Source organism: Stenotrophomonas sp. 96582_Sma (assembly GCF_056480905.1).
The window spans coordinates 4,437,485-4,492,990 of record NZ_CM151122.1; the positions used below are offsets into that span (position 1 = coordinate 4,437,485).

The following is a 55,506-nucleotide window of genomic DNA, read 5'->3' on the forward strand; positions in this document are numbered from 1 at the left end:
GAGCGTCGGTGGGCGACACATTGAGCTGAAGTTCTGGCAGGAGCTGCACAACGTCTCCAACCCCAACGGCGGGCGCTACGACTTCGACAAAGAGCAGCGCATGCCCTATCTCCTGCGCCTGCAGATGGAACATACCCGTCGGAGGCTGCGCGACTACTTGGTCAACGTGTTCGATGGGTACACCTTCCAGACTCCCAGGATCACCAGCCCCAATCCATGCCCTCTGGCTTACTTCAACGAGAGCTGGGATAGCGAGCACGAAAAGAAGCGTGGAACCCACCGGTTCGACCGTGGTGCAGACGGCTGGCCTTCTGAAAAAACGCTCGGAAGCTGGGGAAGGAAGGACGCGGACGGTGTTGTCCTCCAGCATGGCGACGTGCGATGCCTTCGCGACAGGAAGGGGCGATTGCGCAGGGGACGGGTTTACGGCGGCATCAACGGCATGTGGATGCTTGTCTACGGTCCTGGCCACCGTGACCACGTGCACGAGAGCGCTGGGAGTTTCTTTTCCTACTCCCCAGGCGTGCCACGCAAGGCGGTTCCGGCCTATCAGGCCAACAAGCGGCTGCAGCAGGAACTCGCGCTGGCGATCAGCAACAATAATTTCGAGCGCGCCATCGTCCTGCGCGATGTGATGGCACTGCGCGAAGAGGTGGCCACTCATGGGTAAGGGCATAACCACCGACAAGACCCCCGCCACCCTGGCTATCGATGTGCTGGCGGTGCTGCGCCGCCATGCAGAAAGCCACCGTGCTTCTGCTGGGTCTGACGCATACAGCGCGCAGGAAGCTCCCCGGCTTGAATACGCGATCACCGCAGTCGCCGAGCTGATCGAGGCGGCGCAGGCCGTCGAAAACAGCTGCGTGCGACATGACGCCAACGATGCTGATCTTTTCCGCCGTCTGGATGCTGCAATCGCCCGCGTCAAAGGAGGATCAGCATGACCACCGACAAGACCCCCGCCACCCTGGCCGTTGATGTGCTGGCGGTGCTCACCCAGCTTGATGACGTAGCCCGCCAGATCGAAGTTCCTTACCAGCATTGGCTTGGCGGTGACGCAGACCAAGGCCCCTCCTACTGCTACGAATGCGCCCAGAAACGCGTAGCCGCTGGGGAGGGCGAGTTTGTAGATGGCGGCTGGAATCAGGAAAGCGACGGCTGCTGCCATTGTTCTGACTGTGGGCAGCTGCTCGACTACACGCTTACGGAGTATGGCGTTCAGGAGGAGCTCGCCCACTACAAGGGTGATCGGCTGCGCCGCAAGATGACCCCTGAACTGGCCTACCACTTGGCCCGCGTGCTCGAAACGCATGACGAGTATCCGGAAGTCATACGCCTCGTACCGAAAGTTCATCGTGCCCTCGCCCGCGTCAAAGGAGAATCAGCATGAGCAACGACAAGACCCTGGCGACCGCGAAGCACGGCGGATGCGTGAAGTTGGGCGATGCCGATCCTGTCCGCGCTGCATTGTTGGATGCGTTGCAGTTTGTGGAAACGCTGCACAGCACTGTCGGCGGTGAGTCCCGCAACATCGTGTGGCGTTGCATTCAGCGTGGACGCGCCGCCCTCTCCGCCCAGCCCTCCCCGGCCAGCAGCTTCGACCTGGAATCAATGCTCGCTGCATGTGTCCCCGGAGGAAGCATCGTTGATCCGCAGGTGGTCGCTGACAACATCCGGCAGTGGATCTCCGCCCAGCCCTCCCCGGGTGGTCAGGATGCGCTGTCGGCACAAGCCGTGGGGATGCTTCCCGACGATGCCCGCATTGTCGGCGTCATCGCGGACAACATCGAGCGAGGCAAACTCGATCATCCGGGTTTCTACCGAAACACCCAGCTTGCGGAGGTTCTGCGGCGAGTGCTGTCTGCCGCCCTCGCCGCCCGCCAACCCACCCCGGGTGGTCAGGGGGACGCGTTGCTGGAATCGCTGGTCGCCCGGTGGCGCAGGGACGCCGACGAGGTCGGAATCAGCGACAACACGCTCTGCCAGAAGATCGCGAACTGCACCATGCGACACGCGGCAGAACTGCAAGCCGTACTCGCCGCCCGCCAACTGGTGTCAGCAGAGGACTGGTCTCGCTCGATGGCTGAGAAGGAAGCTGGGCAGTATGTCGGCGCTGGGGCACACGGTATTCCTGACGAAGCTGCAGCCCGCCAGCCGGTGGGGGAGCCGGAACGACATCTCGTTGGCTACATGGACCCGGACGCTGAATTCATGCTGGCGCGCCCCGGAGACTGCGTGCTGATGGGTCAGATCGTCCTGTGGCGGGAACCCGGCAGCAAGTACACCAAGCCGCTGTATGACGCCCCGCCCGCGCAGGCCGTGGACCTGGGGCAGCTTTGGGTAAGCGTCAATGATCGGCTGCCGAGCGAGGAAGACTACGGCGAGAGTGGGGACGTGGTGGTGCGCTACCGCTACAACACCCCGAACAGCGTTCAGGGCGAGTGGGACGTGGGCGAAAGTCGCCACGATGCGGACGACATGGAGTGGAACAACGGATGGCTGTTCGGTAGCTGCGACTACGCCGAGGTTTCCCACTGGATGCCGAAAAGCGCGCTGCTGGACCTGATCGACAGCCAGGCGGTGGGCAAATGAGCCAGATCATCGTCTTCCCGCGCGGGCAACTGACTGCCGGCGACCGTAAGCGAATGGCTGAGGCCGGAATCGTCGCTGTCGAGGCGGATGATCCCGCCAGCGTGGTCACTGCGGTGCCGGGCGCACCGCTTGCCAGTTCAGACGACCTGGCCATGGCAGCGCTGTCTGCAATCGCTACCTGTGGATGGGCTGATGTGTCCGCCAAGTTCGTGAAGGTGCTGCACGGCAGGCTCGCTGCACGGGGATCGGAGGAATCGACCAATGGCTGATCCAATGATCCTTGTAGCCCACGGCGCAAAGGCCGAGCAGAACTTCGACGCTGACCCGCCGCGCTGCATGACCTGCGTGTACTTCCGCCGCGAGCCGCACACGCTTCACCGGGTTGTCTCCCGACCGAATCGCCGGGGGAACATGGTGACGCGCAAGGTGCCGCTGCGGAAGGATCCGGTCCTCAACCCTATCGTGGACCGCTGCAGCTTCGGGAACTTCCTGACCAAACCGCATGCCATCTGCGACGAGTGGCGCAGCCGAACCGGCGAGGTGATTGACCATGGCTGACCAGCTGCTCACCGCGGCAATCGACCACCGCGAGGTCGGCCGGCAGCTGGCCAGCATGTGTGGGGTCGAGCTCGACTCGATCGCTTCCCAAGATGCTCGCTTATGGGAGGCCCGAGGCCAGGCGCTGCAGGCACTCGCCGCCGGCGACATGGACGGCGCGCTGCGAACCATGGGCCTGGTGTCCTCGCGGATCATGGACCGATACGAAGCATGGGAGATCGCATCGAACGCGGTAGCCGTGCGCACTGCCGCCGGCTGGACGCGCGACATGCTGATCAGCAGCACCGAGAGCGGCCGCGCGCCGTGTGGTCGGGGCTACTACCTGTTCTGCTCCGGGGCCATCGCGGTCTGCTACTTCCCGATGGTCTGCATCACCGACATGAACGGCCGCGGCTACCACTTCCATATCGCCCAGGACCTGCTCAACGAGCGAGATCCCAGCCCCTACGCAATCGGTCGTCCGACCCTCCCGCAGCAACTGGAGATGTTCCGATGATCGCCGCTGGCTTCCCTCTCGCCCGACACAGGCTGCTGATCTTCATGCGGCAGCACCTGGCACTCGCTCGGCGCGTGCGCCTGCATGGCCCAGGCAATGGCGGCTTGATGGATCCGCCGTTCTGGCACTGCATGCACCTGGTCGCGGCAAATCGTTTGCGGTTGCTGCAGCTGATCGATACCCAGCTGTCGAAGCCGTCACCTGCGTCACCACCGATGGTCACGCCGGCCCAACTGGACCTATTCGCATGAGCCCAGGCCGCAACGCCGCATCCATCCGGGCAGCCCTTCGCGGTCCTGTCCCTTCGCACGTGTCGGCACGCGACATGATCCGCCGGCATTGCCGGGAGCACGGTAAGCAGCTGGCCTGCCTTGCCCCTGCGTGGGGCTGTAAAGAATTCAGCGTGTGGCGCGCATTCGGACGAACCACGCGCCCGCTGCAGCCGCACCAGGTGGAAGGCGCGATCTCTGCCCTGCAACTGGACGAGTTCGATGCCAACGAGCTGCGCCTGCGCGCAGCGCGCGAGGCCGGCTGGAAGATCAATCCGTCAATGCTGCTGGAGGAAGCTTGAGCACCACGAGCGCTAGCACGAAGGCCGGGGAACCGGTGGTCAGCGACACGTTGCGCGCCATGCGCGATGCAGCGCGCGCCGGCGGCACGGTGCCGGCGGAGCAGGTTGGCGAGTGGTTCCAGACAATCCGGGATCAGCTGTATGCAGAGCAGCGGCCGGTGCGCCTGGAGGCGTGCGCGACGGGCTCCCCTCACTGGATCCAGGTGGATGAACGTGGGTGGCATCGCGCGCGGAATGAGAGGCAGAAGTTGCGCGCGCTCTACGTCCACCCGCTGCCAGAAGAGCGCCGCAAGGGCACGCTGGATCACACCTGGTCCGCTGACCGCACCCACTGCACCAGATGCAACTCGCCGCATGACTGGGCAGAACCGTTCTGCGATCCCCCGAAGGAGCCGGTGCGCATCCCCTTGAAGCGGCAGCCCTACAACCCGCTCTGGGTGGTTCCCGCACTGGACCGTCTGGAACGCGCCATGCGCCGGGAAGGCAAGCAGGAACGAGAGTACTGGAATCGAGAGATCGCACAGATGCGCAGATCCATTGAAGAGCACACGAAGGAGACACAGCCTTGAACATCGAGCAATTCACCCCGGCCAGGCTGACCCCGCTGGCCCACCAGCAGCGCAGCGCGATTGCGGTTGCGGCAGCGCTTGAAACCGCCCTGACCAGTTCGGAGCAGACCGCCGCCGGCGGATGGTCGCTGACCTTCACCTTCGTGGGTGAGCCGCAGCTGCGGGCCGCACGCGATGCCTGGCGCGCATACGCATACTCCATGATCGATACACCGGTGCCGCTGGCGGCAACGGCGAGCCAGAGGCTGACGGCCCAGATCGGGCAGTCGCTGTTCAACGATCCGACCTTGGACCTGATGCAGATCGCCAACCAGGTTATCTGCGCACGCGCAGCGTCGCCGGGGCCGCTGCTGCCGGTATTGATTCCTGAAGTACCGGAGGTCAATCATGGGCGCAGCTGAGAACATCCCCGAAGTCCTGCTGAAGCTCGAGCAGGTCGAAGCACAGACCGGGATGAAGAAGAGCTACATCTATCGCGAGATGGAAAAAGGGACGTTCCCGCCAAGGCACAAAATCGGGGGCGGCACCCGCTGGTTCCAGAGCGACGTTCAGCGCTGGATCGCGGCCCGCAGCAATGCCCCTCGATGGCAGCCTGACAACGCGGCAATGCCGGCGGCGGACTGCGACACTACCAGGCATTGAACGGTCACCGAGCGGTCACCGGAAGGGGCTGGCTTGACGAAGAAGGCACTGCGGTTGATCCTAAGTGCCTGATTCGATGGTGGGCCCACCAGGATTCGAACCTGGAACCAAGGGATTATGAGTCCCCTGCTCTAACCGTTGAGCTATAGGCCCTGCGCAGCTTTACAGTGTAGTGGAGCCTGCGCTCAACCGGCTACCCGCCGGCGCCAAGACACACTGAAAAACCCTCAGCCATCGCTGCGCAACGCCACGCGCCCAGGCTTGCGCAACAGCTGGCTCACCCAAACCGCGCGCCCATCTCCCGCACCCGCTCGGCGTTCGCCCCCGCCAACGACCGCATTGCCGGCGACTGGATCCGCCCGTCAACAGCCACGCACTGCCAGAATGCTTCAGCCACCGGTGCCGCCCAGCGCAGATGCTGCAGATCACCACTGCCCAGCGGCGCGACCGGCGACAGCGGCTCGTCCGCGCGCAACACGCCCAGCTTTGACGGCGCCAGCGACATCGGCAGCATGTCGTAGACCGGCGCCAGCGGCAGCGGGCCGCGATCAATGAAGTGGAAGGCGATGTTGCCGTGGTGCATGTCGCTGTTGCCGATCAGCCGCCCGAACGCGTGACGTCGGCCCATCGCCTGCACGGTGTCGGCCGTCAGCCAGCCTTGATCACGCAGTTCGGCGCCTGCAACCGGCCACGCTGGGGTGACCTCGCCGGTGAACGCAGACGATAGCGACAGCAGCGAGACCAGGCCTCGCCGCCCCAGCAGATCGGGCGTGCGGTCGAAGCGCTCGATTTCCAGGAAGGTGTGCGTAGGCGACTGCAGCAGTTCGCTGGACGCCGCGGCTTGCCCGGACTCGCGCAGGGCCTCAAGCGCCAGATGTTCGCAGACCAGCAGATCGCTCCAGCGCTGGGCGGCGGCGCCTTCATCGGGCTGCGCGAACTTGACCAGGACCGAGCGGCGCCTGCCGTAGGCCTCTACGGTGGCGGTGAACTTGGGTTGCTCGCCACCCGGCGAGGAGCCCACGTCCTCTCCGTCCAGCGCAGCACGCGCACGCTCGCGATACTGTGCAAGACGATCGTCGGCCGCAACCCGATCGATCGGCACCTGCAACGTCTCCATCGCCGCCTCCACGGCGGCGGTACCGAGCAGCAGATCGCCCGCTTCAGTCCCGCCAGCGGTTACCAGGGCCATCAACACATCGTCCGGTTGCCAGCTCTTGAGGTCCTTCGGCAGGCCGAGCGCCTGCGCACGGCCATGGGCGAAGCTGCGACCAAGAAATCCCTGCGGTCGCAGGTCATCCAGGTACCACGGCAAGTCAGGAAAGAAGGCGGCAACGTCACCTTCGGGCGCGCGTCGCAGGTTCGGGCAGTCAGGCCCGGCATCGACGTGGAAGCCGCCTCCTACCAGCGCAATTACCCGCCCCAGCTCCTCCAGCGTCGCATCTTCGCGCAGCCGGTACAGCGGCCATTCGCTGCCGGCCCGGGTGGGCCGCCGCAGTGCATAGGCAGTTGCCCGGGTGCTGCCCATGCGCACCACCTGCGGGCCACTGGCGGCCACCAGCCGGCTGAGCGCCATCCGGTCCACCCCCAGACGCTCGGCCAGCGCCGCGGCAGGTAGCGGCTGGCCGGGGGCCAGCTGAGCGATCAGATCCAGTACCTGTGGGCGTTGAGCGCGTGGCATGTGCATTACGTAATACGAAATTTGTTACGTAATTAGCATCAAAAAAGCGGGGCTGCAAGCGCGGCCGTGCACCTATGAGCTTGAAAATAATGGGCATATTCACGAAGAGCCAGCTTCGACGCGGGTCTTTGTTACATTATTTGTTACGTAATCATAAGCCTCAGCCGAGCATGGGCCGGCCTTTGCAGGGATATGGTGGGCAAAGAAAAACCCCGCCGAAGCGGGGTTTCTCTCAACGCTTCAACAGCCGCTGGAAATCAATCGATATCCAGGAAGCTGCGCAGCTGCTCCGAGCGGCTCGGGTGACGCAGCTTGCGCAGGGCCTTCGCTTCGATCTGGCGGATGCGCTCGCGGGTCACGTCGAACTGCTTGCCGACTTCCTCAAGGGTGTGGTCGGTGTTCATATCGATACCGAAGCGCATGCGCAGCACCTTGGCTTCCCTCGGGGTGAGGCCGGCCAGCACGTCGCGCACGGTTTCAGACAGATTGATGTTGGTGGTGTTCTCGATCGGGGACTCCACGTTGGTGTCCTCGATGAAGTCGCCCAGATGGGAATCCTCGTCGTCGCCGATCGGGGTTTCCATCGAGATCGGCTCCTTGGCGATCTTCATCACCTTGCGGATCTTGTCTTCCGGCATGTCCATTTCCTTGGCCAGCTCCTCCGGCGTAGCCTCGCGGCCGTACTGCTGGAGCATCTGGCGGGAAATGCGGTTCAACTTGTTGATCGTCTCGATCATGTGCACCGGAATACGGATGGTGCGCGCCTGGTCGGCGATCGAGCGGGTGATCGCCTGGCGGATCCACCAGGTGGCGTAGGTCGAGAACTTGTAACCGCGGCGGTACTCGAACTTGTCCACGGCCTTCATCAGGCCGATGTTGCCTTCCTGGATCAGGTCGAGGAACTGCAGGCCGCGGTTGGTGTACTTCTTGGCGATCGAGATCACCAGGCGCAGGTTGGCCTCGACCATTTCCTTCTTGGCCTTGCGCGCCTTGGCTTCACCGTAGGCCATGGCACGGCTGATTTCCTTCAGCTCTTCCAGGTCCAGCTGGGTCAGCTTCTCGATGTCGATCGTCGCCTGCTGTTCGGCGATGATCTGGTCCTTCACTTCGCGCAGGGCCGAAGACCACTTCTGCTTGCGCTTCAGCGCATCTTCCACCCATTCCAGATTGGTCTGGTTGCCTTCCCAGGAACGGATGAAGTCCTTGCGCGGCATGCGGGCGGTGACGGTCGCCAGATTCAGCACGCGGCGCTCATGGGCCTTGATCGACGCCATGGTGTCGCGCAGCTGCTTGGTCAGCACGTCGGTCAGCGGCAGCGGCAGCTTCAGGGTGACGAACACCGCCGACATCTCTTCGCGCAGGCGCGGCAGGTTCTTCTTGTCGCCCTTGGTGGCGGCCTTTTTGAAGGCATTGAAGGCATCGCTCAGCGCCTGCATGCGCGCAGCGACTTCCTCCGGGTCCGGACCGGTCGGTGCGGCTTCTTCCTCGCCACCCTCGACATCATCGTCCTCGTCCTCGTCGCCTTCGGCGTCGGCATCATCGCTGTCATCGGACGCGGCAGCGGCCGGCGCAGGCACTTCATCGGCCAGATCGTTGAAGCCGACGATCACTTCGGCCAGGCGCTTCTTGCCTTCCTTGTGGGCTTCGTAGTCGGTCAGCAGCGACTCGACCGAGACCGGGAACTGGCCCAGGGCGGCCTGGACCTGCGAAAGGCCTTCCTCGATGCGCTTGGCGATGGCGATTTCGCCTTCGCGGGTCAGCAGCTCGACGGTGCCCATTTCGCGCATGTACATGCGCACCGGGTCGGTGGTACGGCCACCTTCGGTGTCGAGCGCGCTCAGCGCGGCGGCGGCTTCTTCGGCCGCGGTGTCATCGACTTCGCGGTTACCGGTGTTGCCGTCGTTGAGAAGCAGGGTTTCCACATCCGGCGCAACTTCATGGACATCAATGCCCATGCCGTTGATCATGCCGATGATGTCTTCGATCTGTTCCGGGTCGACCATGTCGTCCGGCAGATGGTCATTGACTTCGGCGTAGGTCAGGTAGCCCTGTTCCAGGCCCTTGCTGATCAGTTGCTTGATTTCGGATTGGGCAGGACGTTCGTTGGCCATGTAGTGCTCGCGCCACCGGCTAGGGAGAAATAGGGAACGTAGCATTATACCAGCCCGGGGCCCCGCCTGCCGGGCGGTGGTCCCGCAGGCTCAGGGCCTGAGAAGGAAGGTCACGGGACCGTCATTGACCAGGCTGACGACCATATGGGCACCAAATCGGCCCGTTTCCACCCCTGGCGCGTGATTTTCACGGCAGATCTCGACAAATCGATTGAACCCGCGTTCAGCCTCGTCCGGCGGTGCGGCGCTGGTGAAGCTGGGCCGCATGCCCGAACGGGTATCGGCCGCCAGGGTGAACTGGCTGACCAGCAGCAGGCCGCCGCCGGTGTCGCGCAACGAGCGATTCATCTTTCCCGCCTCGTCGGCGAACACCCGGTAACCCAGCAGGCGCTCGGCCATGCGCCGCAGCTGGGCCTCGGTATCGCCCGGCTCCATGCCGACCAGGGCCAGCAGGCCCGGGCCGATCTGCCCCACCGCTTCATCATCGACATGGACGGCGGCCTGGCTGACGCGTTGGATCAGGACGAGCATCGTGGGCTTCCAATGAACAGGGCCGGCCACGATAGCAGCGGCCTTGGCTAAACTGGCGCCGATGAATCCGCAACGCAAAGCCCGGCTGGTCTACCGCGCCACCACCCTGTTCGCCCGCCTGCCCTGGCCAATGCTGCGGGGATTCGCGCGCGCGCTGGCGTGGGCCTGGATCAATCTCAACGCCCGTGAGAGCCGTGTCACCCGGCGCAACCTGGAGCTGGCCTACCCCGAGCTGGACGGCCCTGCACGCGATCGCCTGCACCGCGATCTGCTGCGCTCCACCGCGCTGCAGGCCATCGAGACCCTGCGCCTGTGGAGCCAGGCGCCGGCCGACAACCTGCGCCTGCACCTGAAGCAGCGCCACGGCGAGGCCCTGTACGACGCGGCCCTGGCCAGCGGCAAGGGCGTGATCGTGGCCGCACCTCACTTCGGCAACTGGGAGCTGCTGAACCAGTGGCTGGCCTCGCGCGGGCAGATCGCCATCGTCTACAAGCCGCCGGAGGACGAAGCCAGCGATGCCTTCCTGCAGCTGGTGCGGGGCGGCCAGAACGTACAGCAGGTGCGCGCCGAAGGCCCGGCCGTGCGCCAGTTGTTCAAGGTACTCAAGGACGGCGGTGCCACCGGCATCCTGCCCGACCAGCAGCCCAAGGCAGGCGACGGCGTGTTCGTGCCGTTCTTCGGCGTGCAGGCGCTGACCATGACCCTGGTCAACCGGCTGGCCGAGCGCACCGGCGCCACCGTGCTGTACGGCTGGTGCGAGCGCATCGGGCCGGACATGGAATTTGCCCTGCACATCGAGCCGACCGACCCGGCCGTGGCCGACCCGGACCCGCAGGTGGCCGCCACCGCGCTCAATGCCGGCATCGAGCGCATTGCGCGCCGCGATCCTGCCCAGTACCAGTGGACCTACAAGCGCTATACGCTGCGGCCACCGGGCAGCGGCGAGGAAGACCCGTATGCGACCGAAGAGCATCCGCACTGACGGCTGCCGCACTCAGGCCCACCTGGCACCTGCGACCGGCGGCCGCACCACGTTGAATACGACGCCGGCGCCCCCATAGAGACTGCGATGTCCGCCTCCCCCGGTCCTGCCATGCCTGCTGCCTCTTCCCTGTTCGGCGATCCCGCCGCGATCCGCTGCGAACGCGCGGTGGCCGAACTGCGCGCCGGTCGCCCGGTGCTGCTCCACGATGGCCAGGGCCAGCGCCTGGCGGTGATCGCACTGGACAGCGCCACCGCCAGCAGCTTCGCCACGTTCGCCAGCGCCGCGCGCGAGCGCCACTACCTGTTCCTGACCGCTACCCGCGCCCGCGTGCTCGGCGTGGAGGCCCCGGAAGGAGCACGCCTGCCGCTGGCGGGTATTGCCTTCGATACCCTGCCCTCGCTGGGCTACCTGCGTGAACCGGGCCCGATGCCGGACGGCTGGAGCGCCGGTGACGCCTTCGATGCAGGCGCGGTGGAACTGGCCCGCCTCGGCCTGTTGCTGCCGGCGATGGTGGCGGTGCGCCTGGACGCCGAAGACCACACCTTCGATGGCGCGGCCGAGGTTGCGCTGTGCGACCTGGCCGAGGGCGCAGCACATGCCGCGCATGACTACGAACTGGTGGCGCGTTCGCCGGTACCGCTGCGCGATGTCGGCATGACCACGTTCGCGGTGTTCCGTGGTGGCGTCGCCCAGCGTGACCAGGTCGCGATCATCGTCGGCGAACCGGATCTGTCGGCGGTGGTACCGGTACGCGTGCACTCCTCGTGCCTGACCGGCGACCTGTTCGGTTCGCTCAAGTGCGACTGCGGCGACCAGCTGCGGCGCGGCCTGCGCAAGCTGAAGGAACTGGGCGGCGGCGTGCTGCTGTACCTGGACCAGGAAGGCCGCGGTACCGGCATCGCGGCCAAGATGCGTGCCTACGGCTACCAGCATGACGGCCTGGACACCATCGATGCCGATGCACAGCTCGGCTTCGGCGCCGACGAACGGCGCTACGGCAGCGCGGTGGCGATGCTGCGCGGCCTGGGCATTTCGCGCGTGGCCCTGCTCAGCAACAACCCGACCAAGGCGCAGCGCCTGCGCAACGCTGGCATCGAGGTGCTGGACTGCATTCCGGTCACCGGCGAGATCACCGCCGAGAACGAGCACTACCTGCGCACCAAGGCCGATCGTGCCGGCCACATGCTGGATGTGGACGCGCTGATCCAGGCTGCCCAGTAACGCAGCCGACCTGCTACCGTCTGCGCGGTGCGGCCACGGCCGCCACCGCCCGCCCTGCCACCTGACGGAGCCCGCGTGACCGACGTTCCCCTTACTGCTCCGACCACCGATGCCTGGCAGTCGCTGCCGCGCCGCGCCGCGCGGCTGGCCGCACTGGAAGGTGCCTTCGGCGGCCTGTTTGTGCCGGGCCTGCCGCTGGCCGCAGCCGCGTGGTTCTTCGACCTGCCCGGCGGCCTGTGGACGGCCGCCCTTGGGCTGCTGGTGGGGGCTGCATGTGGCGCGTGGCTCGGCCACCGCCGCCTGGTCCGCACCCGTTGGCGGCTGGACGCACAGGGCCTGGGCCTGCGCCGTGACCTGATGTGGCAGCTGGAAACCCGCATTCCCCTGTCGCGCGTGCAGCACCTGGACCTGCGCCGCGGCCCGCTGGAACGCCGTGCCGGCCTGGCCACGCTGATCGTGCACACCGCCGGCACCCGCATGAGCGCGGTGACCGTCAGCGGCCTGGACGAGGCGGATGCCGAGCGCTTGCGCGATACCCTGTCCCACCAGCTAGACCAGGACGCCGACGCCCTGTGAGCCTGCCACCGCCTCTGCCTGCAGCACTGCCCGCCGGCGGCGAGGACCACCGCCTGCATCCGTGGTCGTGGTTGTTCGTACTGTTGATGCAGTTGCGCCATTACTTCCTGCCGCTGGTCGCACTGCTGGTGTTCGGCCAGCGCGGCGACCGCGACCCGATGTGGGCGCAGCTGATTCCGCTGACGGCAATTGCCGCACTGGTACTGGTGTCGGTGCTGCAGTACCTCAGCTACCGCTACCGTATCGGCAGTGATGCGATCACCGTGCGCAGCGGTCTGCTCGCGCGCAACCGGCGCGAGATTCCGTTCGCGCGCATCCACAACGTGGAGGTGCGACAGAACCCGCTGCACCGTCTGTTTGGTGTGGCCGAGCTGCGCCTGGAATCGGCCGGTGGCGTGCGCCCGGAAGCGGAGATGCGGGTGCTGAAGCTGGACCAGGCGCTGGCGCTGGAACGGCTGGTCCGCCAGCGCGGGCAGGCGCCGCAGGCCGCCGGCATCACCGAGCCCGACCCGGTTGCCAGCACCGCGACTGAGAACGGGCAGGTACTGCTGCGCCTGTCGAGTTGGGACGTGGTACGCATGGGCCTGCTCTCCAACCGCGGCTGGGCGCTGGCGATCGCCGCGTTCGGCGTGCTGTTCCAGACCGTGCCACGGCCGGTGATGGACGATGCCCTCCAGCGCGGTGGACGCGAAGCCTTTGGATACGCCAGCCATCTGCACCCCGGCGTGACCGGCGCGTTTCTGCTGCTGGCTGCCGCGCTGCTGCTGGGCTGGCTGGCGCTGCGCGTGCTGTCGGTGGTGCTGACGCTGCTGCGCTACCACGGCTTCACCCTCAGCGAGCAGGACCGACGCCTGACCGTATCGGCCGGTCTGCTCAGCCGCACCCGCAGCAGCGTGGCGCGCCGGCGCATCCAGGCCTGGACGCTGCGCGAAGGTACTTTGCAGCGCTGGTTCGGGCTGCGTCAGCTGCGCATCGACAGTGCCGCCGGTGGCCCCGCGCGCGATGAGGACCGCGCCCTGCGCGAACTCGCGCCGCTGGCGTCCAGTACACGTTGTGAGCAGCTGGTGCAGCACCTGCTGCCGCAGCTGCAGTGGCCTCCGCTGCAATGGCAGTCCATTCCGCAGCGCGGCTGGTGGCGGCTGTGCCTGGGCGCACTGGTGCTGGTGCCGCTGCTGGCTGCGGCCGCGTACTGGCGCTGGGGCCCATGGGGCCTGCTGGTGCTGGCGTGGCTACCGGTGGCGCTGCTGGTCGCGCACCGGCAGATGGCACGCATGGGCTGGTACCTGGACGAACACTATGTGGCGGTGCGCGGCGGCTGGTGGAAGCGCTGGTGGCGCTGGGCCGAGCTGGACAAGGTGCAGGGCCTGCGCCTGCAACGCTCGCCGCTGGACAAACTGCTGGGCACCAGCAGCCTGCAGCTGGATACCGCCGGCGCGCATGGTGATGTGGCGCTGACGCTGCATCATCTGCCGCAGGCACAGGCCCAACAGGTGATGGATCAACTGGCCGTGGCGCTGGCGCGGCGCAAGCTGCGCTGGTAAGCACTACAGGTCGTGCCGATCGCCGGCCGGCAACTGCCGCCATTCCCGAGGTTGCCGGCCAGCGGCCGGCACTACCGCGAGCGGGGTCAGCGAGGCATCAGCGCTGCGACGGGCCCCAATACCCCAGGTCCTTGCGGATCTGCAGATCGCGCACCCAGCTGCCGAATGGCTTGCGCCGCAACGCACCCATTTCACCGGACAGGAAATCCTCGGTGGCCGCGATCACCCGTTCACTGGAGCGGCCATCGCGGTAAGGGTGGATGGCATCGGCGTAGCGCACGATTTCCGCCTGCAGCGCGGCGTCCGGGTGCAGCGCGCGCTGCAGCATCGCCTGCAGCTGCGCAGGATCATCGAAGTCGATCATGTGCGGCTTCGGCACGCGGTTGCGGAAGGTCACCACCGGCTTGTGCTGGACGATGAACTCCGAAACGATCGATGAGGTGTCCGACACCAGCACATCGGCGGCGCGCTGCGCGGCCATCACCTGCTCCGGCTCGATGAAGCGGGCATTGGCACCGGCCAGCGCGCGGTAGCGTTCGAACAGTTCCGGTGGGCACTTCGGGTGCAGGGTCAGCAGCCAGTAGTGGTCACCGGCGGCGATATCAGCGGCGATCTGCGCATGCAGGTGCGGAGCCGCGCTGAGCCGCTCGGTGAAGGTGGAACCGAACAGGATCACCGGGCGGTCACCGGCCGGTGCGCGCAGCGCGGAACTCTCGCCTCCGTCATCGCGGAACAGCGGATCCAGCTTCGGCCAGCCAGTCTCGGCCACGGCGAAGTGGCCCTGCAGGCTGGCGATCTCGCGGAACGGTGCGGTCGTGGCCGGCCCCTGCGTGCAGTACAGGTCGAACATGCCGCGCACCCGGAAGTGGCCGCGCGCACTGTCCCGCTTCTCCACGTTGAAGCCATGGAACAGCTGCACCTTGGCCCCCGAAAGGAAGGTCGGCACCCAGTTGGCCGCGCTGAACACCGCCCGCGGACGCATTGCCAGAGCCTGCTTCAGGCCCACGTTGGGCACCCCCGGCAGGCTGCTGCCGGCCGCGCCGTCCTCGAACCAGGCCGCCACCTCCTGCCCGGACGCGTGCAAGGCCTGCGCCAACGGGGCGAGAATAGGCAGCGCATAGCGCTCCGTCGCAAACAACAGGTACCCGGCCATCATGTCCTCCACGACCGCTCCCATCGAACGGCCTCGCATCTCGGCTTGCATTATCGCGTTCAACGAGGCCGGGCGCATCGGCGACTGCCTGGCCTCGCTGGCCTTCTGCGATGAGATCGTGGTGGTGGATTCGCAGTCCACCGATGCCACCGTAGCCATCGCCGAGTCCGCCGGTGCCCGCGTGCTGCAGCGCCGGTTCGAGGGCTTCCGCAGCCAGAAGGCGTTCTGCGTCGAGCAGGCCAGCCACGACTGGGTGCTGTGCCTGGACGCCGACGAGCGCATCAGCCCCGAGCTGCGCACCGCCATCGAGCAGGCCCGCGACGGTGGCTTCGGCGGCCAGGCCGGCTATCGCTTCGCCCGCCTCTCGGAGTACTTCGGGAAGTTCCTGCGCCATGGCAATGCCTACCCGGACCGGGTGATGCGCCTGTTCGACCGCCGCCGCGGCGGCTGGCGCGGCAAGCGCGAGATCCACGAGGCGGCCAGTGTCGACGGCAGTGTGGGCACCCTGCGCGGCGACCTGATCCACTATCCGTACCGGTCATTGCAGCAGCAGCTGGCCAAGACCGAGAAGTACGCGCGGATGATGGCCGAGCACGAGTTCGCACGCGGCAAGCGGGCCACGCTGGGCAAGCTGGTGCTGGCGCCGGCCTGGCGGTTCTGGCGCGGCTTCCTGTTCCGTGGCGGCTTCCGCGACGGCTGGCACGGCCTGGTCTACGCCTACGTCCGCGCCAACTACGTGCGGCAGAAGACCATCATGCTGTGGATGCTGGGCAATGGACAGGCGGTGGCCGACCCGGTGCCTTCCGCGGACCGGCCTTGACCACGCTGTGTCACACTGCGTGGGCGTTGCCTGAAGACCCCCCATGAAAATCCTGTACACCAACTTCCACTACGGCGACGGTGGCGGCCACACCACGTACATCGTCTCGCTGGCGCGTGCGCTGCACGGCCAGCACACGCTCCACGTCGCCGCGCCGGCCGACAGCCGCCTGCTGCGGACCATGGCCGATGAAGGCATTGCCCGCACACTGCCGATTGCGTTCGGCAGCGGCCTGCCAACGCTGCCCCGGCAGCTGGCCGAACAGCGCGCGCTGCGCAGGCTGGTGCACGATGAAGGCATCGACCTGATCCATGTCAACGGTGCACGCGACCACCGCTTCGTGATGCAGGGGCTGCTGGGCATGCGCCGCCCGCCGATCGTGCTGACCAAGCACAACAGCAAACCCACCAATACCTTTGGCAATGCGCTGCGCGCACGCTGGGCCACCGATCGGCTGATCGCGGTCTCGGCCGACACCAAGCGCCTGCTGGAACAGGGCCCGTACCGTCGCTGCCCGATCGACGTGGTCCGCAATGGCGTTGACCTGGAGCGCTACTCACCGCAGCCGGCCGGCACCGGCAGCGCGCTGCGCCAGCAGTGGACGCAGGATCCACAGGCGCTGGTGCTGGTCAGCAACGCCGGCACCGACGATTACAAGGGCTGGATCGACCTGGCCCGGGCCATCGCACGGCTGCCCGATGCGGTGCGTCCGCATGTGCACATGGCCGTGGCCGGCCACCTGCCCAGTGCGCAGCAGCGCGAACAGGTGCAGGCGCTGGGCGAGGTGGCCGCGCAGGTGCACTTCACCGGCCTGCTGGCCGATACCCGTGTCCTGATCGCGGCCGGCGATGCTGGCTTCGTACTGTCCCATGACGTCGAGACGATCTCCTTCGCCTGCCGCGAGATGATGGCCAGCGCCAAGCCGATGCTGGTCAGCGACTACGCGGGCCTGCCGGAGAACATCGAACAAGGCGTCGATGGCTGGGTGGTTGCCACACGCGACATCGACGCCATCGCCGCCCAGGTACAGGCGCTGTACGCACAGCGCGATGCGCTGCCGGAACAGGGCCGCGCAGCACGCCGCCATGCACAGCGGGAGTTCGGCCTGCAGACATTCGCCGACGCCACGCTGGCCAGCTACCACGCCGCCCTGGCCAGCACCTGAGCCACGCTCCCCGAACGCTCAATCGATGATGCCGGGCCCCTGCAGGCGGCGCTCGTGCTCGAGTTCCGCCACTGACGGCCGGCAGTCGCCGGCGACCGCATCGGCAGGCACCAGCCACCAGCGGCGACGATTGGAAATGCCCGCCATCTCGGCCCGCGCACGATCGATGCAGGCCTGCATCGCATCCTCGTTCACCAGCAGCCAGCGTTGCTGCGGAACCAGCCGCTGCCAGCGCACGGCCGCCTGCAGCTGTTGATGCCAACGTGCTTCGAATCCAAAGGTGGCCGCCGGGCGATCGGCCATCAGCAGGTTCTGCTCTTTCCATGCCACCAGTCCCAGCTCGGCCTGCGGGCCGATGCGTGCACTCACTTCACGCATCAGGCCACGGGCCGAGCTGGAGTCGTTCAACACCGGATAACCGACCAGGCTGTACAGCACCCAGACTCCTGCCAGGGTAGAGACCAGGGCAACGTGCCGACGCTGGCGCCCGCACACCCACAGGCTCAAGGCCGACCAGACCGCCATCGCCAGCGCCGCCCAGGCCAGCGCATCGGTGGCACCGGGAAGCAACCCGCGGCCATGGGTAAGGCGCACTTCGAAATCCGGATCACCCAGCAGCGCCAGCGCACCGACCAGCCCCAGCGCCAGTGCCAGCAACGCGGTGAATGCGCCCAGCACGCGCTGCACATCGCGCCGCCTCAGCAGCCCGGGCAGCAACGGCGCCAACGCCAGGCAGAACATCGGCAATGCCGGCAGGATGTAGACGTCGCGCTTGCCGTGCGGAAGGGAGAAGAACAGCACGACCAGCAGCCACCAGGCCAACGGCAGCAGGTAGCGCGCATCGCGCCGGCGCAGCCGCCGGAACCAGGCCGGAAGCGCCCAGGGCAGGAGCAGGAACGCGGGAACCCACATCGACGGCATGATCGCCAGGAAGTACCACCACGGCTGGTGATGGTCCCAGGACTGCGTATAGCGCCGCGCGGTCTGCCGGAACAGGATGTCGTCCATGTAGGCGCGGTACGGCTCCGAACCGGTGGCGAAGCCTGCCAGCAGCATCGGCGCCAGCCACAACGACACCGCCAGCAGGAAGGCCAACGGTGCCAGCCAGAAACGCAGGTCGCGCACGTGCAGGCGTACCCGTGGCCAGTGCAGCACGGATGCGACTGCCGCCGGCACGATCATCATCAGCGCCAGCACGCCTACGCCCTTGGTGATCACACCAATGCCGGCAAAGAACCAGCCCAGCCACCACCAGCGCCAGGCCGGACCCAGCAGCAGATGGCGCAGCAGGCCGTAGTTGGCCAGGGTGATGAACAGCACCACCAGCGGATCGATCTGCGCCTTCTTCGCCTGGAAGGTGAAGTGCAGCGCGAACAGCAGTGCCCAGCCCGCGTACAGCCCCACCTGGCGCGTCCACAGGCGGCGGCCGAGATCGACCACGCACCACAGCGTGCCCAGCGCGGCCAGCAGCGAGGGCAGCAGGAACGCCACCCGCCAGTGGCCGACCAGGCTGTACATCGCCGCCTGCAACCACATCAGCATCGGCGGCTTGTCCGAATAGAGCTCGGGGCCGCGATGCGGGAACAACCAGTAGCCACTGTCGACCATCTGCTTGGCCACCAGCGCGAAACGTGGCTCGTCCGAGGGCCACGGATCACGGAGGCCCAGGCCGGCCCCCAGCACCAGCAGGGCCATCACCACCAACAACCACGTCTGGCGCGACGCGTGGGCTTTCAGCATGGGACTCGAAACGGCAGCGGGGGTCAGGCTGCTTTTAACAGACGCGCGTAGAAGAAACCGTCAGCATCGTTTTCACCCGGCAGCCTCTGGCGCGCCACCCCTTCGCAATCCACGCCGAATGCATCGCCCAGCGGCTGCGCCACGGCATCCGGATGCCACTTCAGGAACGCGCGCACCTGATCGATGTTCTCGGCGCGCAGGATCGAACAGGTGGCATACAACAGCACGCCGCCCGGGCGCAGCATCGACCAGCAGGCTTCCAGCAGGCGCGCCTGCACGCCGACCAGTGCATCGATGTCTTCGGCGCGACGGTGGAACATCACATCCGGCTGGCGGCGGATCACGCCGGTCGCCGAGCACGGCGCATCAAGCAGGATCGCGTCGAACGGCACGCCATCCCACCAGGCGCCCGGATCACTGGCATCTGCCGCCAGGGTCTGCGCATGCTCGCCCACGCCGGTACGGGTGTAGGTATCGCGTGCACGGGCCAGGCGGCGCGCGTCGATATCCAGCGCCAGCAGGCGCAGGCTGGGGTCGCGCTCGAGCAGGTGCGCCGACTTGCCGCCGGGGGCCGCACAAGCATCCAGCACGCGGGCACCGGCCACCGGGGCCAGCGCATCGGCGGCACACTGCGCCGACAGGTCCTGCACCGAGATCGCGCCCTCGGCGAAGCCGGGCAGCTGATTCACGGCAACCGGAGAGGCCAGGCGCAACGCGTCGGCACTGAGCGGACTGGCTTCTGCGGCAATGCCGGCTTCGGCCAGCGCGGCCAGTGCCTTGTCACGACCGCCCTGCTGGCGGTTGGCGCGCAGCCACAGTGGCGCCGGTTGCAGGCTGGCGCTGAAGATCGCGTCGGCCTGTGCCGGCCAATCGCGTTCCACCGCATCGGCCAGCCATTCCGGGAAGGCATCGCGCGCTGGCTGCTCCGGGAAACCTTCGCGCTGCGCGCGGCGCAGGATCGCATTGACCAGGCCCGCCTGGCGCTCACGGCCCAGTGCACGCGCGGCATCGACGGTGGCCGACAGCGCCGCGTGCGCCGGCAGCTCCAGCACGTCCAGCTGGGCGAACCCGACCATCAGCAGCGTGCGCAGATCGGCATCACGCGCCGACAGCGGCTTCTGCATCCACGACTGCAGCGCCGCGTCATAGGTGCTGCGGCGGCGCAGGACGGCGAAACACAGGGCTTCCAGCAGCGCACGGTCGCGGCTGTCGGCCAGCTTCGGCAGCGCCCAGGCCAGTTCGGCCTTCAGCGAACGGCCACGGGTGAACACCTGTGCCAGCACACGTGCGGCCAGCATGCGCGTGGCCGCGCCCGGCGCCGCCTTGGCGACGGAGAAATCGTTCTGCTTCGACACCGCTTATGCCCCCACGCGCAGATCGCGGCGGGCGTTGAGGTAGTCGGCCGCAGTAATCGCCTTGCCACCTTCCCGCTGCAGCACACGCAGGCGCAGTGCGCCCTGGCCACAGGCGATATCGATGCCATCGCGGCTGGCCGCCAGCACCGTGCCCGGCGCCTGGCCGTGGGCCTCATCCAGCGCCACCGCGCCATGGATGCGCACCCGCTCGCCAGCCAGCGTCGCCTCGGCGATCGGCCACGGATTGAAGGCGCGCACGGTGCGTGCCAGCGCCCCTGCATCCAGCGCCCAGTCCAGACGGGCCTCGGCCTTGTCCAGCTTGTGCGCATAGGTCACGCCCTGCTCCGGCTGCGGCCGCGCGATCGGCTTGATGCCGGCCCGCAGCAGGCCCAGGCCGTCGGACAGCACCTGCGCGCCCAGTTCCGCCAGCTTGTCATGCAGCTGGCCACCGGTATCGGTGGCCGCGATCGGCAGCTCCTGGTGCAGCAGCACCGGGCCGGTATCCAGGCCGGCCTCCATCTGCATCAGGCAGACGCCGGTCTTCGCATCGCCGGCCTGGATCGCGCGCTGGATCGGCGCGGCACCGCGCCAGCGCGGCAGCAGCGAGGCATGCACGTTCCAGCAGCCGTGGGTCGGAATGGCCAGCACCGCCTTGGGCAGGATCAGGCCATAGGCCACCACCACCATCAGGTCCGGCTGCAGGTCGCGCAGCTGCTGCTGGGCGGCTTCATCCTTCAGCGATTCGGGCTGGTAGACCGGAATGCCACGGGCCACGGCTTCAAGCTTGACCGGCGACGGCGCCAGGCCACGGCCACGGCCGGCCGGACGATCAGGCTGGGTGTAGACGGCCACGACCTCATGGTGGCGCGCAGCCGCGCGCAGCGACGACACCGCGAATTCCGGCGTACCGGCAAAGACAATCCTCATGGCTACCCCACTTGCAGGATGGATTCGTGCAGGAAAGAAAACGGCGCCGTCGGCCGGCGCCGTACAGCCCGCGCGCGTCGCGCAGGCACGGGCCACCCGATGGGCGGCCCGGATTGGCGATCACGCCACGTGCTTGCGCTGCTTGGCCAGCTTCTTGCGCACCATCTCGCGCTTGAGCGGCGACAGATAGTCGATGAACAGCTTGCCGTCCAGGTGATCCATCTCGTGCTGGATGCAGGTGGCCAGCACTTCGCCGGCTTCCAGCTGCTGTTCCTGGCCGTTGCGGTCCAGGTACTTCACGGTGATGGTATCGGCGCGGGTCACGTCGGCGAAGATGCCCGGAACCGACAGGCAGCCCTCCTGATACACCCGGCCTCCGTCCTTGGCGACGATTTCCGGGTTGATGAACACATGCGGTTCATTCTTTTCTTCGCTGACGTCGATGACCATGAAGCGCTTGTGCACGTCCACCTGGGTGGCGGCCAGGCCGATGCCCGGGGCGTCGTACATGGTCAGGAACATGTTGTCGATCAGTTCCTGGAAGGCCGGCGTGGTGACTTCGGCGGCTTCGATCAACGCAGCCTTGGTACGCAGGCGCGGATCGGGGAACTCGAGAATGGGGAGAAGGGCCATGGCTGTTTCCGGATAGGGGGCCGGCACGCCGGCATACGTCGCAGATTCTAGCTCCAACGCTTGCCTTGCGCCCCGGTTTCTGGACTATAGTGCGCGGACCTGTTGGGGAATCAGGGCTTCACACCTATGTTGCTTCGTTTTCGTACGGTCGTCGCCGCGGCGATGCTGACCGTGGCTGCCTATGCTACCGCCGTGGAAGTGAATGGCGGGCACCCGGACACCTATGTGGTCCGAAAAGGGGATACGTTGTGGGATATCGCCGCACGTTTCCTGCAGAAGCCGTGGCTGTGGCCGGAGATCTGGCAGGCCAATCCGCAGATCGCCAATCCGCACCTGATCTATCCCGGTGACGTGCTCAGCCTGGCCTATCTGGACCGGGTGACCGTCGCTGCCAAGCCCGGCCCGCGCCAGGAAGCCCCGATCGATGCCATTCCGCTGGCCCAGGTCGAGCCGTTCCTGAAGCAGCTGAGCGTGGTCGACAGCATCGAGCAGCTACCCTACGTGGCCGGCCTGGAAGAAGAACGCCTGCGCGTCACCAGCGGCAGTGCGGTCTACGTGCGCCTGGCCGACGCCCAGCTGGGCCAGCGCTGGGCCGTGGTCCGCCCGACCGTGCGCTACGCCCAGCCCAAGCCGACCGAGGACCTGACCGCCAACGGCGACGTCACCCCCGGCAGCGGCAACCTGTGGCGGGCCTACAACGCCCCCAACCACCGCCGCGGCATACTCGGCTATGAGCTGGCCCAGGTCGCCACCGGCACCATCACCCATGTCGCCGGCGGCAAGGTCGAGGCGTCCACCCTGGTGCTGGACAAGAACGAAGGCGGCCGCGAGGTGCGTGCCGGCGACCGCCTGGTCCCGGTCGAGGCCAAGCCGTACGACCTGCAGTTCGTCCCCCATGTCCCGGCCGCCGGTGTCGAGGGCGTCGATGTGCGCGTGCTGGCCGTCACCGACATGTTCACCGCCGCTGGCCCGCGCGATGTGATCGCGATTTCCGCAGGTCGCGCCCAGGGCGTGGACAACGGCACCGTGTTCTCGCTGTGGCGCCCGGGCCGCCACGTGGCGCACCGCATGAAGTACCCCACCTCGTCGCGCATGGACGATTCGCTCAGCACCGGCGCCGGCCGGGTTTCGCTGCCGGACGAATACGCCGCGCACGCCATGGTGTTCCGTACCTTCGACAACGTCAGCTACGCGCTGGTGATGCAGGGCGTGAAGCCGGTGCGCGTGGGGTTCAACGCACTGCACCCGGACGCGAAGTAACCAGTCCCGGGTTGCCCGGCCACTGCAGGTAGTGCCGGCCTCTGGCCGGCAGGCACCTCCGGCAAAACCTGACAGCCACATGCGAAGGCGCCCTAGGGCGCCTTTGTTGTATGCGCTCGATAGTGGGGAGATGACCAACCAAGCTGACGAGGCGCTGCTGCGCCTGTTGATGGCAGGCGGCGCGCTGGCGCCACGGCGGGCACTGCTGCAGGCCGCAGGCAGCGCGGAGATTGCGATCGCGCAGGGCGCCGCGAACTGGCGCGCGCACGGCTGCACGCCCGAGCAGTGCGCCGCGCTGGAATGCCCGGACACCCGGGCCTGGGCCGTGGCACGGCGCTGGCTGGAAGACGACAACCAGCACCTGCTGGCCTTCACCGATCCGGCATTCCCCCCGCCCCTGCTGGATGTCCCGAACCCACCCCTGGCGCTGTTCATCGCCGGCGACCCCAGCCTGGCCTGGCGCCCGTCGGTGGCGCTGGTCGGCAGCCGCTCGCCGACGCCGGGCGGACGCGCCCTGGCCGCCCGGTTTGCCGGCTGCTTCGTCGAAGCCGGGCTGGCGGTGACCAGCGGCCTGGCGGCAGGCATCGACGCGGCCGCCCACCAGGCCACGCTGGACGCCGGTGGCTGCACCGTGGCGGTGATCGGCACCGGCCCGGACCGGGCTTACCCGGACAGCCACGCCAGGCTGCAGGCCCGCATCGCCACCGAAGGCGCAGTGCTCAGCGAATACCTCCCGGGCACACCGGCACGCCCCGGTCACTTTCCAGCCCGCAACCGCCTGGTGGCCGGGCTGGCGCTGGCGACGGTGGTGGTCGAGGCCGCCCAGCGCTCCGGCGCATTGATCACCGCACGCCTGGCCGCCGAGGCCGGCCGCGAGGTCTGTGCCCTGCCCGGTTCGGTACTCAACCCACGCGCCGCGGGCTGCCACCGGTTGATCCGCGAGGGTGCCGCACTGGTCGAGCGCCCGGAGGAGGTCCTTGAACTGCTGGCGCCCGCCCTTCGCCAGCAGCTGCCGGGCTTGCAATCACGGCTCGCCACCCCCACTGAACAGGCACCGCCGGCACTCCTGCCGGCGCGCTGGGCCGACGACCCTGACTACCAGAGCTTGTGGCGGGCCCTGGACCACAACCCAAGCGGTATGGATTCACTGATCACGCGCTGTGGATTGACGGCGCCCCAGGTGTCCTCCATGCTGCTGGCCATGGAACTGGCGGGAATCGTGGTGTGCGTACACGGCCGCTACTGTCGAACTCCCTAGTTTCTTCACCTCCACAGCGTCGCGCGACGCAGGCCGAGGGGCAATGAAAGAGAGCATCCTGGACGTACTGCTGTACCTGTTTGAACACTATTTCAGCGAAGATGCGGACCTGATCCGTGACCGCGATTCGCTCCAGAACGGCCTGATCCAGGCCGGTTTCAGCCCAACCGAGATCAACAAGGCATTCGACTGGCTCGATGCCCTGGCCGCGCAGCGGCCGAGCGTGGCCCAGGCACGGGTCGATGGCCCCGTGCGCGTCTACCACGGCCCCGAGCTGGACAAGCTGGACGTGGAATGCCGTGGTTTCCTGCTGTACCTGGAACAGCACGGCATCCTCGACGCCGACCAGCGCGAGCTGGTGCTGGACCGGGCCATGGCCCTGGACCAGGACGAACTGGACCTGGACGACCTGAAGTGGGTCGTGCTGATGGTGCTGTTCAACCAGCCCGGCTCCGAGGCGGCGTACGCCTGGATGGAGACGCAGATGTTCATGGACGAGCCAGAACCCCTGCACTGACCGTACACTTGGGGGCATAGCGCATTCAGGAGCGTCCCCGTGAGCGAGTGGTTCCATGCAGAAGGCAACCGGCAGCAGGGTCCGCTGCCGGCGGAACAGTTGGTCGAGTTGTTCCGCAACAACCAGATCTCCCTGGACACCCTGGTCTGGCGCGACGGCCTGCCGCAATGGCAGCCGTTGCGCACCGTGGTCGACGAACTCGGCCTGATCGTGCCGGCGCTGGACGCTGCCGCACCGCCCGTGGAACCCGAGCCCGATCCGGAACCGGTGGCACCGCCTCCGCCGCAGCCGCCGGTACTGCCGCCGTCCACGCCCTACACCACCAGTGCATCGGCCACCGCCCTGCCAGCGCCGAAGAAGAAGCTGTCCGGCTGCGCCCTGACCGCCATCATCGGCGGCGGCCTGCTGCTGGTGCTGGTCCCGATCGTGGCCATCCTGGCTGCCATCGCGCTGCCCGCCTACAACGACTACACCGTGCGCGCCAAGGTCGCCGGCGCAGTGACCGCGCTGCAGCCGTTGAAGGACCAGGTGCAGCATTTCGCCGATGACGAAGGCCGTTGCCCCGGTGCCAACGACGCCGGCTTCCCGGCCCCGGGTGACTTCGCCCATGCAGGGCTGTCGGCGGTGAACATCGGTCGCTTCAACAATGGCCACTGCGGCATCGAAGCCACCCTGGCACTGCCCGGCAAGAGCCTTGATGGCGACCTGCTGTGGCTGGAATACGATCGCGACAGCGGCCGCTGGGAATGCAGTGGCGAAAGCAACGACAAGTACCTGCCGCCGACGTGCCGCGGCTGAGCCACGCGCACGCCAGCACCTCCAAGGATGATTCAACAGGGAACATGCAATGACTGAGTGGTACTACGCCGAAGGACAGCAACGCCAGGGCCCGCTGCCGGTCCAGGAGATCCGCCAGCGCTTCCAGCGCGGCCAGCTGAACCTGGACACCCTGGTCTGGCGCGAAGGCATGGCGCAGTGGGCTGCGCTGCGCCAGGTGGTCGACGAACTGGGACTGCAGACACTGGCCGACGCCAGCACGGCCACCGACAGTGGCGGCTTCGACCTGCGTGGCGACTATGCCGCGATCGACAACGGTACGGCGCCACTGCCTGGCACCGGCGCCCTCAGCAGTTCGCCCTACAGCGCCCCTGCGGCGCTCGGCGGCGGCGGCCATGCCCAGCCGGTGATGGGCGGCGAAGTGGTCTACGCGGGCTTCTGGAAGCGCGTGGCGGCCTACATGATCGACTACTTCGTGCTGGCCATCCCCGGCGGCATCATCGGCGCCATCCTCGGTGTGGTGCTTGGTGCCAGCATGGGTGCGGTGGGCAGCGGCGAATCGGCCATCGAAATCGTGGCCCAGCTGGCCAGTGCCCTGATCAACCTGGCCATCGGCATGGCGTACTACACCTGGTTCCATGCCTCGCAGGGCGGTGCCACGCTGGGCAAGATGGCGGTCGGCATCAAGGTCGTGCGCAGCAATGGCGAGCGCCTGACCAAGGCCCGCGCATTTGGTCGCTACTGGGCCGCGGTGCTCAGCACCTTCACCCTCGGCATCGGTTTCCTGATGGCCGCCTTCACCGAGCGCAAGCAGGGCCTGCACGACATGATCTGCGACACCCTGGTGGTCGACCGCTGGGCCTACACCGACCAGCCGCAGCTGCAGCGCCGGGAGCTGGGCACGGTGACCGTGCTGGTGCTCGTACTGACCGGCCTGCTGTCGCTGGTGGGCCTGGCGCTCATGGTGTTCGCGGTTGGCTTCATCGCCAAGATGGCCTCATGAACGGCCATCCTCACGCCTGGCTGCTTGACATGGGCTGGCCGGGCGTGATTCCTCTAATAAGGTGAAACCTGAACGCCCGGCACATTACCGGGCGTTCAGTTTATGGATTTGCCCGTGGCCGCTTCACTAATGCGGCCGTTTGCTCCACCCTAGCGGCCCCTCTCCCCCGGTCCGCCCACAGACCTTTCCTGACATGCCCAAGCACCTGCTCATCGTCGAATCGCCGGCCAAGGCCAAGACGATCAACAAATACCTCGGCAAGGACTACACGGTCCTGGCCTCGTATGGGCACGTGCGCGACCTGATCCCGAAGGAAGGCGCAGTCGACCCGGACAACGGGTTCGCCATGCACTACGACGTGATCGACAAGAACGAAAAGCATGTCGATGCGATCGCCAAGGCCGCCAAGGGCGCCGACGACATCCTGCTGGCGACCGACCCGGATCGCGAGGGTGAAGCGATCAGCTGGCACATCGCCGAGATCCTGAAGGAACGCGGGCTGGTCAAGGACAAGCCGATGCAGCGCGTGGTGTTCACCGAGATCACCCCGCGCGCCATCAAGGAAGCGATCAGCCAGCCGCGCGCGATCGCCAGCGACCTGGTCGACGCCCAGCAGGCGCGCCGCGCGCTGGATTACCTGGTCGGTTTCAACCTGTCGCCGGTGCTGTGGCGCAAGGTCCAGCGCGGCCTGTCCGCCGGCCGCGTGCAGAGCCCGGCACTGCGCATGATCGTCGAGCGCGAGGAAGAGATCGAAGCCTTCATCGCCCGCGAATACTGGTCGATCGCCGCCGAGTGCGCGCACCCGTCGCAGCACTTCAACGCCAAGCTGATCAAGCTGGACGGGCAGAAGTTCGAACAGTTCACCATCACCGACGGCGACACCGCCGAGGCCGCCCGCCTGCGCATCCAGCAGGCCGCGCAGGGCTCGCTGCATGTCACCGATGTGGCCAGCAAGGAGCGCAAGCGCCGCCCGGCGCCGCCGTTCACCACCTCCACCCTGCAGCAGGAAGCCTCGCGCAAGCTCGGCTTCACCACCCGCAAGACCATGCAGGTGGCGCAGAAGCTGTATGAAGGCGTGGCGATCGGTGACGAAGGCACCGTCGGCCTGATCTCGTACATGCGTACCGACTCGGTGAACCTGTCGCAGGACGCGCTGGCCGAGATCCGCGACGTGATCGCCCGCGACTACGGCATCGCCTCGCTGCCGGACCAGCCGAACACCTACCAGACCAAGTCGAAGAACGCCCAGGAAGCGCACGAAGCGGTGCGCCCGACCTCGGCGCTGCGCACGCCTGCGCAGGTGGCGCGCTACCTGACCGATGACGAGCGCAAGCTGTACGAGCTGATCTGGAAGCGTGCGGTGGCCTGCCAGATGATTCCGGCCACCCTCAACACCGTCAGCGTCGATCTGTCCGCCGGCAGCGAACACGTGTTCCGCGCCAGCGGCACCACCGTGGTGGTGCCCGGCTTCCTGGCCGTGTACGAAGAAGGCAAGGACAACAAGAGCGCCGAAGACGAGGACGAAGGCCGCAAGCTGCCGGCGATGAAGCCCGGCGACCGCGTGCCGCTGGAACGCATCCAGGCCGAACAGCATTTCACCCAGCCGCCGCCGCGCTACACCGAAGCGGCGCTGGTGAAGGCGCTGGAAGAGTACGGCATCGGCCGTCCCTCGACCTACGCCTCGATCATCCAGACCCTGCTGTTCCGCAAGTACGTGGAAATGGAAGGCCGCAGCTTCCGCCCGTCCGATGTGGGCCGCGCGGTGTCCAAGTTCCTGTCCAGCCACTTCACCCGGTACGTGGACTACGACTTCACCGCCAAGCTGGAAGACGAGCTCGACGCCGTCTCGCGTGGCGAAGAAGAGTGGATCCCGCTGATGGCCCGCTTCTGGGAGCCGTTCAAGGAGCTGGTGGAAGACAAGAAGGAATCGGTCGACCGTGCCGAGGCCAGTGGCGCGCGCGAGCTCGGCACCGACCCCAAGACCGGCAAGCCGGTCAGCGTACGCCTCGGCCGCTTCGGGCCTTACGCTGCCATCGGCAGCACCGCCGAGGACGCCGAGGAGAAGCCGAAGTTCGCCTCGCTGCGCCCCGGCCAGTCGATGCACACCATCTCCCTGGAAGACGCGCTGGAACTGTTCCTGATGCCACGCGCGCTGGGTGAGGACAAGGGCGAGCCGGTCAGCGTCGGCATCGGCCGCTTCGGCCCGTTCGCCAAGCGCGGCAGCACCTATGCCTCGCTGAAGAAGGAAGACGACCCGTACACCATCGACCTGGCCCGCGCCGTGTTCCTGGTCGAAGAGAAGGAAGAGATCGCGCGCAACCGGATCATCAAGGAGTTCGAGGGCAGCGACATCCAGGTGCTGAACGGCCGTTTCGGCCCGTACATCAGCGACGGCAAGATGAACGGCAAGATCCCCAAGGATCGCGAACCGGCCTCGCTGACCCTGGCCGAAGTGCAGCAGCTGATGGAAGAAACCGGCAAGCCGGTGCGCAAGGGCTTCGGCGCCAAGAAGGCTGCCGCGAAGAAGGCCCCGGCAAAGAAGGCGGCGGTGAAGAAGGAAGCGGCGCCGAAGAAGGCCGCTGCAAAGAAAGCGCCTGCCAAGAAGGCCCCGGCAAAGAAAGCGGTGAAGAAGGCTGCCGCGAAGAAAGCCCCGGCGAAGAAGGCCGCTGCAAAGAAGTAGATCCACGCCATGCGTGGATGAGGGTCAAGGTGTGCGGACCAACGGTCCGCACCCACCATCAGCAGTCAGTACCTACCGCTGATGCCGGCCAGCGGCCGGCACTACCGGGTGCCAGGGTCCACCCCTTCTGCACGCGGCAGGGGGATAATGAAGGCCCACGCCGGGCCGGTCGCCGCCATGAAAGAACTCACCCTGGACTCTGCTGTCGCCACGCTCCGCGCGGGCGGCGTGATCGCCTACCCGACCGAAGCGGTCTGGGGTCTGGGCTGTGATCCCTCGCACGAAGCTGCGGTGCACATGGTGCTGCGGCTGAAGCAGCGCCCGATCGAGAAAGGCATGATCCTGGTCGCGGCCGAACTGGCGCAGCTGGAAGGCTGGGTGCGGCTGCAGGCGCTGCCCGACGCCCGCCAGCGCGCGGTGCTGGCCAGCTGGCCCGGTGCCAACACCTGGATCCTGCCTGCCGGCCCGCGCGCGCAGCCCTGGGTCACCGGCGAACACAGCGGTATCGCGGTGCGCATCAGCGCGCACCCGCTGGTGGCCGAACTCTGCCGCGCCTGGGGCGGCCCGCTGGTCTCCACCAGCGCCAACCTGGCCGGCGAACCACCGGCACGCAGCCGCGAAGAACTGGACCCGCGCCTGCTGCGCCTGCTCGACGGCATCCTCGATGGGCAGACCGGCGGCCTGGCCCAACCCACCCCGATCCGCGACGCGCTCAGCGGCAACGTGCTGCGCTCCTGAGCCGGCGATTGCGCTGCTGCGGACAATCACGCACCCTGCCGCCATGACCCTGCTACGCGCCACCTTGAGCCTGTGCCTGCTGCTGCCGTGGACGGCACCCGCGGCCGAGGACGTGCGTGTCTACCGCTGCGTTGCCAGCAACGGTGCCGTCGCCCTGCAGGACAGGCCGTGCAACAGCGGCCGCCAGCAGGTGCGCGACCTGCAGCGCCCGCGCGATCCCGCTCCACGGGTGGTGCGCAGTGATGCCACGCCTCCGCCGCCCAGCGAAACCCCGGTCATCCGCGAGCGCGAAGTCCGCCACGTCTACATCCAGCCGCCGCAGCCGATGTACGAGTGCGTGAGCGAGGACGGACGGCGCTATACCAGCGACAACAACGAAGGCAATCCGCGCTGGGTGCCGCTGTGGACCAGTGTCTGGCTGCCGCACGGCCATCGTGGTCCAGCCTATCCCGGACCACGCCCGGCCATCGGCACGCCGATCGGCGAAGGCACGGGTTATCGCCGCCCCTCGATCGGCATGGACGTGCAGGTGCCGGCCGGCAGCGTGCTGGTCCGCGACAGCTGCCATGCGTTGCCACCACAGGAAGTCTGCGCACGGCTGAGTGACCGCCGCTGGGAGCTGGATCGCCGTTACAACAGCGCGCTGCAGAGTGAACGCACCGCCATCAGCAACGAACAGCGCGGTATCGATGCGCGCCTGTCGCGCGATTGCGAACGCTGAGCGCAGCACGCCGTCGCAGCCTGTACGCTGTGCGCATGAACCGAGTGATCTGGCTGCTCCTGGTCCTGCTGCCCGGAAGCGCGTTGGCCGAAGAGGGCGTGATCTACCGCTGTACCTCCAGCAGCAGTGACGTCCCTACCCTGCAGCGCACGCCGTGCGCCACCGGCAGCAAGCAGCAGGTGCTGCGCATCCCCGACCCGGCCAACTCGCAGCCGGCCGCCGCTGCGCCTGTAGCCGCCGAACCTGCATCCGCGCCCGTTGAAACACCCGCGCCGGTGCCGTCCGGACCGGCCGTTGCCCCTGCGGCCCCAGCAAAACCACGACGCGCGGACGAAGGACGCACGATCATGGAAGCAGGCATGGTCGAACACGCAGGAGACGACCAGATCCTCGACAGCGCGACGCTGCGCCGCGATGCCGAGGCCCGCGCCGCCGCAGGTGACGGTCCACCGAAGCCGCCGCTTCCTCCGATCTTCCAGTGCACCGACAGCCAGGGCGGCGGCTACCTGTACGAGTACGAAGCCGCGCCCGGCCGCTGCGAGCTGATGACGGTACAGGGCCTTGGCGGAGTGACGCCGGTGAATGCCGCCAGCTGTGAAGTGGTGCGCGACCACTGCGAAGCGCTTCCCGAAGCGCAGCGCTGCGGTGGTTGGCAGCAGCGCTTCCGCGATGCCCGCGGCCGTGAGCGCTTCGCCGCGCCGGAGAACCGCGATACCGCGCGCGGTGAACGCGAACGGCTGCAGGGCGTGCTGGAGGCCAGCAACTGCCCGGTACCAGGGTGAGACCCACCGGTAGTGCCGGCCGCTGGCCGGCAACCACAGGATCTTCAGATGGTTGCAGTTGCCGGCCAGCGGCCGGCACTACCTGCTGAAAGATCAGAACCCGTAGCGCAGGAAACCGCCGTCCACCGCGATGCACTCGCCGGTGACATAGCTGGCCGCCGGCAGGCACAGGAAGCCCACGGCTGCGGCCACTTCCTCCGGCTCGCCGATACGACGCATCGGTGTGCGGTTGATCACTTCCTCGTAGTAGTCCGGGTCCGCCAACGGACCGGACGTGCGCCGCGTGCGGATGTACCACGGCGCCACCGCGTTGACCCGGATGCCATCCTCGGCCCACTCGACGGCCAGGTTGCGGGTCATCTGATGCATCGCCGCCTTGGTCATGCCGTAGACCACGCCGCTGCGCACATGGGTCAGGCCGGACACGCTGCCGACGTTGACGATGGATGACGACGCGTGGCGTGCCAGCAACGGATGTGCATAGCGCGACAGCTCGAAGGCCGAGAACAGGTTGGTCTCGAAGATCTTCCGCCATTCGTCCTCGGAATACTCCGTGGCCGCCTTGGTGACATTGCCGCCGGCGTTGTTGACCAGGATGTGCAGGCCATCACTATGATCCTCCACCCAGTCCAGGATCTGGCGGCGGTCCTCGTCGTCGGAGACATCGGCGGCCAGCGCATGCACCTGCATCTGCGGATACACGTCCAGCAGTTCGTCGCGCGCGGTCTCCAGCATGTCGATATCACGGCCGACGATCATCAGATCGGCGCCGAAGCCAGCCAGTTCATGCGCGATGGCCAGGCCGATGCCGGCGCTGGCGCCGGTGATCAGGGCGGTCTGGCCGTCCAGGCGCCACCGTTGCTGGGTCATGTGTTCTCCCGGGCCGCGCCCGCTGTGTTTCGATGCGGCAAGGATACGCGCTCACGGCCGCCCCCTACCGAGGATGCGACACTGCCCGCACGCCCATCACGGAGTGCCGCCATGCGCATCCTGATCCTGTTCACGTCCCTGCTGGCCACCGCGCTGCTGGCGGGCTGCCAGCGCCCACCGGCGCCGAACCCGGAAAAGCCACCGGTGCCCCGGGCGATGTCGCGCGCAATCAACGAACCGCTGGACCGCGCCAAGGGCGTGCAGAAGACCGTGGACGATGCCGCCGCGCGTGAGCGCAAGGCCGAGGCCGACGCGACGCAGTAACCCCGCAGACGAAAACGCCCGGCCGAGGCCGGGCGCTTCCAGTAGATCCACGCCGTGCGTGGATGGCTTCCGATCAGAACCCGCAGAAGCAGTACGCCAGCGCCTTCACCGGCGTGCCGTTGCCCTTCTCGCGGGCCGCGTTCTCGACAAAGCGCAGCTGCGTATCCACTTCCGGCATCGTGCGCGCCAGCACCATCCGCGCCATGCCCGAGTCGGACAGCATCCAGGCACCTGCACGGCTGCCGGCGAAACCGCTGACGAACTGCGCGAACGGCGTTGCCGCCTTCTCGATGTAACGCACGCGGTAGGCGTCAGCCTTGCCCAGCTTGGCGCGGCTGGCGGCATCGGCCACCGCATCCTTCAGGCCACCGAAGGCATCGACCAGGCCACGTTCCTTGGCCTGCGCACCGCTCCACACGCGTCCACGGGCCACTTCGTCGACGGCCTCGACCGGCTTCTTGCGGGCGTCGGCGACGCGGCCGGTGAAGTCGGCGTAACCCTTGTTGATCACCGACTGGATGACCTGGCCCACGGCCGGATCCATCGGGCGGGTGACATCGAACGCACCGGCGAAACGGGTGGTGCCGACACCGTCGGTGTGCACGCCGATCTTGTCCAGCGCGCGGCTGAAGTTCGGCACCATGCCGAAGATGCCGATCGAACCGGTGATGGTCGACGGATCGGCATAGATGCGATCGGCATTCATGCTGATCCAGTAGCCACCGGAGGCGGCCAGGTCGCCCATCGACACCACCACCGGCTTGCCGGCGGCCTGCAGGGCCACCACTTCGCGGCGGATCTGCTCGGAGGCGAACACTTCACCACCCGGCGAATCCACGCGCAGCACCACGGCCTTCACGTTCTCGTCGTCACGCGCGGCACGCAGCAGCGCCGAGGTCGATTCGCCACCGATGCGGCCGGCCGGCAGGTCGCCACCGCTGATTTCGCCAGCAGCCACCACCACCGCCACCTGCGGACGGCTGTCGACCGGGTTGCGGCGCGCATCGAGCTGGCCCAGGTAGGAGCCGAAGTCGATGTTGCGGAAACCACCGTCGGCATCGTCGTCAGCCACGCCGCGCTCGATCATCAGATCCTCGAATTCCTCGCGGGTCTTCAGCGACGTCACCAGCTTCTGCTGCAGGGCGAACTTGGCCAGGTCACCACCGGCAGCGGCGATGCCTTCCGGCAGCGTGTCGATGCCGGCGGCCAGCTGTGCCGGATCCAGGCGGCGGGCCTTGGCGATGTCGCCCAGGTAGCGCTGCCACACGTCGTTCATCCAGAACAGGTCGGCTTCCTTGGAGGCCGGCGAAGCGGCGTCGAGCACGTAGGGTTCGGCGGCGGACTTGTACTCGCCCACCTTGAACAGGTGCACGTCCACACCCAGCTTGTCCTGCAGGCCGGTGCGGAAGTACTGGCGATAGCGGCCCAGGCCCTCGAGCACCACCGACCCCATCGGGTCCAGGTAGACCTCGTCGGCCTGTGCGGCCAGCAGGTACTGCGACTGGCCCATGCTCTCGCTGTAGGCCACCAGCTGCTTGCCGGACGCACGCAGGTCCTGCAGTGCCGCGGCCACTTCACGCAGCGAAGCGAAGCCCGACGGCTGCAGCTTGTCCAGCTCCAGCACCACGCGCTCGATCTTCTTGTCTTCCTTGGCCGACTCGATCACCCGCAGCAGGTCGCGCAGCTGGATCTCTTCGGCACCGTTGTCGCCCACCGCCTTGGCCAGCGCGCGGCTGACCGGGTCAGCGCTGAACTGCTCGACCAGGCGGCCTTCCGGCGCGATCACCAGGGTAGTGCGGTCCTGCAGCGATTTGCTGGCACCGGCGCCCATGCCGGCGGCGATGACGAACATCACCAGCAGCAGGAACAGCAGGCCGAAGAACACCAGGTTGAGGATCAACCGGCGGGTGAAGTTCATGACGTCCCACAGCCCGATGAAGAAACTGGCGACGGGGTTGCGACGCGCCGGGGGCAGCGGGGGCACGGGTTGATTCATGGAACGCTCCGGATGGCTTCTTGCCGTGGTGCCAGCATAGCCGGTGCCGTGTGATGCGGCATCGGACACAAGTCAGGGGATCGCCCGCCACGGGTCATCGCGGCGGGCGGGGCGGATCAGGACAGTGCCGACTGGCCGATGCGCAGGCTGCTGCGACGCAGGCGCCAGCCCATCAGGATGGCGGCGGCGGTCAGGCCGACGATCAGGCCGATCCACATGCCCTGCGGGCCCATGCCCAGCCCCAGGCCGAGCCCGGCGCCGAGCGGCATGCCCAGGCCCCAGTACGCGAACATGGCGATGAACATCGGCACGCGGGTGTCCTTCAGGCCGCGCAGCGCGCCCGCCGACAGCACCTGGATGCCATCCGGGAACTGGAAGGTGGCCGCGTACAGCAGCAGGGTGGAGGCCAGGCCGGCCACCGCCAGGTCGTTGGTGTAGACACCGACGATGGCGTCATGGCCGAACAGCAGCACCGCTGCCGACAACGTCTGCGTACCCATGATGATCGCGTAGCCGGCCCAGGCCGCGCGCCGCACGCCGAAGCCATCGCCACGACCGACCGCATGCCCGACGCGCACGGTGGTGGCCTCGGCCACGCCCATCGGGATCATGAAGCACAGCTGGGCGACGTTGATCGCGATCTGGTGCGCGGCCGCTTCATTGGCACCGAGGCGGCCGATCAGCAGCGCGGTGACGATGAACAGGCCGCCCTCCATCAGCACGGTGATGCCGATCGGCAGGCCGGTGCGCAGCAGGTCCCAGATCGCCTTCCAGCGCGGTCCTTCGAAGTGCGAGAACAGCTGCAGGTGGGCGAAGCGCTTGGTGAACCACAGGTAGGTGGCGAAGGCGATCGCCTGCAGCCACATCATCACCGCCGAAGCGATGCCCAGGCCCTCGGCGCCCATTTCCGGGAAGCCGAGCTTGCCGTTGGCCAGCACGTAGCCCATCGGTGCCAGCACCAGCAGGCCACCGAAGCCGAGCAGCATGGTCGGCAGGGTCCAGTGCATGCCCTCGCTGAGATAGCGCATGCAGAAGTACAGGGTCAGCGCAGGTCCGCCCCAGCGCACCGCGTGCAGGAACGCGGTGGCCCCCGGCACGATGTCCGGTGCGATGCCGAACGCAGGCAGCAGCGGCGGCACCACGGTGAGGAAGGTGAACATGATCAGGCCCAGGCCCAGCGCCAGCCACAGTGCCTGGCGGAACAGCGGGCCGATCTCGCGCTCGCGGCCAGCGCCATGCAGCTGCGACACCGAGGCGGTGAGTGAGATCAGGGTGCCGATCGGGATCAGCATCGGCAGCCACAGCAGGGCGGTGCCGATGGTCACCGCGGCCAGGGTCGCCGTAGCGTGGTGGCCGGCAATGACGTTGTCGACGAAGGAGATCAGACCGGTGGACACATGCCCGAGCACAAGCGGCAGGGCGAGCAGACCGGTAGCGCCTACTTCCTTGCTGAAGCGCGGCGTGGAGGTTGCAGTAGACATAAGGTGCTTGACGCGAACTACGGTTGCGCGCGAAGGGCACAGGCACCGGGTTGCGGCCGGTCATCTTACGCGCGCAGCGCGCGCATTCCCATGACATGGCGTGAATGCTGGGTTCCGGCAGGCCCCGGCATCACGCGTTGCGATCGCGTTACGAACAGAAAAAGGGGACGGAGGGGATTAAGTCGTTTCAAGCCCGACTGTGCCGAATACGACTTAATCCCCTCCGTCCCCTTTTCTTTCTACTGCCCGGCCTGGCGCTTGAGCCAGGTATCGCGCTCGGCCGGCGGCACCGCGAGGAACGCGCCGCGGACCTTGTCGCGCTCCTGCGGTGGCGTGCGCTGTGCCACCAGGGTCAGTTGGGCCAGCTGCGCCGGGCTGAGCTGGCGCAGCACGGCCAGCGCGGCCTCGCGCTGTTCCGGCGGCACGAAGCCGAACAGGCCGTGCAGCTTGGGGAACTCCAGGCCCAGCTGCGGGCCCAGCCGCCAGCCTTCGCGGAAGGCCTGGTCCTGCGCCTGGAACTGCTGCCGCAGGCGCTGCTGCTGGTCGGCCGGCAACGCATTGAATCGCGCAGCGGCCTGACGGATCCGCTCACGCTCGCCCTCCGGCAATACCCGCCATGCGGCGTAGTCGGCGCGGCGCTGGCGCTGCTGCTGGGCATCGAGCTGGGCGAACGTAGCGGGCGTCGTACCTGTGGTGGCCGGGGCCGCCGGTGAACTGCCCGGCACTGGCGGCGGCAGCGGCACGTTCAAGGTCTGCGGCGCGGCGGACAGCGACAACGGCAGGGCCAGCAGCAGGCTGGCGAATACGGTCTTATTCATCGGCAGCAGCGGTTTCCAGCGTGGCGCTGGCCGGCTCCGGCCGGCTCGGCTTGGATTGCGACTCGTCCACCGGCAGCGGGCCGCCCGCGGCGGTCCATGCATACAGATCGGCATCGGCCACCAGCGGATAGTCGCGGTCGGCCAGCATCGTGGCGTCGTCCGTCGCCTGCGCAGGGGTCGCGTCCGGCGTGGCATTGACCTTGCTCGGCGGCAGTGCTTCCACCGTGACGGGACCCGCCTCACCAACCACGCCTTCCGGCAGCGGTGCGTCGCTGCCGAACGAATGTCCCTGCCAATGGCGCCAGCCCAGCGCGGCGGCCAGCAGTACCACCACGGTTATCAGCAGGATCAACGGACCGCGCCAGCGCGGCTTGGCATTGGCGCGGCGGCGCTTGCCAGTGGCTGCAGCCCGCTCGTCGCGCTGCGGGGTGCGCCAGCTGGAGGTCGGCGCTTCACTGCTGTTCGTCGGTGCGGCCGGCTGTTGCAGCTGCTGCAGGCGTTTGACGGGCAGATCGCGGATGCGCAGCTGCACCTGTTCGGCCAGCTGGCGCCAGGCCGAGGCGTCGGGCTGGCCGTGCGCGTCACGCGGGCAGGCATCGGCCAGCAGCTGCTGGTAGCCGGCTTCGTCCTGGTCGAGCACGCGCGTGGCGATACCTTCATCCAGGCTGCCGCCCACCCGCAGCAACAGCGCCAGGCGCGGCAACGGTCCCATCTGGCCCAAGGCGGCAAGCGGCGGCTCCCACTGGCCGCCCACCGGCTCACGCAGCGCCTGGCGCTGGCCCAGCAGGGTCCAGAAGCGGGTTGGCCACTGCGCCATCGGCAGGTCACTGGCGACCGCCGCAAACGCGCGCATCACCGCCACCAGTGTCTGTTCGGCCCGGGCAGCATCGCCGCACTGCAGTTCAGCCACCACCAGGGCGCGGCGTTCAACACCTCGCAGGAACGCCGACAGCGCACCGGCCGCGGTCGAGGAAACAGGGGCGGGCACAGCCGTCATCGATCACTCCAAAGGTCTGCCCGCATGATAGCGGCAGGCCATCGGCGCCCGTAGGACTTGCGCCCACAGGCACTTCGTGCTGCAGGTTGTGCACAGCACCACGCTGCCTGCGCAGGAAACTGTGGCATCCAGCTGAATTCACTCTGTTTCAGCACTGTTTCACACTTAAGTAATTGATTTTGATGGATTTTAAAGTATGGCGATTTTTTGACCAACCGGAGCGTGAGGCCGTCGCCATCGGCCTCCTGCGCGCCCGCCGACCGGTAACGCACAGCGTTATCCACAGAACATGTGGATAAGACTGAATCTCCAATGGACACCGATATTTAGGTGACATTTATGATTCAACGGGCGCCGTCCCGCCGCCGCCCACCCCGCCATTCGCGCGCGCATGGCCCGGTACACTGGCCCGATGCTTTCACCGATTCCGACCCTGCAGGTCGCCCTGCCCGTCCCCCTGCCCCGCCTGTTCGACTACCTGTCGCCGGAGGGCGTGGCCCCCACGGTTGCGGTCGGCTGCCGCCTGAAGGTGCCGTTCGGCAACCGTGAGCTGGTCGGTGTGGTGGTGGGACACGGCCAGACCGACGACGGCCAGGGACTCCGCCAGGCGTTGGCCTGGTGCGACCCGCAGCCGCTGCTGCAGGGTGAGCTGTGGCAGAGCCTGCAGTGGCTGGCGCGCTACACCCACGCGCCGTTGGGCGAAGTACTCAGCACCGCCCTGCCCGGCCCGCTGCGCCACGGCGAGGCCCTGCCCGACACCCATCACTGGGGCTGGCAACTGACACCCGAAGGCCATGCCCAGCGCGGGAAGCTGCGCGCCGGCAGCCGCCCGCGGCAGCTGGCCGAACTGCTGGCCGAGGCCGTGGTGGATGAAGACGTACTGGGCGAACGCATGGAGGACTGGCGCACCGCCGCACGCAGTCTGTCCAAGCGTGCACTGGCCGAGCGCGTGGCGATGACGGTGGCACCGCAGCATGCGCAGCCGTTGCCCGGGCCCACGCTCAACCCGGACCAGGCCGAGGCCGTGACTGCGATCAACGCCGCCGACGGCTTCCAGCCTTTCCTGCTGGATGGCGTGACCGGCAGCGGCAAGACCGAGGTCTACCTGCAGGCGATCATCCATTGCCTGGCACAGGGCAGGCAGGCGCTGGTGCTGGTGCCGGAAATCGGCCTGACTCCGCAGACCCTGGCACGCTTCCGCGGCCGCCTCGGCATCGCCGTGCATGCGCTGCATTCGGGCTTGAACGATAACGAGCGCGCTCGCGTCTGGGCAGCCGCCTCACGTGGTGAAGCACGCGTCATTGTCGGCACCCGCTCGGCAGTGTTCACGCCGCTGCCGCAGGCCGGTCTGCTGATCATCGACGAGGAACATGACGGCAGCTACAAGCAGCAGGACGGCATCCGCTACCACGCGCGCGATTTCGCCCTGGTGCGCGCCAAGGCGCTCGGCATTCCCGTGCTGCTCGGCAGTGCCACGCCCTCGCTGGAAACACTGCACAACGCCTATGCCGGGCGCTACGCCCACCTGCGCCTGAAGCAGCGTGCCGGCGATGCACGACCACCGCGCGTGCGCATCCTCGATGTGCGCAAACGGCCATTGCACGATGGCCTCTCGGCCGATGTTCTGGCCGGCATCGGCGAGCACCTGCAGCGTGGCCAGCAGGTGCTGGTGTTCAAGAACCGCCGTGGCTATGCGCCGGTGCTGCTGTGCCACGACTGCGGCTGGACCGCACCGTGCAACCGCTGCGATGCACCGATGACCGTGCATGGTGGCGGCCGCCGGCTGCAGTGCCACCACTGCGGTGCGCGGCAACCGGCGCCGCTGGCATGCCCGGCCTGCGGCAGCCTGGCGCTGCAGCCACAGGGCATCGGTACCGAACGCCTGGAAGAGCACCTCACCGCCGCCTTCGCCGATTTTCCGGTGGTGCGCATCGACCGCGGCACCACCTCACGACGCGACGCACTGGAACAGCAGCTGGCGAAACTGGGTGACCAGCCCGGCATCCTGGTCGGCACGCAGATCCTGGCCAAGGGCCACGACCTGCCGAAGCTGACACTGGTGGTGGTGGTGGGCATCGACGAAGGTTTGTTCTCCGCGGACTTCCGCGCCAGTGAAAAACTGGCACAGCAGCTGATCCAGGTCGCTGGCCGCGCCGGCCGTGCACGTGATCCTGGTGAGGTCTGGCTGCAGACTCATCACCCCGGGCATCCGCTGCTGGAAACCCTGGTGAGCGGTGGCTACCACCCGTTCGCGCAGGCCGAGTTGAACCAGCGCCAGGCCGCCGGATTCCCGCCGTTCGCGCATCTGGCACTGATGCGCGCCGAGGCACAGCAGGTCGAGCATGCCAATGCGTTCCTGCTGGCGGCGCGGCAGTTGCTGGGCGAACAGAACGTGGTCGAGGCCTATGGGCCGATGCCGGCGCCGATGCCGCGGCGTGCCGGTTACCAGCGCACGCAGCTGTTGCTGTCCGCGCTTCAGCGGCCACCGCTGCATGGCGTGCTGGCCCAGCTGGTGCCGCAGCTGTATGCGCTGCCGGAGGCACGCAAGGTGCGCTGGTCGCTGGATGTGGATCCGACGGATCTGTATTGAGGCAGACGAACGCTAGCGCCGGGCCATGCCCGGCGGTCCTCCGCATACCACGCTCGCCGGGCATGGCCCGGCGCTACCCCTCAGGTCAGCGGCGACATCACGCCGCGCTGGTAGGCCGGGCGTTCGCGCAGGCGGGCGTACCAGTCGGCCAGGTGCGGCAGTTCCGGGCGCTGGATGGGCAGTTCGAACCAGGCATAGATCAGCGAGCCCAGCGGGATGTCACCCATCGCGAACGTCTCGCCCGACAGCCACGGCTGTCTGGCCAACGTGGCATCGGCCATCGCCAGGTAGTCACCGGCACGCACGATGGCGGCATTGATGCGCGCTTCGTCGCGGTCAGCTGGGGCGGTGCGCATGATGCCCCAGATCAGGTCGGTGTACAGCGGCGCCATGCGCGAGGTGCTCCAGTCCATCCACTTCTCGGCCTGGGCGCGTTCCATCGGGTCTTCGGCGTACAGCGTGCCCAGCGCGTAGCGCGCACTCAGATAGCGCACGATGGCATTCGATTCCCACAGCGGCAGGCCATGGTCTTCGATCACCGGCACCAGGCTGTTGGGATTCATCGCCAGGTACTCCGGCGTCTGCGTGCCGCCATGGCTGCCACCAACCTCGATGGATTCATACGGCAGGCCGATCTCCTCGGCGCACCACAGCACCTTGCGGACGTTACTGGAATTGCGGCGGCCCCAGATCTTCAACATGCGGGTTTTTTCCTTGCTGGCAATGCGAGCGGCAACGATACGCCTGATCGGAGTGGGTGTGTGGGTGGCGGATGCGGGATCTGGCATCTGGGGCTTGCCGGCCAGCGGCCGGCACTACCGGTTTTTCTTCGGCAGCGCGCGCACGTAGGAGGACTTGCCGTCCTTCTTCAGCTCGAACAGCCCGATCGCTGCCAGCAGGTCACTGAGCTTGCCGTAACCGTAGTTGCGCGGATCGAACGAGGCCTGGTTGCCGATCTGGCTGCCGACCGGGCCAAGGTGCGACCAGCCATCCTCGCCCTCGGCCGAGGACACCGCACGGCGCAGCATCTTCACCAGCCGCGTATCGCTGCGCATTTCCGCACCGCTCTTGCGTGGCCGGGCATCGTCGTTGGCAACAGGCTCGTTCGATGCCTGTTCGCTGGACGCCTGTTCGGTATCCGGCACGCTGGCATGGGTCTGGCCCAGCGCTTCCAGATAGGTGAACTTCGAGCACGCGTTGACGAACGGCTCCGGGGTTTTCTTCTCGCCGAAGCCATAGACCTTCACACCGTCGGTCAGCAGGCGCATCACCATCGGGGTGAAATCGGCATCGCTGGACACGATGGCGAAGCCATCGAGATTGCGCGCGTACAGCAGGTCCATGGCATCGATCACCATCGCCATGTCCGAGGCATTCTTGCCCTTGCTGTAGGCGAACTGCTGGATCGGGCGGATCGCATATTCGTGCAGCACGGCCTCCCAACCCTTCAACCGCGGGCTCTTCCAGTTGCCATAGGCGCGGCGCACGTTGGCCACACCGTAGCGGGCGACTTCGGCCAGGACCTCGTCGATCTTCGAGGCCGGCGCATTGTCGGCGTCGATCAACAGGGCGATGCGCTTTTCCGGTTCGCTCATGGGCTCCTCACGGGCGGTTGCCTGAACCCGAGTATCGCCGATCCATGCGGGCGCTGACGTGACAGGGCGCCATCGTGCGAAGATGCCAGGCGCTTCCCCCAATGCCCCCACTGGAGTGAGTCGATGAGTCGCGAGCGCGTTCCCCACCTGGTTGTTGTCGGCGGCGGTTTTGCCGGCCTCTGGGCCACCCGTGCCCTGGCCCGCGAGCGCATACGCATCACCCTGGTCGACCGCCGCAACCACCATCTGTTCCAGCCACTGCTGTACCAGGTGGCCACCGCCGGCCTGTCCGCGCCGGACATCGCCGCGCCGCTGCGCCACATCCTCGGCCACCAGCGCAATGTGGAAGTCCGCCTCGGCGAAGTGGTGACCATCGACAAGCAGGCCCGGCAGATCCGCATGGCCGATGGCAGCACGCTGGACTACGACAGCCTGCTGCTGGCTACCGGCGCCACCCACGCCTACTTCGGCAACGACCAGTGGGCCGATGATGCGCCCGGTCTGAAGACGCTGGACGATGCCATTGCGTTGCGCCGCAAGCTGCTGCTGGCGTTCGAGCGCGCAGAGGCGGAACCGGACCCGGCGAAGAAGGCCGCATGGCTGAGCTTTGCCGTGGTTGGTGGTGGACCTACCGGCGTCGAACTGGCCGGCACTCTGGCCGAGATCGCGCGGCATACGCTGCGCAACGAGTTCCGCCACATCGACCCGGCCAGCGCCAAGGTGCGGCTGGTCGAAGCTGGCCCACGCGTGTTGTCCTCGTTCCCGGAAGTGCTTTCGCTGAAGGCGCGCCGGCAGCTGGAAAAACTGGGAGTGGAAGTGCTGACCGGTACCCCGGTGAGCGACATCGACAGCCAGGGCTTCAAGCTCGGTGAGCATTTCGTGCCGGCACGCACGGTGGTCTGGGCCGCCGGTGTGGCCGCTTCACCCCTGGCGCGCACGCTGGACGTGCCGCTGGACCGCGCCGGCCGCGTGCAGGTGCAACCCGATCTCACCCTGCCCGGCCACCCGGAACTGTTCGTGGCCGGCGATCTGGCCGCACTGAACCAGGCCAACGGCAAGCCGGTACCCGGCGTGGCCCCTGCCGCCAAGCAGATGGGCAAGTACGTGGCCGAGGTGATCCGCGCGCGCCTGCACGGCAAGGCAGTCCCCGGACCGTTCAAGTACGCCGACTTCGGCAACCTGGCCACCATCGGCCGCATGGCCGCGATCGTGCACCTGGGCCGGCTGCAGTTGTCGGGCATCCTGGCCTGGTGGTTCTGGCTGGCCGCGCACGTGTTCTTCCTGATCGGCTTCCGCAACCGCATCGTGGTGCTGCTGAACTGGGCGGTGGCGTACTGGAGCTACCAGCGGAGCGCGCGCATCATCTTCGGTGATGATCAGGAAGACCGGCGACCCCGACGGTAGTGCCGGCCGCTGGCCGGCTGCTGCGCGGTCGGATCCCTTTCCGCAGGAAAGGGCTCTGACCCCGTCAACACCATCCACGCATGGCGTGGATCTACCGGTTCATCGGGCCACCCGCCGTTTCGACCAGGTGCGGCAGAAATCCTCCTTCCTCGCGGCATCAGCAATCTGCGCGGTACTCCAATGCCGGGTGATCCAGATTGTCAGTGCGGTACTGCTGAGATGCCAGCGCAGCATGTCGTGCCTTGGCTGCCGCATCAGGTGGCGGCGTGCAACCCAGAACGCTTCGCGCTCGACATCAGTCGCCTTCTTCAACGCTTCAGGATCGAAGAACCGCGTCGTGAAGCTCCATGGAGTCATCGGCTGGTATCCCGCCCGCGGTTCGCTGCTGCACGCGGCCACACCACTGGGCGTGCGGTCGGCCAAGTTCGGCCGGCCTTCCACCAGCGCCAACCCGAGCAGGTACAGCAGGCCAGGCAGCAGCGCGATGCCGGCGACCAGCATGACGACGCAGATCCATGCTTTGCCGGCGGCACGCATCGCTCTACTGCGCCTTTGGTTTCGCGTACCACAGTGCGTTGACGATGACCCAGCGCTGGTCGAAGCGCCCCATGTGGAAGTAGTCGACGAACCACGGGGTTTCCAGTCGCACCGAGGCGGCGTTGCCGGTCACGTCCAGCACCGTGCAGCGGCGGTCCCATTGATCCTTCGGGGTCTTCAACGCGCCCTGCTTCGTCAGCGCCACCAGTTCTTCCTTCGACATGCGGCGCAGGCCCAGGCGTTCGTCGGGCGTATCGCCGAGGACCGCGCGCTTGGCCAGGTCCGGGTGCAGGGAGCGGGCGACGCGCTGCGGGTCGGCTTCCAGCTGGCCGTCGACGTAATCGTGGCAGGTGGCTTCAATGGCCTCGAGGGTGGCCGGATCGGCAGTGGGGCTCGTTGCTGCGGAAAGAGCGAACAGCAGGGCAATCGCGGACATCCGGGTCTCCAGGGCTGGGCGCGGGGTGATCATGGCATGGGCCAAGTGGCCCATCCACGCATGGCGTGGATCTACAGAAGCGTCTCGGCCGGTTCCTGCAGCCAGGCCAGCTTGCGTTCGCGCGGCTGCTGCTTGAGCTGCCACTCGGCCCGCGAGGCGGCAGCCCGGTCCGGGTACTCGCGCACGGCCAGCACGCGCAGCGGCGGCCGCGCCCGGGTGTAACGCGCGCCCTTGCCGGCCTGGTGGGCGGCGAAGCGCGCGTCCACGTCGGTGCTGATGCCGGCGTAATAGCTGCCATCGCGGCATTCGAGCAGGTACAGGAACCACGGGCGGAGGGACGGGGCCATGCCCGGATTATGCCGTGCTGCACTGCAGCGGATATACTGGCGCCCGAATGCAGGAGAGAGGCGCCGCGCTGGCGCCCGCCGAAGGCGCAGGCTCCCATGATCGCTCAGGCCGGTGGGCTGGAATCCCACCAACCATGCATTCGACTCGCCGAGCTGGAGAGAGGTCACCGGGCACGCCCGGGACGATCCGCCGAAGGGGCACGCGGCCTACGCCGCTGAACTCTCAGGCAAAAGGACAGCGGGAGCGGCACCGGTCATCGTCATCCCGTCATTGCGCAGGCAGTGGCGGTAGTCGCGCATGGCCGGCCCCACCGCGCCCGGAGCCTGTCCCATGCTGCTGTCCATCATCTACCTGATCGCCATTTCCGCCGAAGCCATGACCGGCGCGCTGTCCGCCGGCCGCCGCCGCATGGACCTGTTCGGGGTGGTCATGATCGCCTGTGTCACCGCCCTCGGGGGCGGTTCGCTGCGCGACATCCTGCTCGGCCACTACCCGTTGGGCTGGGTGAAGCATCCCGAGTACCTGGGCTTCACCGTGTGCGCGGCGCTGATCGCCACCTGGGTGGCGCGCTGGATGCACCACTTCCGCCGCACCTTCCTGGTGCTCGATGGCCTGGGCCTGATCGCCTTCACCCTGATCGGCTGTTCGATCGCGCGCGAGGCCGGCCATGCCATGCCGATCGTGCTGATCGCCGGCATGCTGACCGGCGCGTTCGGCGGCGTGCTGCGCGACATTCTCTGCAACGAGGTGCCGCTGATCTTCCAGAAGGAGCTGTACGCGATCATCGCGCTGCTGACCGGCGCGGCCTACCTGTTGCTGCTGCACTGGGGCGTGGCCGACGCCACCGCGATCCTGTGCTGCCTCGGCGGCGGCTTCGCGCTGCGCCTGCTGGCGATCCACTACCGCTGGGAAATGCCGAAGTTCGTCTATCACGACGAAGTGCATTGATTGTTTGTCGGTAGTGTCGGCCGCTGGCCGGCAACACGGCACACGCCCGCAGATTCCGGCAGGTTGCCGGCCAGCGGCCGGCACTACCGAATGCGCTGCATGACCATGGTCATACGGCATTGGCCGGGGTGATTGGCTACCATTGTCACCCCGTCGCTGCCGCGACGGCATCCAGCCACGCCGCGCCCGCGGCCCCGCCAGACAACTCCCTCCCCGCTGCCCGTGGTGCCGTGAACGCGCCGACGGGCCCGCATGTCCCTGCGCGCGCAGGGCGCAGGATGCCCCATGTCTGTCGCCGAAAATTCCCGCTTCCGTCGTGCCCGCCTGTTGTGGGCGGTGCTGGCCATCGCCCTCGCCGCCCTTCTGGCGTGGTGGCTGTGGTCCCGGAATGGTGCCGGCAGCAGCGACGATGCACCCGGCAAGACGGTGCCCGTGCGCATCGCCCGCGCCAGCGCCGAGCCGCTGGTGCTGCGCCTGAAGGCGGTCGGTACGGTCACCCCGCTGCACAGCGTGGTGGTACGCAGCCGCGTGGATGGCGAACTGCTGCGGCTGCATTTCCAGGAAGGCCAGCAGGTGAAGGCCGGCGACCTGCTGGCGCAGATCGACCCGCGCCCGTATGAGGTGAAGCTGGCACAGGCCCAGGGCACGCAGCAACAGAACCTGGCCGAGCTGGAGAACGCAGAACGCCAGCTGCAGCGCTACCGCGAACTGCAGAAGCAGAACTACGTGTCCGGGCAGGAACTGAGCGACCAGCAGAGCAAGGTGCGCCAGCTGCAGGGCCGCCGCCTCAGCGATCAGGCGTCTGTTGATGAAGCGCGCCTGCAGCTGCAGTACACCCGCATCACCGCGCCGGTCAGTGGCCGCGTCGGGCTGCGCCGGTTGGACGTGGGCAACCTGGTGCGCGCCAGCGATGCCGAAGGCCTGGTGACGCTGGCGCAGACCGCGCCGATCAGCGTGCTGTTCACCGTGCCCGAACCCGAGCTGCCTGCGCTGCTCGATGCCGTGCAGGCGCAACCGGCACTGGCGGTGGAAACCTGGGACCGCGAAGAACGCCGGCAGCTGGCCCGCGGCTCGCTGTCCAGCGTCGACAACCGCATCGATACCACCACCGGCACGTTGAAACTGCGTGCGCACTTCGACAACCACGATCTGGCGCTGTTCCCCAACCAGTTCGTCAACGTCCGCCTGCAGCTGGGCGAGCAGCCCGCGCTGCTGATTCCCGATGCCGCCGTGCAGTTCGGCAGCCAGGGCAACTACGTGCATATCGTCGACAAGGACAGCAAGGCACAACGCCGCACCGTGGTGCTCGGTCCAGCCGATGATGGACGCGTGGCCGTGCGCTCCGGGCTGGCCGCAGGGGACAAGGTGGTGATCGAAGGCATCGACGGGCTGGAAGACGGCACGGCGGTGGAGATCATCACCGAGGAGGCCGCGACCAAGGCCGGCGCATGAACCTCTCGCGCCCGTTCATCCTGCGCCCGGTCGCAACGACTCTCCTGATGGTGGCGCTGCTGCTGTCCGGCGTGCTGGCCTATCGCCTGCTGCCGGTGGCGGCGCTGCCGCAGGTCGATTACCCGATCATCCAGATCACCACGCTGTATCCGGGGGCCAGCCCCGAACTGACCACACGCACCATCACCGCACCGCTGGAGCGCCAGCTCGGCCAGATTCCCGGCCTGAAACAACTGTCGTCGACCAGTTCCGGTGGCGCCTCGGTCATCACCCTGCAATTCGGGCTGGAGGTGTCGCTGGGTGTGGCCGAGCAGGACGTGCAGGCCGCCATCAACGCGGCGGGCAGCTTCCTGCCCGGGGACCTGCCTGTGCCGCCGGTGTACCGCAAGGTCAACCCGGCCGACACCCCGATCCTGACACTGGCGGTGACCTCGCAAGGACTGTCGCTGCCGCAGGTGCACGATCTGGTGGATACGCGCATCGCCCAGCGCCTGGCGCAGTTGCCCGGCGTCGGCCTGGTCAGCCTGGCCGGGGGCCAGCGCCCGGCGGTGCGCATCCAGGTCAATCCGGCGGCGCTTGCCGCCAACAACCTGGGCATGGACCACATCCGCACCGCCATCGCCGCCGCCAACGTCAACCTGCCCAAGGGTAGTTTCGACGGCCCGATCCGCGCGGTGATGCTCGATGCCAACGATCAGATGCGCAGCGTGGATGAGTACCGCGCCCTGGTACTGGCCTGGCGCGACGGCGCGCCGCTGCGGCTGGGCGATGTAGCCACCATTACCGATGGCGCCGAGAACCGCCAGTTGGCTGCGTGGAGCGGTACCACGCCGGCAGTACTGGTGAACATCCAGCGCCAGCCCGGCGCCAACGTGATCGCCGTGGTCGAGCAGGTGCGTACGCTGCTGCCGCAGCTGCAGGCCACGCTGCCCGCCGGCGTGCAGATGAATGTACTGAGCGACCGTACCGAATCGATCCGCGCGTCGGTGCGCGGCGTGCAGAAAGAACTGGTACTGGCCATCGGCCTGGTGGTGCTCGTCACCTGGGTGTTCCTGCGCAATCTGCCGGCCACGCTCATTCCCAGCGTCGCGGTGCCGCTGTCGCTCATCGGCACCTTCGCGGTCATGCTGCTGGCCGGCTATTCGCTCAACAACCTCACGCTGATGGCGCTGACCATCGCCACCGGCTTCGTGGTGGACGACGCCATCGTGATGCTGGAGAACATCGCCCGCCATCTGGAGGAAGGCGAAAGCCCCCGCGATGCAGCGCTGAAAGGCGCAGCCGAGATCGGCTTCACCCTGGTGTCGCTGACTGTTTCGCTGATCGCGGTGCTGATCCCGCTGCTGTTCATGGCCGACCTGGTGGGTGCACTGTTCCATGAGTTCGCAGTGACACTGGCGGTAGCCATCGGCATTTCGCTGGTGGTCTCGCTGACGCTGACGCCGATGCTGTGCGCGCGGTTCCTGAAGCCGCACGCGAAGACTGCACATGCGCCCGATGTCTTCGACCGCGTCATCGGCCTCTACGACCGCCAGCTGCGCTGGGTGCTGCAGCGCCAGCCGCTGATGTTGCTGGCCACCGTTGCCACCCTCGCACTGACCGTGGCGCTGTACTTCGCCGTGCCCAAGGGTTTCTTCCCGGTGCAGGATGCCGGCCTGGTGCAGGGCATCAGCGAAGCGCCGCAGGCGATCTCGTTCCAGGCCATGCGCGAGCGCCAGCAGGCACTGGCGGCGGCCATCGAAGCCGACCAGGCGGTGGCCAGCGTGTCGTCCTACATCGGCGTGGACGGCAACAACGCCACGCTCAATACCGGCCGCCTGCTGATCGAGCTGAAACCGCACGGCGACCGCGATAGCGCCGCCGTAGTGATGGCGCGCCTGCAACAGCGCGTGTCGAAGATCCCCGGCATCACCCTGTACCTGCAGCCGGTACAGGAGCTGGGCATCGAAGACCGCATCAGCCGCACCCAGTACCAGTTCACCCTGACCACGCCGGATCTTGAAACACTGGAACGCTGGACCCCGAAGCTGCTGCAGGCGCTACGCCAGCAACCTGCACTGCGCGATGTCGCCAGCGATCTGCAGATGCAGGGCCGGCAGGCGCGCGTGGCGATCGACCGCGATGCGGCGGCGCGCCTGGGCGTAAGCGTGGAAGCAGTAGCCGATGCGCTGTACGACGCCTATGGGCAGCGCCAGATTTCGACCATCTTCACCCAGGCCAGCCAGTACCGGGTGGTGCTGGAGGCCGATCCTTCACGACAGCCCGGGCCGGAGGCGATCACGGGCCTGCGTGTGCGCAGCAGCAGTGGGCAGACCGTGCCGCTGGGTGCGGTGGCACGCGTGGATCTGGGCCCGACCGCCCTGCTGCGCAACCATGTCGGCCAGTTCCCGGCGGCCACGCTGTCGTTCAACCTTGCCCCGGGTGCTTCGCTGGGCGAAGCGGTGGAGGCTGTGCACGCCGCGCGCGCACAGGTGAACCTGCCGCAGAGCATCGAACTTCGCCTGCAGGGTGCCGCAGCGGCCTTCAGCAGCTCGCTGTCGTCCACACTGTGGCTGATCCTGGCCGCGGTGGTGGTGATGTACATCGTGCTGGGCGTGCTCTACGAGAGCTTCATCCACCCCATCACCATCCTCTCCACCCTGCCCTCGGCCACCGTCGGTGCGTTGGCGGCACTGTGGGTAAGCGGACGCAGCCTGGACCTGATCGCGGTGATCGGCATCGTGCTGCTGATCGGCCTGGTGAAGAAGAACGCGATCATGATGATCGACTTCGCGCTGGACGCGCAGCGCACACGCGGCATGTCACCGCGCGAGGCGATCCATCAGGCCGCGCTGCTGCGCTTCCGGCCGATCCTGATGACCACGCTGGCCGCGCTGTTCGGCGCAGTGCCGCTGATGCTGGCCAGCGGTTCCGGCGCCGAGCTGCGGCAGCCACTGGGCTGGGTGATGGTAGGGGGGCTGCTGGTCAGCCAGGTACTGACCCTGTTCACCACGCCGGTGATCTACCTGGCCTTTGATCGCCTGCAGCGTGGCCGTGCGACGTCCCCGGTGGCCGTTGACGAGGCGAGCGCGTGACCCCCATCGCGCGCCTGGCGCAGGCCTGCGTGCAGCGCCCGGTAGCGACGATCCTGCTGGCGGTGGCGCTGGTGCTGGCCGGCCTGCTGGCATTGCGCCTGTTGCCGGTGGCGCCGCTGCCACAGGTCGATTACCCGGCCATTGAAGTCAGTGCCAGCCTGCCCGGCACCTCGCCCGAGTCGATGGCAGCCACCGTCGCCACGCCGCTGGAGCGCGCACTGGGCAGCCTGCCCGGCATCTCACGCATCGACTCGGCCAGCACCCAGGGCCAGACCCAGATCGAACTGAAGTTCGTACTCGGCCGCGACATCGATGAGGCAGCGCGTGAAGTGCAGGCCGCCATCAATCTTGCACGCGGACAGTTGCCCAGTGGCATGCCCGGCATGCCGCAGTACCGCAAGGTCAATCCCTCACAGGCACCGATCCTGGCGCTGGCACTGACCTCGGACACGCGTTCGCCAGGCCAGCTGTATGACCTGGCCTCCACCGTGCTGGCGCAGAAGCTGTCGCAGGTGCCGGGCGTGGGCGAAGTGCAGGTGGGCGGCAGCGCCTTGCCCGCCGTGCGTGTATCGCTGGACCCGAATGCACTGAACCATGCAGGCCTGGCACTGGAGGACGTGGCCCAGGCCATCGGCCGCGCCAACGCCATGCGCCCGCTGGGTGCCGTGGGCGATGACCGCCAGCAGTGGCAGCTGGAAGCGCCGCTGCAGCTGCGCCAGGCCGCGCAGTACCGCGAACTGGCATTGAAGGTCAGCGACGACCGCACGCTGCGGCTGGGCGATGTCGCCGCCGTTGCCGATGGCGTGGAAGACCGTTACGCCAGCGGCTTCCACAACGAACGCCCCGCCGTGCTGCTGATCGTCAGCCGCCAACCCGGCGCCAACATCATCGCCACCGTTGATGCCATCCAGGCGCAGCTACCGCAACTGCATGCGCTGTTGCCCTCCAGCGTGGACATGCGGCTGGTGATGGACCGCTCGCCGGTGATCCGCGCCACCCTGCACGAAGCAGAGCTCACGCTGGTGCTGGCGATCGTGCTGGTGGTGCTGGTGGTGCTCGGCTTCCTCGGCCACTGGCGTGCAGCGTTGGTGCCCAGCGTGGCCATTCCGGTGGTGCTGTTCGGCACGCTGGCGCTGATCGCGCTGATGGGCTTCTCACTCAATACGCTTTCATTGATGGCGCTGATCGTCGCCGCCGTGCTGGTGGTGGACGATGCCATCGTGGTGCTGGAGAACATCGCCCGCCATCGCGAACTGGGCGCCGACCGCTGGCAGGCGGCAGTACGGGGTGCATCGGAAGTCGGTGCCACGCTGCTGTCGATGAACGTTGCACTGGCCGTGGTGTTCGTCTCCATCCTGTTCCTGGACGACTTCGTCGAACGCCTGTTCCGCGAATTCTCGTTGACCCTGGTGGCGGCCATGACGGTCTCCGTGCTGGTCGCGCTGAGCCTGGTGCCGATGCTGTGTGCACGATTGTTCGTGGATGCCGCGCAGCAACCCTCGCGCTGGCAGCGGGGCAGCAATGCGCTGTTCGAACGTGTGCGCAGCGCCTACCTGCGCACGCTTCAGGCCAGCCTGCGCCGGCTGCGCTGGCCGTTGCTGGCCTTCGTTGCAGTCATCGCGCTTAACACGTGGCTGTTCCAGCAGGTGCCCAAGGGCATCGTGCCCAAGCAGGACACCGCGCAGCTGCGCGGCTTCGCGCGCGGCGATGACGGCCTGTCCTTCCAGGCCATGCAACCGAAGATCGACGCGTACAGGAAGCTGTTGCTGTCCGATCCGGCCATCGAGGACATCATCGGCTACATCGGTGGCAGCAACGGGGTCAACAACGCCTTCATCATGATCAAGATGAAGCCGCTGGCCGAGCGCAAGGTGTCCAGCCAACAGGTGATCGACCGCCTGCGCGCGCGGCTGCCCAAGCTGCCCGGCGGCAATCTCTATCTGTGGGTGGACCAGGACATCCGCCTGGAGGGCGCCGGCAGCAGCGGCAAGTACGAGTTCCAGCTGCTGTCGGCCGATACAGCACCACTGCGCGAATGGGCGCCGAAGGTGGCGGCCGCGCTGCGTGGCCTGCCCGAACTGGTGGACGTGGAAGCACAGGGTGAAGCGGGCATGCGCCAGGTGGTGCTGGATATCGACCGCGAAGCAGCCGCGCGCCACGGCGTCGACCTGCGCACGGTGGCCAACATGCTCAACAACTCCTTCAGCCAGCGCCAGGTCGCCACGCTGTACGACAGCCTCAACCAGTACCGCGTGGTGATGGAGTTGGACCCGAAGCACACCCAGGACCCGGGCACGCTGTCACGCCTGCAGGTGATCGATGGCAACGGCCAGCGCATTCCGCTGTCGAGCATCGCCAGCTGGCGCTATGGCATGGCACCGGACCGGGTGTACCACAGCGAGCAGTTCGCCTCGATCTGGATCGAGTTCGCGCTGGCACCGGGGGTGGGCCTGGAACAGGCCACGCAGGCGATCGATGGTGCGATGGCGAAACTGATGCTGCCACGGTCGGTACAGGGAAAACTGTCCGGCGAAGCCGGCGGCCTGGAGCAGCTCCGTTCGCGCCAGTTGTGGCTGGTGCTGGGCGCCACGCTGGCGGTCTACCTGGTGCTGGGCATCCTCTACGAGAGCTTCCTGCAGCCACTGGTGATCCTGTCCACCCTGCCTTCGGCCGGTGTCGGCGCGCTGCTGGCGCTGTGGCTGTTCGGCAACGAACTGAACCTGATCGCCCTGCTCGGCCTGTTCCTGCTGGTGGGCGTGGTGATGAAGAACACCATCCTGCTGGTGGATTTCGCACTGGCCGGCGAGCGGCGCGGGCTGAGCGCGCAGGATTCAGTGATGGAAGCCGCGCGGTTGCGCCTGCGGCCGATCCTGATGACCTCGCTGGCGGCGCTGCTCGGCACGCTGCCGCTGATGCTGGCCAACGGCGAAGGCTGGGAGCTGCGGCAACCGCTGGGCATTGCGATTGTCGGCGGCTTGCTGGTCAGCCAGTGGCTGACGCTGTACACGACCCCGGCGATGTATCTGGCCTTGGCGAGGATTCGGGCGAAGCGGTGAATGTGGGGCGGGGAATTCATCCACGCGTGGCGTGGATCTACCGTCAATGCCGCACGACGAACCCGCCGGACCGGCCGCTGGATGGCGCCTGCAGCTCCTCGTTGAAGGCTGCCTTGATGGCCTCGACCACCACGTCACGGTCCATGCCCTCACTGGTCACCAGCGCGTCGGCAACGTGCTGGGCAACGTCGGCAAGAATTCGCCCCCAGGCACGTTCTTCGCGGATGTCGGGGCGATCCTCGTACAGCCCCACTTTCAATGATGCATGCAGCCCGCGCTCAGCGATCCACACGCGAATCATCTCGACCGAAGATTCGTCGCGTTGGGCAGCTTCAGGGATGATCAGTTCTTTCATGGCGGCAGCCGCAAGGAGAAGTGATCGCATTGTGGCCCACATCCATGCATGGCGTGGATCTACTGCGGACCTTGAGTAGAGTCGAGCTTGCTCGACTGCCGTTGGTGCACGTTTTTCCGCAGTCGAGCAAGCTCGACTCTACGTGTCCAAGGCGGATCATCGCACTGTGCGGACTGGACCACTTGGCGTGCCGGGTGCGACCCGACGGGCCCGCGACAAATGTGGCCTCCAGCGGGTCGTAGCCGTCATTGCCGGGGACGGCGAATCGTCCACGCATGGCGTGGATCTACTGCCACCCCGGCGATGTACCTGGCGCTGTCGCTCATGCGCAGCGCCAGGCGCATCGCCGGTGCAGATGGGCCGGTCTCCAACTCCGACCGGCCCTGATCGCGGCCGCACCCCCGCAGGCGCTGGCCGCCATCCACACACGTGCCGCACTCAGGCGGCTTCCATCAAGCTGCTTCGGACACCTTCACGTCGCGACGGGCGCGCACGGCCGCAGCCAGTCGCTCCAGCACCGTGACGGTGGTGTCCCAGTCGATGCAGCCATCGGTGATGCTCTGCCCGTAGATCAGCGGCTGGCCTTCCACCAGTTCCTGGCGGCCACCGACCAGATGGCTCTCGATCATCACGCCAACGATGCGCTGCTCGCCGTCTTCCAGCTGAACGGCGATGTCGTCGATCACCTTCGGCTGGTTCTCCGGGTTCTTCAGGCTGTTGGCATGGCTGGCGTCGATCATCAGACGCGTCGGCAGCTTCGCCTTGGCCAGCACCTGGCAGGCCTCAGCAACACTGCCTGCGTCGTAGTTCGGCTGCTTGCCGCCGCGCAGGATCACATGGCAATCCGGGTTGCCGGTGGTCGACACGATGGCGGTACCGCCCTGCTTGGTGACCGACAGGAAGTGATGCGGATTGGACGCGGCACCCACCGCGTCAGCGGCGATCTTCACGTTGCCATCGGTGCCGTTCTTGAAGCCGACCGGGCACGACAGCCCCGACGCCAGCTCGCGATGCACCTGGCTTTCGGTAGTGCGTGCGCCGATCGCGCCCCATGCCACCAGGTCGGCGATGTACTGCGGCGAGATCACGTCGAGGAATTCGACACCGGCCGGCAGGCCGAGTTTGTTGATGTCGCGCAGCAGGCCGCGGGCGATGCGCAGGCCCTTGTCGATCCTGAAGCTGCCGTCCAGGTCCGGGTCGTTGATCAGGCCCTTCCAGCCCACCGTGGTGCGCGGCTTCTCGAAGTACACGCGCATGACGATTTCCAGTTCTCCGGCCAGCGCGTCACGCAGCGGCTTCAGGCGCTGGGCGTACTCGATGGCGGCCTTCGGGTCGTGGATCGAGCACGGGCCAACCACCACCGCCAGGCGGTCGTCACGGTCATGCAGGATCTGGTGCAGGGCCGCGCGCGAGGCGCTGACGGTGTCGGAGGCTTCATCGTCACAGGGCAGCATCGCCAGCAGCTGGGCGGGCGGTGTCAGCGGTTCGATGGTGCGGATACGCAGGTCGTCGGTGTGCGGGGGCATTGCAGGAGATCTCCGGAACGTTGGGGGTCCCCAGCGTGGCGGCATGAAAAAAGCCGCCAGGTTCGCTGGCGGCTTTCGGGAATGCGTCTGAAGCTTTCT

At 67.4% G+C, this 55,506-nt stretch carries 54 protein-coding genes, 1 tRNA gene and 2 riboswitches (1 of these 57 running past the window's edge); of the genes, 34 read left to right on the forward strand and 21 right to left on the reverse strand.

Features of this window, described 5'->3' with window-relative positions; genetic code table 11:
* The 12 genes from ACZK2R_RS20795 to ACZK2R_RS20850 form a co-directional block, all read left to right on the forward strand.
* A protein-coding gene (locus ACZK2R_RS20795; protein ID WP_478487631.1) for a UvrB/UvrC motif-containing protein crosses the window boundary here: on the forward strand, positions 1–670 show its 3' portion. The gene continues 257 nt to the left of window position 1, outside the view; the window shows 670 of its 927 coding nt (coding positions 258–927); the start codon falls outside the window, past its left edge; the stop codon is at positions 668–670.
* Complete coding sequence (locus ACZK2R_RS20800) at positions 663–944, forward strand: hypothetical protein (RefSeq protein WP_478487633.1); 282 nt, start codon at positions 663–665, stop codon at positions 942–944. The genes ACZK2R_RS20795 and ACZK2R_RS20800 overlap by 8 nt, the downstream gene beginning before the upstream one ends.
* The gene (locus tag ACZK2R_RS20805) at positions 941–1,390 is read left to right on the forward strand and encodes a hypothetical protein (protein WP_478487635.1); all 450 of its coding nucleotides are present in this window, start codon (positions 941–943) and stop codon (positions 1,388–1,390) included. The genes ACZK2R_RS20800 and ACZK2R_RS20805 overlap by 4 nt, the downstream gene beginning before the upstream one ends.
* Positions 1,387–2,592 (forward strand): DUF551 domain-containing protein, encoded by a 1,206-nt coding sequence (locus ACZK2R_RS20810; RefSeq protein ID WP_478487636.1) that lies wholly within the window; start codon positions 1,387–1,389, stop codon positions 2,590–2,592. Before ACZK2R_RS20805 ends, ACZK2R_RS20810 begins: the two co-directional genes overlap by 4 nt.
* Positions 2,589–2,861 (forward strand): hypothetical protein, encoded by a 273-nt coding sequence (locus ACZK2R_RS20815; RefSeq protein WP_478487638.1) that lies wholly within the window; start codon positions 2,589–2,591, stop codon positions 2,859–2,861. The genes ACZK2R_RS20810 and ACZK2R_RS20815 overlap by 4 nt, the downstream gene beginning before the upstream one ends.
* A complete protein-coding gene (locus tag ACZK2R_RS20820) occupies positions 2,854–3,150 on the forward strand; it encodes a hypothetical protein (RefSeq protein ID WP_478487639.1) in 297 nt (98 codons plus the stop codon). Before ACZK2R_RS20815 ends, ACZK2R_RS20820 begins: the two co-directional genes overlap by 8 nt.
* Positions 3,143–3,646: a hypothetical protein gene (locus ACZK2R_RS20825; RefSeq protein ID WP_251473725.1), complete on the forward strand. Its 504-nt coding sequence runs from the start codon at positions 3,143–3,145 to the stop codon at positions 3,644–3,646. The genes ACZK2R_RS20820 and ACZK2R_RS20825 overlap by 8 nt, the downstream gene beginning before the upstream one ends.
* Entirely contained in the window at positions 3,643–3,897 is a 255-nt protein-coding gene (locus ACZK2R_RS20830; protein ID WP_251473727.1) for a hypothetical protein, read from the forward strand. The genes ACZK2R_RS20825 and ACZK2R_RS20830 overlap by 4 nt, the downstream gene beginning before the upstream one ends.
* Before the next feature lie 152 nt (positions 3,898–4,049).
* Entirely contained in the window at positions 4,050–4,217 is a 168-nt protein-coding gene (locus ACZK2R_RS20835) for a hypothetical protein (protein WP_251473738.1), read from the forward strand.
* A complete protein-coding gene (locus ACZK2R_RS20840; RefSeq protein ID WP_478487641.1) occupies positions 4,214–4,786 on the forward strand; it encodes a hypothetical protein in 573 nt (190 codons plus the stop codon). Before ACZK2R_RS20835 ends, ACZK2R_RS20840 begins: the two co-directional genes overlap by 4 nt.
* On the forward strand, positions 4,783–5,187 hold the full coding sequence (locus ACZK2R_RS20845) for a hypothetical protein (protein WP_251473742.1): 405 nt from the start codon (positions 4,783–4,785) through the stop codon (positions 5,185–5,187). The genes ACZK2R_RS20840 and ACZK2R_RS20845 overlap by 4 nt, the downstream gene beginning before the upstream one ends.
* Positions 5,174–5,428 (forward strand): helix-turn-helix transcriptional regulator, encoded by a 255-nt coding sequence (locus tag ACZK2R_RS20850; protein ID WP_251473744.1) that lies wholly within the window; start codon positions 5,174–5,176, stop codon positions 5,426–5,428. Before ACZK2R_RS20845 ends, ACZK2R_RS20850 begins: the two co-directional genes overlap by 14 nt.
* A 77-nt stretch (positions 5,429–5,505) precedes the next feature.
* Here the strand turns inward: ACZK2R_RS20850 and ACZK2R_RS20855 are convergent.
* The 4 genes from ACZK2R_RS20855 to dtd all read right to left on the reverse strand — a co-directional run bounded on the left by ACZK2R_RS20855 (position 5,506) and on the right by dtd (position 9,748).
* Positions 5,506–5,581, reverse strand: a tRNA-Ile gene (locus ACZK2R_RS20855).
* A 124-nt stretch (positions 5,582–5,705) separates the two neighbouring features.
* Positions 5,706–7,106, reverse strand: coding sequence for a type II toxin-antitoxin system HipA family toxin YjjJ (gene yjjJ / locus ACZK2R_RS20860; protein WP_065428852.1), 1,401 nt, complete (start codon positions 7,104–7,106; stop codon positions 5,706–5,708).
* Between the two features lie 257 nt (positions 7,107–7,363).
* Entirely contained in the window at positions 7,364–9,217 is a 1,854-nt protein-coding gene (gene rpoD / locus ACZK2R_RS20865) for an RNA polymerase sigma factor RpoD (protein ID WP_032128565.1), read from the reverse strand.
* Positions 9,218–9,307: 90 nt separating this feature from the next.
* A complete protein-coding gene (dtd, locus tag ACZK2R_RS20870; protein ID WP_049401012.1) occupies positions 9,308–9,748 on the reverse strand; it encodes a D-aminoacyl-tRNA deacylase in 441 nt (146 codons plus the stop codon).
* A 61-nt stretch (positions 9,749–9,809) separates the two neighbouring features.
* On the opposite strand from dtd, the gene ACZK2R_RS20875 reads away from it, so the two are divergent.
* The 4 genes from ACZK2R_RS20875 to ACZK2R_RS20890 all read left to right on the forward strand — a co-directional run bounded on the left by ACZK2R_RS20875 (position 9,810) and on the right by ACZK2R_RS20890 (position 14,071).
* On the forward strand, positions 9,810–10,730 hold the full coding sequence (locus ACZK2R_RS20875) for a lauroyl acyltransferase (protein ID WP_180837427.1): 921 nt from the start codon (positions 9,810–9,812) through the stop codon (positions 10,728–10,730).
* A gap of 87 nt (positions 10,731–10,817) precedes the next feature.
* Complete coding sequence (gene ribA / locus ACZK2R_RS20880) at positions 10,818–11,954, forward strand: GTP cyclohydrolase II RibA (RefSeq protein WP_180837429.1); 1,137 nt, start codon at positions 10,818–10,820, stop codon at positions 11,952–11,954.
* A gap of 75 nt (positions 11,955–12,029) precedes the next feature.
* Complete coding sequence (locus ACZK2R_RS20885; RefSeq protein ID WP_125892202.1) at positions 12,030–12,530, forward strand: PH domain-containing protein; 501 nt, start codon at positions 12,030–12,032, stop codon at positions 12,528–12,530.
* Positions 12,527–14,071 carry a PH domain-containing protein gene (locus ACZK2R_RS20890; protein ID WP_125892200.1) on the forward strand — a complete coding sequence of 515 codons (1,545 nt, stop codon included), beginning with the start codon at positions 12,527–12,529 and terminating at the stop codon, positions 14,069–14,071. The genes ACZK2R_RS20885 and ACZK2R_RS20890 overlap by 4 nt, the downstream gene beginning before the upstream one ends.
* A 97-nt stretch (positions 14,072–14,168) precedes the next feature.
* Here the strand turns inward: ACZK2R_RS20890 and ACZK2R_RS20895 are convergent, their stop codons facing one another.
* Positions 14,169–15,227, reverse strand: a complete 1,059-nt coding sequence (locus ACZK2R_RS20895) for a CDP-glycerol glycerophosphotransferase family protein (protein WP_049461970.1) — start codon at positions 15,225–15,227, stop codon at positions 14,169–14,171.
* Between ACZK2R_RS20895 and ACZK2R_RS20900 the strand changes: the two genes are divergently transcribed.
* Together ACZK2R_RS20900 and ACZK2R_RS20905 are read left to right on the forward strand one after the other, a co-directional pair.
* Positions 15,226–16,044 (forward strand): glycosyltransferase family 2 protein, encoded by an 819-nt coding sequence (locus tag ACZK2R_RS20900; protein WP_125892198.1) that lies wholly within the window; start codon positions 15,226–15,228, stop codon positions 16,042–16,044. The genes ACZK2R_RS20895 and ACZK2R_RS20900 overlap by 2 nt on opposite strands.
* 43 nt (positions 16,045–16,087) lie before the next feature.
* On the forward strand, positions 16,088–17,209 hold the full coding sequence (locus ACZK2R_RS20905; RefSeq protein WP_125892196.1) for a glycosyltransferase family 4 protein: 1,122 nt from the start codon (positions 16,088–16,090) through the stop codon (positions 17,207–17,209).
* A gap of 18 nt (positions 17,210–17,227) precedes the next feature.
* Here ACZK2R_RS20905 and ACZK2R_RS20910 read toward each other — a convergent pair whose 3' ends face one another.
* The 4 genes from ACZK2R_RS20910 to def form a co-directional block, all read right to left on the reverse strand.
* On the reverse strand, positions 17,228–18,949 hold the full coding sequence (locus tag ACZK2R_RS20910) for an ArnT family glycosyltransferase (protein ID WP_125892194.1): 1,722 nt from the start codon (positions 18,947–18,949) through the stop codon (positions 17,228–17,230).
* Positions 18,950–18,972: 23 nt separating this feature from the next.
* Positions 18,973–20,304, reverse strand: a complete 1,332-nt coding sequence (rsmB, locus tag ACZK2R_RS20915) for a 16S rRNA (cytosine(967)-C(5))-methyltransferase RsmB (protein WP_010481181.1) — start codon at positions 20,302–20,304, stop codon at positions 18,973–18,975.
* A gap of 3 nt (positions 20,305–20,307) precedes the next feature.
* The gene (fmt, locus tag ACZK2R_RS20920) at positions 20,308–21,231 is read right to left on the reverse strand and encodes a methionyl-tRNA formyltransferase (protein ID WP_032128555.1); all 924 of its coding nucleotides are present in this window, start codon (positions 21,229–21,231) and stop codon (positions 20,308–20,310) included.
* A 120-nt stretch (positions 21,232–21,351) separates the two neighbouring features.
* Positions 21,352–21,864, reverse strand: a complete 513-nt coding sequence (def, locus tag ACZK2R_RS20925; protein WP_008267110.1) for a peptide deformylase — start codon at positions 21,862–21,864, stop codon at positions 21,352–21,354.
* Positions 21,865–21,990: 126 nt separating this feature from the next.
* Between def and ACZK2R_RS20930 the strand changes: the two genes are divergently transcribed.
* The 9 genes from ACZK2R_RS20930 (at position 21,991) to ACZK2R_RS20970 (ending at position 31,600) form a co-directional block, all read left to right on the forward strand.
* Positions 21,991–23,124, forward strand: coding sequence for a LysM peptidoglycan-binding domain-containing protein (locus ACZK2R_RS20930; RefSeq protein ID WP_032128553.1), 1,134 nt, complete (start codon positions 21,991–21,993; stop codon positions 23,122–23,124).
* 130 nt (positions 23,125–23,254) lie between these two features.
* Positions 23,255–24,382: a DNA-processing protein DprA gene (dprA, locus tag ACZK2R_RS20935; protein WP_125892190.1), complete on the forward strand. Its 1,128-nt coding sequence runs from the start codon at positions 23,255–23,257 to the stop codon at positions 24,380–24,382.
* A 43-nt stretch (positions 24,383–24,425) separates the two neighbouring features.
* Positions 24,426–24,899: a DUF494 family protein gene (locus ACZK2R_RS20940; protein ID WP_005411195.1), complete on the forward strand. Its 474-nt coding sequence runs from the start codon at positions 24,426–24,428 to the stop codon at positions 24,897–24,899.
* Positions 24,900–24,938: 39 nt separating this feature from the next.
* The gene (locus tag ACZK2R_RS20945; protein WP_049423390.1) at positions 24,939–25,697 is read left to right on the forward strand and encodes a pilin; all 759 of its coding nucleotides are present in this window, start codon (positions 24,939–24,941) and stop codon (positions 25,695–25,697) included.
* Positions 25,698–25,746: 49 nt separating this feature from the next.
* Positions 25,747–26,679: an RDD family protein gene (locus ACZK2R_RS20950; protein ID WP_125892188.1), complete on the forward strand. Its 933-nt coding sequence runs from the start codon at positions 25,747–25,749 to the stop codon at positions 26,677–26,679.
* 193 nt (positions 26,680–26,872) lie between these two features.
* Positions 26,873–29,359, forward strand: a complete 2,487-nt coding sequence (locus ACZK2R_RS20955) for a DNA topoisomerase I (RefSeq protein WP_107433224.1) — start codon at positions 26,873–26,875, stop codon at positions 29,357–29,359.
* Positions 29,360–29,506: 147 nt separating this feature from the next.
* Positions 29,507–30,097, forward strand: a complete 591-nt coding sequence (gene tsaC / locus ACZK2R_RS20960) for an L-threonylcarbamoyladenylate synthase type 1 TsaC (RefSeq protein WP_019338925.1) — start codon at positions 29,507–29,509, stop codon at positions 30,095–30,097.
* A gap of 43 nt (positions 30,098–30,140) precedes the next feature.
* Positions 30,141–30,818: a DUF4124 domain-containing protein gene (locus ACZK2R_RS20965; RefSeq protein WP_049401000.1), complete on the forward strand. Its 678-nt coding sequence runs from the start codon at positions 30,141–30,143 to the stop codon at positions 30,816–30,818.
* Positions 30,819–30,853: 35 nt separating this feature from the next.
* Complete coding sequence (locus tag ACZK2R_RS20970; RefSeq protein WP_125892186.1) at positions 30,854–31,600, forward strand: hypothetical protein; 747 nt, start codon at positions 30,854–30,856, stop codon at positions 31,598–31,600.
* 93 nt (positions 31,601–31,693) lie between these two features.
* Here the strand turns inward: ACZK2R_RS20970 and ACZK2R_RS20975 are convergent, their stop codons facing one another.
* Positions 31,694–32,470, reverse strand: coding sequence for an SDR family oxidoreductase (locus ACZK2R_RS20975; RefSeq protein ID WP_010481164.1), 777 nt, complete (start codon positions 32,468–32,470; stop codon positions 31,694–31,696).
* A gap of 111 nt (positions 32,471–32,581) precedes the next feature.
* Here ACZK2R_RS20975 and ACZK2R_RS20980 point away from each other — a divergent pair, with 111 nt between their 5' ends.
* Positions 32,582–32,794, forward strand: coding sequence for a hypothetical protein (locus ACZK2R_RS20980; protein ID WP_125892184.1), 213 nt, complete (start codon positions 32,582–32,584; stop codon positions 32,792–32,794).
* Between the two features lie 73 nt (positions 32,795–32,867).
* Here the strand turns inward: ACZK2R_RS20980 and sppA are convergent, their stop codons facing one another.
* The 4 genes from sppA to ACZK2R_RS21000 all read right to left on the reverse strand — a co-directional run bounded on the left by sppA (position 32,868) and on the right by ACZK2R_RS21000 (position 38,086).
* Positions 32,868–34,790: a signal peptide peptidase SppA gene (gene sppA / locus ACZK2R_RS20985; protein ID WP_049400998.1), complete on the reverse strand. Its 1,923-nt coding sequence runs from the start codon at positions 34,788–34,790 to the stop codon at positions 32,868–32,870.
* A 116-nt stretch (positions 34,791–34,906) separates the two neighbouring features.
* Positions 34,907–36,271, reverse strand: coding sequence for an MATE family efflux transporter (locus tag ACZK2R_RS20990; RefSeq protein WP_110713888.1), 1,365 nt, complete (start codon positions 36,269–36,271; stop codon positions 34,907–34,909).
* 239 nt (positions 36,272–36,510) lie between these two features.
* On the reverse strand, positions 36,511–37,089 hold the full coding sequence (locus ACZK2R_RS20995) for a DUF3106 domain-containing protein (protein WP_125892180.1): 579 nt from the start codon (positions 37,087–37,089) through the stop codon (positions 36,511–36,513).
* Positions 37,082–38,086, reverse strand: a complete 1,005-nt coding sequence (locus ACZK2R_RS21000; RefSeq protein WP_032129681.1) for a hypothetical protein — start codon at positions 38,084–38,086, stop codon at positions 37,082–37,084. Before ACZK2R_RS21000 ends, ACZK2R_RS20995 begins: the two co-directional genes overlap by 8 nt.
* A 412-nt stretch (positions 38,087–38,498) precedes the next feature.
* Between ACZK2R_RS21000 and ACZK2R_RS21005 the strand changes: the two genes are divergently transcribed.
* Entirely contained in the window at positions 38,499–40,676 is a 2,178-nt protein-coding gene (locus ACZK2R_RS21005) for a primosomal protein N' (RefSeq protein WP_125892178.1), read from the forward strand.
* Between the two features lie 80 nt (positions 40,677–40,756).
* Here ACZK2R_RS21005 and ACZK2R_RS21010 read toward each other — a convergent pair whose 3' ends face one another.
* A complete protein-coding gene (locus ACZK2R_RS21010) occupies positions 40,757–41,377 on the reverse strand; it encodes a glutathione S-transferase family protein (protein ID WP_032129683.1) in 621 nt (206 codons plus the stop codon).
* A 114-nt stretch (positions 41,378–41,491) separates the two neighbouring features.
* On the reverse strand, positions 41,492–42,271 hold the full coding sequence (locus ACZK2R_RS21015; protein WP_010481148.1) for an NYN domain-containing protein: 780 nt from the start codon (positions 42,269–42,271) through the stop codon (positions 41,492–41,494).
* Positions 42,272–42,394: 123 nt separating this feature from the next.
* On the opposite strand from ACZK2R_RS21015, the gene ACZK2R_RS21020 reads away from it, so the two are divergent.
* Entirely contained in the window at positions 42,395–43,675 is a 1,281-nt protein-coding gene (locus ACZK2R_RS21020; protein WP_180837432.1) for an NAD(P)/FAD-dependent oxidoreductase, read from the forward strand.
* Between the two features lie 99 nt (positions 43,676–43,774).
* On the opposite strand, the gene ACZK2R_RS21025 is transcribed toward ACZK2R_RS21020, so the two are convergent.
* From ACZK2R_RS21025 to ACZK2R_RS21035, 3 genes are all read right to left on the reverse strand, one after another.
* Entirely contained in the window at positions 43,775–44,212 is a 438-nt protein-coding gene (locus ACZK2R_RS21025) for a hypothetical protein (RefSeq protein WP_125892174.1), read from the reverse strand.
* 4 nt (positions 44,213–44,216) lie between these two features.
* The gene (locus ACZK2R_RS21030) at positions 44,217–44,648 is read right to left on the reverse strand and encodes a nuclear transport factor 2 family protein (protein WP_125892172.1); all 432 of its coding nucleotides are present in this window, start codon (positions 44,646–44,648) and stop codon (positions 44,217–44,219) included.
* Positions 44,649–44,719: 71 nt separating this feature from the next.
* Positions 44,720–44,995, reverse strand: a complete 276-nt coding sequence (locus ACZK2R_RS21035) for a GIY-YIG nuclease family protein (RefSeq protein WP_032129686.1) — start codon at positions 44,993–44,995, stop codon at positions 44,720–44,722.
* A 40-nt stretch (positions 44,996–45,035) separates the two neighbouring features.
* A riboswitch (glycine riboswitch) is annotated at positions 45,036–45,125 on the forward strand.
* A gap of 13 nt (positions 45,126–45,138) precedes the next feature.
* Positions 45,139–45,242, forward strand: a riboswitch (glycine riboswitch).
* 84 nt (positions 45,243–45,326) lie between these two features.
* On the opposite strand from ACZK2R_RS21035, the gene ACZK2R_RS21040 reads away from it, so the two are divergent.
* From ACZK2R_RS21040 to ACZK2R_RS21055, 4 genes are all read left to right on the forward strand, one after another.
* The gene (locus tag ACZK2R_RS21040; protein ID WP_005411215.1) at positions 45,327–45,944 is read left to right on the forward strand and encodes a trimeric intracellular cation channel family protein; all 618 of its coding nucleotides are present in this window, start codon (positions 45,327–45,329) and stop codon (positions 45,942–45,944) included.
* A 285-nt stretch (positions 45,945–46,229) separates the two neighbouring features.
* Entirely contained in the window at positions 46,230–47,396 is a 1,167-nt protein-coding gene (locus ACZK2R_RS21045; RefSeq protein WP_125892169.1) for an MdtA/MuxA family multidrug efflux RND transporter periplasmic adaptor subunit, read from the forward strand.
* Entirely contained in the window at positions 47,393–50,470 is a 3,078-nt protein-coding gene (locus tag ACZK2R_RS21050) for a multidrug efflux RND transporter permease subunit (RefSeq protein ID WP_125892167.1), read from the forward strand. Before ACZK2R_RS21045 ends, ACZK2R_RS21050 begins: the two co-directional genes overlap by 4 nt.
* Positions 50,467–53,526, forward strand: a complete 3,060-nt coding sequence (locus ACZK2R_RS21055; protein WP_125892165.1) for an efflux RND transporter permease subunit — start codon at positions 50,467–50,469, stop codon at positions 53,524–53,526. The genes ACZK2R_RS21050 and ACZK2R_RS21055 overlap by 4 nt, the downstream gene beginning before the upstream one ends.
* A gap of 43 nt (positions 53,527–53,569) precedes the next feature.
* On the opposite strand, the gene ACZK2R_RS21060 is transcribed toward ACZK2R_RS21055, so the two are convergent.
* Positions 53,570–53,881 carry a DUF5076 domain-containing protein gene (locus ACZK2R_RS21060; protein WP_080356512.1) on the reverse strand — a complete coding sequence of 104 codons (312 nt, stop codon included), beginning with the start codon at positions 53,879–53,881 and terminating at the stop codon, positions 53,570–53,572.
* Positions 53,882–54,333: 452 nt separating this feature from the next.
* Entirely contained in the window at positions 54,334–55,407 is a 1,074-nt protein-coding gene (locus tag ACZK2R_RS21065; RefSeq protein ID WP_125892163.1) for a 3-deoxy-7-phosphoheptulonate synthase, read from the reverse strand.
* Positions 55,408–55,506 lie beyond the last annotated feature (99 nt).

Excerpts from the sequence above, each read along its gene's own strand:
- ACZK2R_RS20900 (WP_125892198.1), top strand. The coding sequence starts at position 15,226 with ATGTCCTCCACGACCGCTCCCATCGAACGGCCTCGCATCTCGGCTTGC.
- ACZK2R_RS21060 (WP_080356512.1), bottom strand. The coding sequence starts at position 53,881 with ATGAAAGAACTGATCATCCCTGAAGCTGCCCAACGCGACGAATCTTCG.
- ACZK2R_RS21030 (WP_125892172.1), bottom strand. The coding sequence starts at position 44,648 with ATGTCCGCGATTGCCCTGCTGTTCGCTCTTTCCGCAGCAACGAGCCCC.
- tsaC (WP_019338925.1), top strand. The coding sequence starts at position 29,507 with ATGAAGGCCCACGCCGGGCCGGTCGCCGCCATGAAAGAACTCACCCTG.
- ACZK2R_RS20955 (WP_107433224.1), top strand. The coding sequence starts at position 26,873 with ATGCCCAAGCACCTGCTCATCGTCGAATCGCCGGCCAAGGCCAAGACG.
- ACZK2R_RS20930 (WP_032128553.1), top strand. The coding sequence starts at position 21,991 with ATGTTGCTTCGTTTTCGTACGGTCGTCGCCGCGGCGATGCTGACCGTG.
- dtd (WP_049401012.1), bottom strand. The coding sequence starts at position 9,748 with ATGCTCGTCCTGATCCAACGCGTCAGCCAGGCCGCCGTCCATGTCGAT.
- ACZK2R_RS21065 (WP_125892163.1), bottom strand. The coding sequence starts at position 55,407 with ATGCCCCCGCACACCGACGACCTGCGTATCCGCACCATCGAACCGCTG.
- ACZK2R_RS20875 (WP_180837427.1), top strand. The coding sequence starts at position 9,810 with ATGAATCCGCAACGCAAAGCCCGGCTGGTCTACCGCGCCACCACCCTG.
- ACZK2R_RS21010 (WP_032129683.1), bottom strand. The coding sequence starts at position 41,377 with ATGTTGAAGATCTGGGGCCGCCGCAATTCCAGTAACGTCCGCAAGGTG.
- ACZK2R_RS20805 (WP_478487635.1), top strand. The coding sequence starts at position 941 with ATGACCACCGACAAGACCCCCGCCACCCTGGCCGTTGATGTGCTGGCG.
- ACZK2R_RS20990 (WP_110713888.1), bottom strand. The coding sequence starts at position 36,271 with ATGTCTACTGCAACCTCCACGCCGCGCTTCAGCAAGGAAGTAGGCGCT.
- ACZK2R_RS21000 (WP_032129681.1), bottom strand. The coding sequence starts at position 38,086 with ATGACGGCTGTGCCCGCCCCTGTTTCCTCGACCGCGGCCGGTGCGCTG.
- ACZK2R_RS20825 (WP_251473725.1), top strand. The coding sequence starts at position 3,143 with ATGGCTGACCAGCTGCTCACCGCGGCAATCGACCACCGCGAGGTCGGC.
- ACZK2R_RS20975 (WP_010481164.1), bottom strand. The coding sequence starts at position 32,470 with ATGACCCAGCAACGGTGGCGCCTGGACGGCCAGACCGCCCTGATCACC.
- ACZK2R_RS20810 (WP_478487636.1), top strand. The coding sequence starts at position 1,387 with ATGAGCAACGACAAGACCCTGGCGACCGCGAAGCACGGCGGATGCGTG.
- ACZK2R_RS21025 (WP_125892174.1), bottom strand. The coding sequence starts at position 44,212 with ATGCGTGCCGCCGGCAAAGCATGGATCTGCGTCGTCATGCTGGTCGCC.
- ACZK2R_RS21045 (WP_125892169.1), top strand. The coding sequence starts at position 46,230 with ATGTCTGTCGCCGAAAATTCCCGCTTCCGTCGTGCCCGCCTGTTGTGG.
- ACZK2R_RS20820 (WP_478487639.1), top strand. The coding sequence starts at position 2,854 with ATGGCTGATCCAATGATCCTTGTAGCCCACGGCGCAAAGGCCGAGCAG.
- ACZK2R_RS20995 (WP_125892180.1), bottom strand. The coding sequence starts at position 37,089 with ATGAATAAGACCGTATTCGCCAGCCTGCTGCTGGCCCTGCCGTTGTCG.
- dprA (WP_125892190.1), top strand. The coding sequence starts at position 23,255 with ATGACCAACCAAGCTGACGAGGCGCTGCTGCGCCTGTTGATGGCAGGC.
- ACZK2R_RS20940 (WP_005411195.1), top strand. The coding sequence starts at position 24,426 with ATGAAAGAGAGCATCCTGGACGTACTGCTGTACCTGTTTGAACACTAT.
- rpoD (WP_032128565.1), bottom strand. The coding sequence starts at position 9,217 with ATGGCCAACGAACGTCCTGCCCAATCCGAAATCAAGCAACTGATCAGC.
- yjjJ (WP_065428852.1), bottom strand. The coding sequence starts at position 7,106 with ATGCCACGCGCTCAACGCCCACAGGTACTGGATCTGATCGCTCAGCTG.
- ACZK2R_RS21005 (WP_125892178.1), top strand. The coding sequence starts at position 38,499 with ATGCTTTCACCGATTCCGACCCTGCAGGTCGCCCTGCCCGTCCCCCTG.
- ACZK2R_RS21015 (WP_010481148.1), bottom strand. The coding sequence starts at position 42,271 with ATGAGCGAACCGGAAAAGCGCATCGCCCTGTTGATCGACGCCGACAAT.
- ACZK2R_RS20800 (WP_478487633.1), top strand. The coding sequence starts at position 663 with ATGGGTAAGGGCATAACCACCGACAAGACCCCCGCCACCCTGGCTATC.
- ACZK2R_RS20965 (WP_049401000.1), top strand. The coding sequence starts at position 30,141 with ATGACCCTGCTACGCGCCACCTTGAGCCTGTGCCTGCTGCTGCCGTGG.
- ACZK2R_RS21020 (WP_180837432.1), top strand. The coding sequence starts at position 42,395 with ATGAGTCGCGAGCGCGTTCCCCACCTGGTTGTTGTCGGCGGCGGTTTT.
- ACZK2R_RS20850 (WP_251473744.1), top strand. The coding sequence starts at position 5,174 with ATGGGCGCAGCTGAGAACATCCCCGAAGTCCTGCTGAAGCTCGAGCAG.
- ACZK2R_RS20905 (WP_125892196.1), top strand. The coding sequence starts at position 16,088 with ATGAAAATCCTGTACACCAACTTCCACTACGGCGACGGTGGCGGCCAC.
- ACZK2R_RS20950 (WP_125892188.1), top strand. The coding sequence starts at position 25,747 with ATGACTGAGTGGTACTACGCCGAAGGACAGCAACGCCAGGGCCCGCTG.
- ACZK2R_RS20895 (WP_049461970.1), bottom strand. The coding sequence starts at position 15,227 with ATGATGGCCGGGTACCTGTTGTTTGCGACGGAGCGCTATGCGCTGCCT.
- ACZK2R_RS21040 (WP_005411215.1), top strand. The coding sequence starts at position 45,327 with ATGCTGCTGTCCATCATCTACCTGATCGCCATTTCCGCCGAAGCCATG.
- sppA (WP_049400998.1), bottom strand. The coding sequence starts at position 34,790 with ATGAATCAACCCGTGCCCCCGCTGCCCCCGGCGCGTCGCAACCCCGTC.
- ACZK2R_RS21035 (WP_032129686.1), bottom strand. The coding sequence starts at position 44,995 with ATGGCCCCGTCCCTCCGCCCGTGGTTCCTGTACCTGCTCGAATGCCGC.
- def (WP_008267110.1), bottom strand. The coding sequence starts at position 21,864 with ATGGCCCTTCTCCCCATTCTCGAGTTCCCCGATCCGCGCCTGCGTACC.
- ACZK2R_RS20830 (WP_251473727.1), top strand. The coding sequence starts at position 3,643 with ATGATCGCCGCTGGCTTCCCTCTCGCCCGACACAGGCTGCTGATCTTC.
- ACZK2R_RS20970 (WP_125892186.1), top strand. The coding sequence starts at position 30,854 with ATGAACCGAGTGATCTGGCTGCTCCTGGTCCTGCTGCCCGGAAGCGCG.
- ACZK2R_RS21050 (WP_125892167.1), top strand. The coding sequence starts at position 47,393 with ATGAACCTCTCGCGCCCGTTCATCCTGCGCCCGGTCGCAACGACTCTC.
- ACZK2R_RS20980 (WP_125892184.1), top strand. The coding sequence starts at position 32,582 with ATGCGCATCCTGATCCTGTTCACGTCCCTGCTGGCCACCGCGCTGCTG.
- ribA (WP_180837429.1), top strand. The coding sequence starts at position 10,818 with ATGTCCGCCTCCCCCGGTCCTGCCATGCCTGCTGCCTCTTCCCTGTTC.
- ACZK2R_RS20910 (WP_125892194.1), bottom strand. The coding sequence starts at position 18,949 with ATGCTGAAAGCCCACGCGTCGCGCCAGACGTGGTTGTTGGTGGTGATG.
- fmt (WP_032128555.1), bottom strand. The coding sequence starts at position 21,231 with ATGAGGATTGTCTTTGCCGGTACGCCGGAATTCGCGGTGTCGTCGCTG.
- ACZK2R_RS20815 (WP_478487638.1), top strand. The coding sequence starts at position 2,589 with ATGAGCCAGATCATCGTCTTCCCGCGCGGGCAACTGACTGCCGGCGAC.